The sequence below is a fragment of the Wandonia haliotis genome, assembly GCF_039523435.1.
Taxonomy (GTDB): domain Bacteria; phylum Bacteroidota; class Bacteroidia; order Flavobacteriales_D; family Crocinitomicaceae; genus Wandonia; species Wandonia haliotis.
The window spans coordinates 422,511-480,181 of sequence record NZ_BAAAFH010000022.1; the positions used below are offsets into that span (position 1 = coordinate 422,511).

The window sequence follows — 57,671 nt, forward strand, 5'->3', positions numbered from 1 at the left end:
AGCGTTCCAATTACCTCCCTGAGGTAATGTTATACTTCCTGCTGTGTAATCACATGGATCATTCACATTTGTTCCGTCGGTGGTTTCATCACCATTGGTCACACCATCGCCGTCACAATCGGCAGCATTCCACATTGCACCAACGTTTGCTATTACCTGACTGGAAACATTATAGTCACATGGATCATTCGGATCTGTGCCATCTGTAAGCTCGTCACCGTTCGTTACTCCATCTTCATCACAGTCAGCTGCTAACCAGCTTCCACCCTGAGTCAATGTTATACTAGATGTTGTGTAATCGCAAGGATCATTTGGATTCGTTCCATCCGTTGTTTCATCTTCATTGGTTACACCATCACCATCGCAATCAGCGGCATTCCAGTCTCCTCCCTGAGGTAGAGTTATACTAGCAGCTGTGTAATCACATGGATCATTCACATTCGTTCCGTCAGTGGTTTCGTCACCATTGGTCACCCCGTCTCCATCACAATCAGCAGCATTCCAATCACCTCCCTGAGGTAGAGTTACACTTGATACTGTATAATCACACGGATCATTCGGGTTCGTACCATCCGTGATTTCATCTTCATTGGTTACACCATCTCCGTCACAATCAGCAGTATTCCACATAGCGCCTACATTTGTGATCACCTGACTTGCAGCACTATAATCACATGGATCATTCGGATTTGTTCCGTCTGTAATCTCGGTTCCGTTTGTCACTCCATCTTCATCACAATCCACATTATTCCAGTCACCACCTTGTGTTAAGGTTATACTTGTTATCGAATAGTCACACGGATCATTTAGATCAGTCCCATCCGTTATTTCATCTTCATTGGTCACACCATCTCCATCGCAGTCACCGGAACTCCATGCCACATCAGGTGTCAGTGTCTGGTTAGCCAAAACCAATTCACATGGGTTTAGAGGATCTGTTCCATTTGTAACCTCAGTCCCATTTGTAACCCCATCTCCATCACAATCGGCATTTTCCCATGTTGCAGCCGGTGGAATACTTTGGCTCGCAACAATGAAATCACATGGATCATTCGGATCCGTACCGTCCGTTACTTCATCGCCATTAATCACCCCATCTCCGTCGCAATCTCCATCCAACCAAATACTAGATTGAGCCAGGGTAATACTGGACGCTACTAAATCACACGGATCAAGAGGATTTGTTCCATCTATAATTTCAGTTCCATTGATTACACCATCCCCATCACAATCACTTGTAGCCCAATTTGTATCAGGAGTAAGAGATTGACTGGTAATGATAAAGCTACATGGATCATTTGGATTGGTTCCGTCCGCTATTTCATCACCGTTCGTTACTCCGTCTCCATCGCAATCACCTGACGGATTTGAAGCAATATCTACATCTATGAAATAATCTTCTACTTCTCCATGAATAAGAGGCGAGAAGCTTCTTTCGTCAATATTCGTTGTTCCCGGATCATCTATCAATTCATTTGTAGAAATCCGGATACGCATGTATTTGTAACCACAAGAAGTTGTAATTCCAGTCCAACTCAGATTTATGTTTTGAGGGTTAACATCCGGTGTAAGACCTGTTGCAATAAAACTTTCATCTTCGCTAAAAACCCCATCATCATTCCAATCAATCCAGGCATAAATATTAGCCGGATCAGAAGAATTATTCATGTAGGTTAATGTAGTTGAGAAGTTCGGATTTGTAGCTGTATGAATTAGTGTTGCCTCAACCAATCCGTCTTCATCAGCACCATTTGCATTATCACCATTGGCCCCCATATTATTAGCTCCTGATGCGACATTATTATTCATTCCGTTATCAGGATCAGGAGGCAATGTCCCTAAATAGATTTCATCTCCACAAACATAATAATGCGTTGCAGGATTTCCATTTTCATAAGAAATAGGAGCATCACCGGCATCATACGTACTTGATCCACAAATAAATCCTTCCGGAGTATTTGCACAATCAAAACTTGTTATTTGGCTTCCGGAGTTAACTCCATCCCCCATCGAACCATTGATTTTATGTCCAACATAACAATAGCGGGTAGCACACTGTTTCATTGTTGCTGTTGTATGTCCTCCTACCTCTACATATGTAGCAATATCTCCGGGATTAAACCCCTGAGGAATTCTTGGTAAAGAATAAAAAGAGGTCCCTGTTGGTCCACCAACCATTCCGTTATTATTACTTCCCCAGGCATACACTTCCCCACTGGTTAGAATACATGCTACTGCTCCCGTTTGCGTAGTCCATGCATCATGATCATTTCCTGCTACAAAGGTTACATTATCAAGGTCTCCTGTATTTGTAGGGTTCTGAACAGGCACCCACCCCGTAGACTCAGCTGTATTATTCTGACCTAATTGTCCGCTGGTATTACCACCCAGTGCATATAATTTTCCATCTGCGGGATCAATTGCAAAATAACTTGCTCGTGTTGAGGAAGGAAGACTTGATGGATTTGTAGTAGAACAATCCCGTGTCATAGCTATCATTACAGGACTTCCCATAAAAGGCTTTGTCATTGGAGTAGCCCGATTACGTTCAGTTACAGCCGAACCGTCTCCCAAATAAGTTGCTGGCCCCCATGTATACCATTGTCCTGTAGTAGTCACTGCAAAAGCACCAGCAGAAGTTATTCGAAACTCTGTCACCCCACTTAGCGGAGGGTTTCCTGTAATACTTCTGGTTACTCTTGACCAGTAATTATCCCCTGCTCCAGGTGTAGTTCCTCCAATTCCATTAAATGATGAGTGAGTAGCACTTACCCATACATCTCCTGAATGAGTAAGTATTACCAACGCACCAAATGCAGCAGACATGTTTTTCACATCCAGGGGAGTAACTCCAACAGGCATATCTATCTGAGAAAACCCGGCCACATTATCCAATCCTGTACCTACAGCAACACTGTTTGCACCCCAAGACCACAAACCGTCTGTAGATAATATAAAACCTTGAAAAGCGGTATTAACCCGAGTGGCAAGTGTTGCAAATAAAGGAATTCCCGTATATGCATAATCTTCAGAAGGCGTTCCCGGATTTGGAGCGATTTGAACAGGAGTTAAATGATTAACTGTATTACTCCCGTTTCCATTCGCATGAGCACCACTACCCCAAATCAGAAATGTACCATCCGGGCGTGTAGCAATTGTGGTGTGAAAACCTGACTGAATCTGATCATACGGTTGAAGGGGATTACACCCCGACTGTTGTGTGTATCCGTTGGTTGTAAACAAAGCCAAACAACCAGTTCCAATAAGCTGAAATAAGTATTTTGCTTTACTGAAAAGTAAATTCTTCTTCATGTTTAGTTTGTTATTGAATAATTAAAAAAAACAGCTTCACCTTTATCATCATAAACACGAAACTGAATGTTTCCCCGCTGAGATATGGATCCTGACAATTCAAAGGGTAGTAGGTTCTGCCCCTCTTTTAGCATGGCTCTTCCATCTTTCAAACGCGAAGAAACACGTCCCACTCCTGTTGTTTGTACCTCACGCGTGGTATAGTCAAATGGTTTACTGTCATATGTTTTCACTTCCACAGGAACTGTCATTATTACTCCCGAGGCATCTCCGGTTGTAAGTGGTCTTGAAAAGCTGATCTTCTGTGTATCAAATATCATTTTCACATTACTCACTTCAACAAGAGCTGTTTCCGTTTTTGCTGGATGGTCTCCATGCGCAGGAATCTGGAATGTGATCTGATATTTTCCCGGTTGAGAAAAAATTAAATCACCTGTTGTTTTTCCCGATCCTGAAGCTTTGTTTACGCCCGAAGCAGGAGAAACGCTCCAGGTAGTACTTATTTCGTGCTCCAGAGCTACACCTGCCTCTATAGTATCGCCATAGCTTATTGAATAATGATGCCGGATAAGACTAATTTCGTCCCCGCATGTATTATGAGTCGGACCTGCATCCGCAAAAAAATAGAAGCACGAGACTCCTAACAATGTAAGTAATCGTTTCATTTTATATTATTGATTAATTTAAGTGTGCCTAATTGTTGGAGTGCAAATATTTAGTATTTACGTCTTATATTAAAGAAGAATACTATCCATATTCAGGAATACAGACAGCCTAAATAAGTTTTAAACCAATTGGTTAAGTGTACATGGAAAAGAAATATCTGAATATTGAGTTGGATTCTAAAGTAGAATGGAAACAACTTCACAAGAACATTTTCATTCTTTTACAATGATCCATAATCTACTTACGGAAAACAAAAAGGAATAACTGTTAAAAAGAGAATACATACTCTTTTGAGATTCCCAAACGGGGTTCGAACCAACTATTCAATTGATGATAAATACTCGTCTATTTTTCGTTTTTACTTTTTTCCAGATAGGAAATAAAAGCAGAGGGAGAAAAACCGGTCACTGATTTAAAAACAGCTGAAAATTTACTGTGCGAAGAAAAACCGCATTCATTGGATAATACACTTAACTTATAATGAAGAAACGTCTCGTCTGTTTCCATTTTTTTAATAATGTAGTTAATCCGAAGTTCATTAATGTAGGTACTAAAATCTTTATTTTTATGCGTATTTAGTACATACGATAAATATTTTGTGTTGGTATTCAGAATACCTGCCAAAACAGGAAGGGAAATTTGTTTGTCAGTAAACTTTATTCCTTTTTCAAACTCCTCCAGGTCATTAAGTAGTTTAGATTCGACAGCTTCCGACATAATCTTTTTCCGGACCTTTTTTTGCTCTTTTTTCTCAACAGATTCCGATTCCGTCGCTGTTTTACTCAGCTGTTCTTGTTGTATTTTTTTCATCACCGCTTTGAAACGTGCAAAATCACGTTTTTTACTTCGTCGGTAAAAAAAGATACTGGAAATCATAACAACCAACAATACGGATAACAACGTAAGCAAAACATTCCGGTTGAAAGACAATATCCGCTCACGAGACTGAACAGAACTGATAAAGTTATCAATGGATTGCTTTTTCTTCTTTTCACTCAATTGAAAAGCATCCATATATTTATCATGATATACTGTATACTCACTGTAATTCCCGACCCATCTGAAATAATCCGATAATGTTTTATACACCTCTACTTTCAACTCCAGATGATTGGAGTTCTCAACAAGTTGTTCCGCCTTTCTTAGATTCTCTATCGCTAAGTCCGTTTCTTTTTTTTCAAGATATACCCTTCCCAGTCCGCTATACACAAAACAGCTAAGTACAGCATCCCGCTGCGTTACATTACTGAGACTTTCCATAGAATTACTATAATGCACCAGTGCCTCGTCCCATTTTTTTAACCCGATACAAATTCTCCCAAACAATTCCTCATTGGTTGCAAAAAAATAGTTTTTGTTCGTCTCGTCAGTGATACGATTAAAGTACTCTTCAGCTGTTAAAGCAGCTTTATAAGCTGCCTCATAATTTCCATGTTCAATTTCGTAATACGCCGTTTCCTCGTAAATCATTCCCAGGTAAACAACTTTTTGCTGCTCTTCTTTAATTTTATCACTAACTTTTTTCCCTTTCTCAAGATAAAATTCTCCCTGTTCAAAAAGTTCCAGATTTCTGTATTGCGTAGATAAAAACCCTGCTATTCTTGCCTCCCAGTCATAGAATTTATTCCGAACTGCAATTTGATCCGCCATTTCAGCATATTGAATCGATTTTTTAATTTCTCCTTTTTGCTGAAAAAGAGTAGAAGACAACATTAAAGCTTTTAACTTATGTCTTTCCGATACTGAATGATTATACAGCGAATCTGAAATATCTATTGCCCGGTTCAGGTCTAAAGCAGCAATAGTAACTGCTGTTTCGAAATAAATACTATCGAAAACTTTATCAGTTACATATCCCTTCTCCGTTTTAGAGAGTTTGCCACACCCTATCATTAGTATAACCAGTATGAATAAAAACGAAACCGTTAATCCTTTCCTCCGTAAAGAGAACAAAGTTACTTCGTGTTTTTGTGTTAACATACTTTGTCTATACCGTTGAAATTATCTTCTGTAGCTTAAGATAATTGTGATTTTTATTAGGTGGATTCTATCCTCATTTCCATTGAATTAAACTTTACTCTATTCCAAAGTAAAACCCACTCAACAAATAAAGGCTTCAAATATAGACAAAAATGTTATTGTTGTTTCTACCAATATTTTAATTCAGATCATTCTGACCAAAAAATAACAACTCAGAAAATACGTGCGTAATTCGTAACAAAAATCGCCAAAATCTTCTCAACTGAACCTGACTACTTATTAGTTTTTACAGTTTCTCAAATCGGAGTAAGAAGTTGGAGGCAGATGAGCGTATCCGCATCGTTAATATCCGTGGAGTAGGATACAAACTGGTAGTGAATTCGTAATCCATAAAAAAAGGAGCCAACTTATGACTCCTCTTCCATTCTCGATATCAAGGTGAATTACATTCCCGGCATTCCGCCCGGCATGTTTTTCATTTGCTTCATCATTTTCATCATTTCCTGTTTGTTCCCCATAACCTTCATCATTTTACGAGTATCATCAAACTGTTTGATCAATTTATTTACTTCCTGAATGCTTGTTCCGGAACCTGTTGCTATTCGTTTCTTTCTACTTCCGTTCAACAATGCCGGATTCGATCTTTCCGCAGGGGTCATCGAATGAATAATCGCCTCAATATGTTTGAACGCATCATCTTCAATATCCACATTTTTCAATGCTTTTCCCATTCCGGGAACCATCCCCAAAAGGTCTTTTACATTCCCCATCTTTTTGATCTGCTGCAACTGCCCCAGGAAGTCATTAAAATCAAACTGATTCTTCTGGATTTTCTTTTGCAGTTTACGAGCCTGTTCTTCATCAAATTGTTCCTGAGCCCGTTCTACCAGAGAGACAACGTCTCCCATCCCGAGAATACGGTCTGCCATACGTTGCGGATAGAAAACATCCAATGCGTCCATTTTCTCCCCGGTACCAACAAACTTAATCGGTTTGTCAACTACTGCTTTGATAGAAAGCGCCGCACCACCACGGGTATCACCATCCAATTTGGTAAGAACAACACCATCAAAATCTATCCGGTCATTAAACGCTTTAGCTGTATTGACAGCATCCTGCCCCGTCATGGAATCGACCACGAATAAGGTCTCTGTCGGATTCAAAGCCTTTTTAATGGCTTCGATTTCATCCATCATTTCTGCATCTACAGCAAGACGACCTGCCGTATCGACAATCACAACATTAAATGAGTTGCTTTTTGCATGCTGAATTGCAGCTTCAGCAATTTTTACAGGATTTTTCTCTTCTTTATTTGAAAAAACCTCGATTCCCAACTGATCACCTAAAACGTGCAGCTGGTCTATTGCAGCCGGACGGTATACGTCACAGGCTACCAAAAGAGGTTTCTTACCTTTCTTATTTTTCAGGAAATTAGCCAGTTTTCCAGAGAAAGTAGTCTTACCCGATCCCTGCAATCCTGACATCAGGATAATTCCGGGACTTCCCTGGAACTGTAGTTCGGCTTCTGCCCCACCCATCAACTCTACCAACTCTTCGTGGCAGATCTTAGTCAAAAGCTGACCGGGAGATATTGAGGTCAATACGTTACGTCCAAGCGCTTTTTCTTTTACAGACTGTGTAAACTCTTTCGCTGTTTTAAAGTTCACGTCCGCGTCAAGCAAGGCTCTTCTCACCTCTTTCAGTGTCTCTGCGACATTTATCTCTGTGATCTGTCCGTGTCCTTTAAGAACCTTAAAGGCTCTCTCTATTTTGTCCGTAAGATTTTCAAACATTTCCCTGAATTCAATTTATGGGGTCAAAGTTAGTGATTTTGGGAGAAATAACGAAGTTTGTTTTTGTCATTGCAGGAAATAATAACCGCACTAATTGCTCCTGTCAGATCTTCACTCTTCTCCCTCGTCTTAGGGTTTCCCAAAAAGAGATAAAACAAAAAACAAGTAAAAAGAGTGTATAGGGCATAATCTCAATAAAAAAGTTACCAATCCGTCTGCTTTCCGACTCACTGATTAATTTCACCTCCAAATCCGGGATCTGAACCGGTAGACTTAAAGAAATGGCATACCCGATCACCAATGCAAGCGGAAGTCCTATAATGGCAAATACAATCAGATATACCCAAAGTCCGGCTCGCTCCGGTTGTCGACAGGAAATCCGCTCTCTTTCCTCAATTTTCTTCAAAACCTTTTCTGTAAAATCAGCATTCGTTTCCTGAACAAAGCTTTCCCGAAAACTTGCTTTCAATTCTTCTTTCATGTTTACTGATTCAGAAGTTCAACATATTTTTTCTCAATAACCTCCGCCAGTTTTTTACGGGCGCGGTGCAGTTTTACCTTGACATTTGCTTTGGAAAATCCTGTTGTCTCTACCATTTCTTCGACCGAATATTCTTCCAGGTAAAACAAAGTCAGGATAACAGCATCCATTTTCTCCAGTTCTCCAAGGGCTTTTTTGATACTTTCTCCCCGTTCTTTTACCGACAACCGATCAAAGCCATCCAACCCGGTTTCGACTTCGATAAAGTTATCTGTAAACTGAACTTTTTCATACGGTTTTTTCTCTCTCAGTTTCGTGTAAGCAGCGTTTATAACAATCCGGTACAACCATGTTGTGAATCTGGATTCTTTACGAAACCCGGAAAGCGCAGTGTATACTTTCAAAAAAGCATCCTGCGCTACCTCTTCCGCCAGATTTTCACTCTTTGTTATTCGAAGTGCCAAAGAAAAAGCCATGTCCTTATGATTGTTTACCAGAATGGTAAATGCATGCCTTTCCCCTTTTAAAACCCGATCAATAAGTTCCGAGTCTGTCAATTATTCAATTTTTTATTATCGTATTTACGTTGAATAAGTAAAGCAACTCCCGCAAAAAGAAAAGCACAGGTCATATAGGCAAGCGTATTATTTATAGGAATGAGTAGTGTCAAAGCATGCCCTACCAACAAGCCTACTCCGGCTCCAATCCACAGGTATGGATTACTTCCCGAACCTGAGTTGGCCTCCGATTTACTTTTAGCTTCATACACGGATTTGATCTCTTCGGGAGAGAATCCTTTCTCCAACATCGCCAGTTTCTCTTTTGTCTTTTGTGTTCTGTTCAAATAGACAATTCCAAAAGCCATTGCCATTGCTGCAAACGGGATTAATAATGCTAAAATTCCTTCAATTTCCATTTTTGTTGTTTTTTATTGTTTCTGCCTCTTTGACAACAGGAAATAAAAAGAGGTTACAAATTTTCTTACTTTTTTTGAAAATTTACTGAAAATCAATCAAAGCAGCAAAACACTTCTCTAGCTGATTGTCCGTTATACAGTAGGGTGGATTAAAAAAGACAACATTCCCCAAAGGACGACACAAAATTCCGTGATCCAGAAAATGCTGATAGATTTTGTCTCGTACGGAAGCGAAATATCCCGTTTGTTCCGGCACAACCAGTTCTACGGCTAAAATGGTTCCCCGCACACGTATATTTGTGAATCCGGAATGCCTGGAAAGCCGATTAGCAAAATCATCCATTTTCCCGGCTACTCTTCGGATATTTTCTTTGGATTCATCGGTTTCAAAAATATCCATACTTGCACAGGCAACCGCACATGCCAATGGATTCCCTGTATATGAATGACCATGCAACAGTGCTTTCAATTTATCTTCCGATAAAAATGCAGTATAAATCTCTTCAGTTGCAATGGTAAGTCCCAAAGGCATCACCCCTCCTGTCAATCCCTTGGATACACATGTTATATCCGGCAATTCTGTGCAGTATTCCATCGCAAACATTTTTCCTGTCCGTCCCCAACCGGTCATGATTTCATCAAAAATAATTTTCGCTCCCTTTTTTCTGAAAATTCTGACTAGCTCATCCAACACCTCTTCGGAATACATCCTCATTCCGGCTGACCCCTGCACCAAAGGTTCGACTATCAAGCCTGCTATTTCTCCCGAATCCGCTAACTCATTCGCTCTTCGAATCACCTCATCCGTATTCGTTCCATCCGGAAAAGGAAGAAAGTCTACATCAAAAAAGAAATGTTCAAACGGTTCGTTAAAGTATCCTCTTTGCCCTATTGACATCGCCCCGAATGTATCACCGTGATAGGCTCCTTCCAATGCTACTATTCTGCGTTTGGGTTGTCCCTGGTTGTGCCAAAACTGGAACACCATCTTCAAAGCTACTTCAATTGCTGTCGAACCATCATCTGAGAAAAATACTTTTGAAAAATTGCCCGGGAGCAACTTACAGATTCGTTCCGAGAGTTCAATTCCCTTGGGATGGGTTGCTCCCGCAAAAATAATGTGATCGATTTCATCAAATTGCTCTTGTAACGCTTTTTTTAACTCGGGACGTCCATGACCATGCACATTCACCCACCAGGATGAATTCACGTCGATATATTCCTTACCGGATTCATCTGTCAATATCGCATCTTTAGCTCTCACCACCACAATAGGGTCGGGTGCTGTTTGCATTTGCGTAAACGGATGCCAAACGTATTTTTTATCTCTTGCCAGTATATCAGTACTCATATTTCTGAATCTTTTATTATCCGGATCAGGACAGGTTTAATTTTTTTGCCTCGGTAGCAATGAAGTCCGGTGTCAGCTCATCCACAACCGGAATCCGTCCCAAAACAGGGACTTGTGCATGTTGTTCTATGATTGATTCCGTATCTGTATTTTCCACCCCTACGAAAATAATACCCGCCACAGGCACCTCCAGCTGTTTCAATTGCGCCACAGTCAGTAACGTGTGGTTGATACTTCCCAGGTAATGTCTGGAAACGACGATAACAGGAATTTTAAGCGTTTTAATCCAATCTGCAAATAAAAAACCCCTGGTTATCGGTACCAGTAGTCCTCCTGCTCCCTCAACAACAAGATTTCCTTTAACATCGGGAAGTAATAACCGGGAAACATCAATTTCGCTGTTTTCCATTTCTGCTGCAAGGTGCGGAGATACCGGAGCTTCATAGATATATTCTTCCGGGAGTGTTTTGACCGCATCAGAACACAACGCTTCTACCGTTTTACGATCTGTCCCTTCTACCGAACCTGATTGTATGGGTTTCCAATACGTTGCTTGCAGCGCTTCGGAAACAATCGCCGAGACAACCGTTTTTCCAACATCTGTACCAATTCCGGTAATAAAATATACTTTCGAATCCATCCTTCAAAGGTATGGACAATTCATTAAAAAGCGAATTGAAGCGGAAAACGAACCGAACCAACCAAATTGAATCCCTGTTCAGTCAAATCCAGAATCCTGTATCGACTTAGATGCCTGTAATAGGGTGTATTCAATATATTTCGGAATCCCAGTGACACGATCACCTTTTGCTTTTTAGTCAGTTGAATAGTTGCTCCGACATCAGCGTTTAGCAAAAAAAATCCGGGAGTCGTTTTCTCGTTTACGTCCACCTTATTTTGCGCAGTCACTCCGGTAACCTGAGGTTTAAAAAAGAGTTTTTCTAATCTCCCTTTCATTTCCATAATAAAATCAAATTCCAACGTGGCTTCAAACGGGGGAATAAAAGGGAGATTCCGGTAAGAATTCAGGTTATACCCATATACATATTGTGTTTTTGCTGCTATATGCCACCATTTCCATGGATGATATTCAACCAACAACTCTCCCCCGGTAAGAAAAGCATCTGCCTGCGTGTATTTATACAACTGTCCGGCATCGGGTAAGGGAGAAAAAGCTCCTGAAGCTCTCAGAAAAATAAAATTCTGGTAATAGTTGAAAAAAGGAGACAACGTCAGTAAAAAGGTATTGGTGTGAAACTCGTAGCTCAAGTCAAACTGATATCCGTTTTCTGTTTGAAGGTTTGCGTCTCCCTGTTCATGGCGAAAAGTTCCGTGATGTACCCCATTGACAGCCAATTCAACGGCTCTGGGAAACCGATAGGTTTTTCCAAAATTGAATTTGATATTGGAATTGTGATTGGGATGATAACTAAACCCTGCCTGTGCACCTCCATTGAAGAAAAAACGGTCTATATCCGGAGAAAGCAGATTTTCTCCCACAACATTCAAATCCTGATCATATACCGGTTTACGGTATTCTTCCGAGACAATTTTTGCTACATCTCCCCGAACTCCGAAGTTGGTCGCCCATTTTTTCGTAAAGTTATGTTCTAACAAAACGAATACACCTCCTTCAGCTGATCGATAATTCGGAATCAGGTATTCGAATCCGTCTATTTTGTTTTCCTGATACAGTAAACTCAGACCATACGTGAGTTTTGTTGCAACATTGAAGGTCGTTTTTACAGAAGTACGCAACTGATAGGTTTCCAACAAAAACCGATGTGCCGTATCTGATGTAATTGCCGGGGAGTATCCGTGAAAATGCGCCATTGATTTCTCCAGTCGATTATTTCTTTGGTACCCCGCATCAACCGAAATCAGGTTTCTACGCACCCGGAACTGCCCGTGACCATCCACTTTTGTGTGAACCACATGTTGAGCTGGTAACTCAATATTCCGGTAATCATCTTCATGTCCCAATCCGTATGCCTGTGGAATTCCGATAGCCCCACTGAACAATCCCTGCTTCAGGCGGTATTGGCTTGCTTTAACAAATACCTTTCCCCAATCTCCTTTGTACCCTACTACCCCGGAAAAATTCAATTCATTTCCCGCTGTATTCTTTAATCGCTCTTCATAAACCGGTAAACGAAACGTATTGTAGTTAAACGAATCCGAACGAATCGCCATGTCACCATAATCTTTATAGCTGGAACGCAAACTAAAAAAGACATTCTTTTTTGTTCCTTTGATCCCTATTGAGCCAAACCCTGTTCCGTTATTTGTTTTCCCACCTCCCAACAAATCAATATGCATCTGCCCTTCAGGGGTCCATACTTCCGGTAATACGTGAATAACTCCTCCCATTGCATCCGGTCCGAAAACAACTGAAGCAGGTCCTTTGATCACTTCCAGACGCTCAATGCCGTACTGATCCATTTCTAGTCCATGGTCATTTCCCCACTGCTGACCTTCCTGACGCAAACCGGCATCCGCAACCTGTATTCGCAAACCGGACAATCCCCGTATAACAGGTTTTGCAATCCCAACTCCAACATTAATCGAAGAAATCCCCGGAATTGACTCCAAATTTTCAGCGAAACTTCCTGCATTCGATAACAACAAGGCATCACGATCCACTCCTGTGATTGTAATAGATGCGTTCCTGTCCGAAGAACTCACCATGTCATGCTGTACAATTGCTTCCTTTAGTTCGATAGAGGTCAGGTGCATATATACAGTATATGCTGTTTGCTTTTCCAGGTCAATATCCATTTCGACTGTCTCGTAACCCAAAGAAGTAATATGCAGGTGATGAGTCGGGTGTTGCACCTCTATTTCCAATGTGCCTTCAGCCAGATAATGTTTCTGGTGGTCTTCAACCAATTCCACTTTTGCTCCCGGAATTAAACCATGATCTTCCTCTGACCTGACTTCAAGTTTCAGAGAATACGTCTGCCCTGCGACAGAGAAAGAAAGTAGCAGTAAAAAGAATACCAGTATCTTCATTATATGCAATCCTGTTGCAAATATAAAGATAATTTTAGAGGTCCCGGGATTACGCTTTGGTTAATTTTCGCTAATTTTGAACATGGATTTGGCAAATCGGCTTAAAGAAAAAGGCTTACGCATCACAGACGGAAGAATTTCGATTCTGGATTTCTTTCAGAAGAACCCTGGTCTGGGTCTTTCTATCCACGATTTACTGGGAGAATTTTCGGGAGATCTGGACAAGGTCACTTTATACCGAACTCTGCATTCATTTGAGGAAAAGGGGCTGATCCACAAGGTTATTGATGAAACCGGACTGGAACGTTATGCGTTGTGCGAAGATCACTGTCACGATGACCATGGACACAACCATGAGCACATTCATTTTAAGTGTGTTAAATGTCAAAAAACAGAATGTCTGGATGACAGTAATCAACCCAAAGTTTCCCTTCCTGCCGGTTATTCGCAGAAGGAAGCCAATTTCCTGATTTTGGGAGAATGTGCCCGCTGTAATGAAAAAGCAGGTAAATAACCTCTTTTCGTTCCAATTCCTTACTTTTGACTTATAGATTATCCAGATGAAAGAAAATACAGATTACATTTTCGGTGTACGTGCCGTTATTGAAGCTATCCGAGCAGGAAAGGAATTGAATAAAATCCTTATTCAAAAAGGAATGAACAAGGAACTTTTCAACGAATTGAAAGCGACACTGAAAGGCAAAGATTACAATCTTCAGTTTGTACCGGTTGAAAAGCTTAATAAAGTAACTGCTAATAATCATCAGGGAGTAGTAGCGTTCATATCTCCGGTTTCGTATTACAAAACGGTGGATATTGTTGAGTCACTACTCGAAGAGAAAAAAACACCTAATTTACTGGTACTTGATCGCATTACGGATGTAAGAAATTTCGGAGCAATCGCTCGCTCGGCTGAATGTCTGGGTGTTCATGCTATCATTATTCCGGCTCGCGGATCGGTACAAATTACGCCGGATGCAATTAAAACTTCTGCCGGGGCATTAAATAGAATTCCTGTATGTCGTGAAGATCACTTGCAGGATGTTCTTCTTATGCTTCAACAATACGATTTTAAGATTGTGGCCTGCACGGAGAAAACAGAAGGTCTTCTCCCCGATACTGACCTCACAGGAGCAACGGCAATTGTAATGGGGTCTGAAGAAAACGGGATTTCTCCCGAAGTCATGAAATACTGCAACAAAAGAGCTAAAATTCCGTTATTCGGAGCGATATCTTCTTTTAACGTGAGTGTAGCAGCAGGTATCGTCCTCTACGAAAAAGCAATGCAGCAAAATCATGCAGAACAAGCTTAAAGATACATTCAGGGAACACTACGGTTTCTTTATTATTTTCTCAGTCGGAATTATTCTCCGGCTGATTTTTCTACTTACCCAGGGAATGTCTCATGACGAACTAAGTGCCTGGAACCGGACAAATGTTCATGACTTTAGTGAACTTATTTCCGTTGGTGTAGGTGGAGATATGCACCCCGCTTTCTTTCAGATCCTGTTAACCTACTGGGTTCACTGGTTTGGAGACTCAGCCTTTGTATTTCGTCTGCCTGCCGTGCTATTTGGTCTTGGCGGAATCGCTTTGTTGTACAAAACCGGAATTCGTTTTTTTTCAAAGCAAGCTGCTTTACTGGCTGTTGCAGGTCTTTCAATATTTGTTTTCCCGATTCTCCATACTTCGCTCAGTCGGCCGTATGCACCCGGATTTTTCTTTATCACGCTACTTGTTTATGGCATTCTTGATTACAGAAATCAAACTGAAAAACCAATTTATTTCAAAGGCTTACTGCTTATTTTCATTGGACTTACGGGGTCAATGTACTCGCATTATTATGCCTTTGTTTGCGCAGCTATCATTTCCTTTATCACCCTGTTTTATCTCAATAAAAGACAACTAACCGGATTTATTATCACTGGAATACTGGCGCTCATTGCTTTCATTCCTCATATTGATCTAACACTGCACCATTTTTCAAAAGGGGGGCTGGGTTGGTTAGGAAAACCGGGCTCTTTTTGGCTTTTTGAATTCTTTAAACTGTACTTCAACGATTCGCAGCTTTTGTTCATACTGATTGCCGGGGGAATTTCTTTTGCTTATTATGCTCATAAACAGGCAATAGATAAGCTAACGGCCTTTCCTTTATTGATTTTTTTTGGCATTTACTTTGCTGGACACGCTGTATCTATTCTTTACACTCCTATTTTGAGAGAACCCGGACAACTCTTTACCATCGGTTTTCTGTTTCTTGGGCTTGGACACATGCTAAGTTCTATTGATTTACAAAAATATACCCGCTTATTGGTACTTGTTTGTGTTTTACTTTCCATACACTCACTGACGTTAGGAAAATTGACCCGTCCGGTTCACTTTGAACCTTTCCGGGAAGTTGCCGGACTTATCTCCGAATATGACCAACAAATTGCCCCAGACAAGATGATACGACTGGTCAATGTAACTAATACAAATTACCTGAATTACTACGGTCGGGCAGAAAACATGTCGCAGGATTTCGAAATGACACTGATCGAAGAAACAGAAGAAATATATCATCTATCCGATTTGATTCAGAATGCGGAACAAGAAGAATATGTCATGCTGGCTCGCTTAAACCGACGTCATCATCCTGTTTTATATGAAATCATTCGCAGAAAATATCCGAAAGTCGTCCGGCACGAGGATTTCTTTAATGCTGATTTTTCTGTCTGGGAAAAATCTCCGGGATTTAGTAGAAAATTTGAACACAATTATAACTCATCCAACTCTCCGGAGCTTTTTACACAATGGAAGAAAGACACCTTATCAGAAGAGTTTTTCGGAGATATTCGCATACCGGTAAAGCAGCTCAGACAACCGGGAACTTATATTCTTGTAGAAGCTAAAGGATGGTATGATAGTGCGACGACTTCACTTCCTTTCGTTGCTGTACTGGAAAATCAGGGTGAAATGCGTATCAAGGATGAACAACCTTTATACTATCAGGCCTGGGATCAGATTCGACTGGAAACAAAACAGTCAGATTCTTTCTTTATCGCATTCGAAATTCCGGAAACGGCAAAAGAAAACGACGAAATTCATCTGTACTTTTGGAACCCCGAAAAGAAACCTCTTTTTGTGCATCCCCCGCATATTTACGTCGTTAACCCGAATTATTAATTATTCCTGCTTTTATAATTGTTATTTTTTTCGCGTAAATTGCTGTAATACTAAAATACATCTGTACTTTCGATATTCTGAAAAACCTTTTATATGTTACAAATTCGCATATTTAGCTCTACTTTGCTCTTTTTATTTCTGTATCCGATTGCATTCGGTCAACAACTTCCTAAAAAAGCGAACAAATTAGTGGGAACATGGAGTTATGTCAATAACAAAGGATTTGAGGTTTGGGAAAAAAGTAAGAACCCTAACGAATTAACAGGAACAGGCTACCTGATTTCCGATAACGGAGATACGACGAAACATGAAAATTTACGTCTTACCTATAATGGAACACGCCTTGTTTACTATGCCACTGTTTATAACCAAAATCAAGGTAAGGAAATTGCTTTTCAGTCCAAAGGGAAAAAGTTCTTTTTTGAGAATCCGTCACATGACTTTCCCCGGGCCATTCGTTATAAATTCAATTGCTTGAATAGGAAAAAGCTGGATGTTTACCTGTTTCATCCTCACAAGAACAAGTTACCTCTGAAAATATCTCTGGTAAAAACGGAGTAAAAACAGCCTCCCGGTTTTCTTTACAGTGCAACCCCCAGAACAAGGGAAGGCAGTTCTCCCAGATGCTTTATTCGTTCCATAGAAGGGTGCGGTTGATAGTGTTCATTCGGGTCAAATAAAACACCTCGAATTCCGACCTGATTTGCTCCTAACACATCAATTTCTGGATGATCACCGATCATCATAGATGCGGCTGCAGCTGCTCCTGATTTTTTCATCGCCACCCGAAAGATTTCCGGGTCCGGTTTATTCACTCCTATCTGATCCGAACAGATAATAACATCAAAGAAATTTTCCAGACCACAATTACTCAGTTTTCGATACTGAACTTCAGAAAATCCATTGGTGATAATATGCAATTTCTTTCCCAGTCCTTTTAGTTCTTCCAGCATATCATGTGTTCCCGGGAAAGTAGCTGTTAACTCAGGACAGAAATCAATATAACGATCACAATATTCTGTTGCCAGTTTCTGGTTATCGACCCCGTGTAGTTTCAATGCGTCATCAAATCGCTTTACCCTTAGGGATTCTTTGGATATTTTTCCCTGGCGGTATAAATCCCACATTTCTTCATTAATCCGAATGTAATCCTTTACAAAATTATCTCTTGATTCAATTGCAGTATCCAACCCCAATTCTTCAAAAACAACGCGTAATGCCGTATCTGAATTTGTATCAAAATCCCAGAGTGTTCTGTCCAGGTCAAAGAAAATATCTGTTACCATAACCAATAAACTATCGAAGTTGTAATCAGTGCATTTTTTGCAAGTCCGAGAAGAATCAAAGGTAGTGTCTTTGGGTTTCTCCCATAAAATTTTGTTGTAATAATCGTTCCTATGGGAACGCTCAGAAAAAAAGGCGCATAAAAAGATATTCCGTAGATCCCGATTGTTCTTTTTACTCTCACCACCATCTTGTTCACAAAAGTAAATTTCCGCTGGTCTACAAATACTTCGTTATTATAAATAGCTTCCAGTCTCTTTTTCGTTCTTTTCTCTGCGGCTCTTCGCATAAAAAAACCGGCAAGGAAATAAAAAAAGACTGCTGTGCCTGCTGCCCCAAGATACGTAACAATATAGGTTTCTAAAAAAGTTAACCCGACTCCCCTACCATAGATAGGAGCAAACATGAATTTAAAAGTAGATAACCCGGCAAGGGTTATGTAATGTATCCACATTATGCCTGCAATTTTTCTCCGAATGCAAGATCTCCTGCATCTCCCAATCCCGGAACAATATAAGATTGTGCCGTGAGTTCCGTATCAATTCCTCCTACCCAGATACATGCAGTATCCGGCAAATGTCTTCTTGTATAATCAATTGCTTCCTGTGTAGCGATAGCCGTTACAACATGAACCGATCTTGGTGTTCCGTTCATTAATAGTGATTTATAGACCATCACCATAGAGCTTCCTGTTGCCAGCATAGGATCGCAAATAATCAGATCCCGCTTATCAATCCCCGGACACGCCATATATTCGACCTTAATATCGTAATCCTCCGAATTTTTGTGTTTTCTGTACGCTGAAATAAAAGCTGAATCTGATCTGTCAAAATAATTTAGAACCCCCTGGTGCATAGGCAATCCCGCGCGTAAAATAGACGCGATAAGCGGTTGTTCACGGATTACTTTCATTTCTTTTTGTCCCAAAGGAGTCGTAACCATTTTATCTTCCATTGGTAGTTTTTTAGACAGCTCATACGCTAAAACTTCTCCGATACGCTCCAGATTCCTTCTGAATCGCATGGGGTCCTGCTGAATGCGCTCATCACGTAATTCAGCTACAAACGTATTAAAAACCCCTCCATGTTGTGACAAATCGTAAACCATAGCATAAAGATAGTGAAAGTCAGTTTAGCCTGTGCGGATTGATTTTATATTTTTTCAAAATAATAGTCTACCCCTTTTGAGGTATTTTCCCTAAAAATAACTTACCGCACTGGCTTCGCATTTCAGAATTACTTATTCTTGTATCTGGTTATGATTTCTTAAAAACAACCTTGTTATGAATAAGTATTTATCCTATGTTATTTTCGCACTAAGTGCGGCTCTCGGACTTTTTTTTATTTACAAAGGAGTAAACAAGCACTTTTTGTCGGAGTGTAAAGTTTACGGACCTGACAGTACACTTCCTTTGGAATACCGAAATGTTATTTCCGCTCTTTGTCAATCCGGATTTACAAAAATCATTGGTTTCCTTGAGGTCTTCTCGGGAATATTACTTCTTGTCCCACGCACTCGTCTGGCAGGAGGAATTCTTTTAATGCCGGTTATCCTGACAATATTTCTTCTACACGCGTTTCTTGACAATCGTCCGCACGAATTGGTTGAAACAGGAATTCCGTTAGCTGTTACACTATTGGTGATTCTGTATCATTACCCGAAATGGAAAAGTATTCTGGGTAAAAATTAAGGACATTCTCCCGGCGTGTACTCTGTTATACCATGACACTGGGCTGAACAGGCGTTTCCGTATGTTTTACCATTACATCCGCAAACGGGATTATATTCCATTGTACAAATACAATCCTCTTTCAGTTTTTCTACACATTCGGCAGAAGTTTCTTTTTCTTTCGAATTGCCACAGGACAAAACCAGTGCCACCGGTAAAAGGAAAAAAATGCTTTTTATCATGTTCAGCTTTGTTTTGAATCTGAATTAAAAATACGCTTTTTATTTCATTTTTTTCTTCTTACAAAAGCACAATAGTTACGATACACATAAAAGGGCAGCCTTTACCGGCCGCCCTTTTGTCCCACAATCAACTTATACTACACTATTTACTAATTACTATAAAGTCAGATCTGCGATTTACAAAATGATCTTCTTCTGAGCACTTTACCCCATTACGGCACTTATTTTTAAGTCGTGTTTCTCCATAACCGGTAGCACTTTCAATACGATTCGGATCGACGCCCTGAGAAATCAGGTAATCCATTGTTGATTTCGCCCTGTTATCAGAGAGTTTGAGGTTATAGCTATCCGATCCTCTTGCATCTGTGTGAGATTCAATCTTAATTTTTACGTTCGGGAATTTCTCCATTGCGAACAAAATTTTATTGAGCTCCGTTTCTGCCTGGGGTGTTATGTCCCATTTATTGTATTCAAAATAGATCGGATCTACTTTGATTTTTTCCATATCTCCGTCTTTTTCCACAAGTGAAGAATAGCTGGTCAATCGTACATCATTATCTTTTGATTCTCCGGATTTCTCAGGTGTGGAAATCGCAACCGTCTCCGTACTATACTCCGGCTTACTAAATACAGCCTTAAACTGACTATTACAGGGCAACGAAACCTCAAAGTTTCCTTCATCGTCCGATTCAAATTCAGTAATCAGATCATTAAAAGCGTCATACACTTTTACTTTTGCTCCCGGAACCGGAACATCACTCCCTTTTGTGAGTACCAATCCACTGTAGTCTATGAATTGTTCAACGATTTTCATGTCGTACCAGTAGATGTCATCATTTCCATTCCCTCCTACGCGGTCAGAGCTAAGATATCCCGTACGGTCATTCAACCGGATAAAAGCAAAGTCATCCCGGTTACTATTGATCGGCTCTCCCAAATTTTCAGGAATTGAAAAATTAGTAGTACCTGCCATTTTAGACCAGAAGATATCCAACCCTCCAAAGCCATAATGAGCATCAGAAGAGAAAAACAAAGTGTCTCCCGATAAGCTGGGAAATAATTCAACACCAGGAGTATTGATCATTTCCCCCAAATTAATTGGTGTTCCTGTACTTCCATCATTGAATAGCTCTGCTACATAGATATCACTCTGTCCGAATCCGCCCGGCATATCCGAAGCAAAGAAAAGTAACTTCCCATCCTGACTTACAAACGGATGCGAGCAATTGTAATTTTTACTATTGAATTCCAAAGGAGCAATCTCTGTCAGTTGATCTCCCATGACTTTTCCTTTCATAATCATTACATTCGACACTTCCCCGTTATCCGCATCCAGTTTTTCTTTCTTTGTCAGAAAATTTCGGGAGAAGAATACGTACCCTGACGGTTCGCTGAATGTCAATGTAGCATCATGATAGTCTGAGTTTACATCCAGCATAAACTCTTTCGGATTACTCAACTGCCCATTATTACTGTTTCTTGTCGCTATGTACAAATTCAAATAAGTCGCACCCTCTCCGGTTGTTTTCCCTTCAGGATTTCTGGCAGATGCAAAAACAGCTTCATTTCTGAAAAGTGCTACACCAAAATCCGCTTTATCACTATTCACACTCAGGTTAACGACATTGTTGTACTCTGTCTTCAATGAATCCAATCGGTTTCGCTGGAAGCCCATCATTTTTATTCGCTTTTGATTGCCCGAATAATAAGATTTCAACTGTTCATCTGCACGCTCATTATCTCCGGCAGCTTTCATACAGCTAATCATTCGAATGAATAACTTCTCTTCCATGCTATTTCCATACATTGAATACAACTGACTGTAGTATTTTCTGGCATTGGAGTAATCTTTGACCATATAATAGCTGTTTGCCAAATTGATCAACACCTTCCCATCAGGACTCCCTTTTTTTAATTTGGAGATATATTTTTCGTACCCGGAAATAGCCTTGTCATAATTCAGCATGGCATATTCTTTATCCGCCTGACCATAATCCTGGGCTTTTATCAGAACAGGTACGAATAGAAAAATCAATATGTAAATTAAACCTTTCATAATGTAATCTTTTTGTATTAGTTCTAAAAAAATCTGGGGGATCGTGCTCCTGCTTCTTTACCAAACAAATTATAGCGCAATATGATATCATGCGAACCTGAATTATACCCTCTCAGTTTTGTCAGATTAATATCATACGAGTATCCCAGAAACAACATTTTCTTAAATGTGTATCCCAATAATAATGCTACGGCATCATGATACCGGTATCCTAATCCAACCGTAAACTGCTCTTTAAACATGGCATTCAAAGATGCATCAATGGTAAGAGGAGCTCCTTTCACCATTTTAGCAAGGATAGCCGGTTTCAATTTGACATTTTCCCCAATACGGAATACATATCCGGCAATTGCATACCAATGCACTCTGCTGTCTATAGAAGCCTCATTCCAGTCTCCGTATTTATCTCTTTGAATAAAAGTAGGGGAAGACACACCAAAATACCAGTTATCAGCATACAGGTATACACCCGCTCCAATTACAGGTCTCACCCGATTCCGGATATTATTTTGCATCATCGCATCATCATTCTGATTTTGCGCCTGCCCTTTCGACCAGTCCACACTAATAAAATCCATACCTCCGTTCAGCCCCACTGAAAGTCTCAATTTTTCATTCAATGGAATACGAGCCGATACTGCTGCAGTAAGAAATGCCTGATTGGACGGACCAATCCTGTCATTAATAAAGTTCAGTCCCAAACCAAGTATGTTACCAACAGCTCCGTTTACCCCAACATTTTGAGTACGTGGGGCTCCATCAAGCCCCACCCACTGCGAACGGTGAATAAACAGTGCATCCAACTTACTTCCTGTTCCGGCATAAGCGGGATTTACCATCATGGTATTATACATATATTGTGTAAACTGAACCTGCTGTTGTGCCTTAATTCCCAAACTCCAAAATAGTGAGAGCATGCAGGCACCTAAAAACTGTCTGTATATTGTCTTTTTCATAACGAATGTCTTTTGTCTGTTTGTACTATCTCAGGATATAAATCCATCCTGAAGTTTCGAACTCTTCATCTTCTACCTTCAACAGATAATAATAGGTTCCGGCTGGTAGTGGTTCTCCTTTGCCAACAACACCTCCGACATTCGCTACTCCTCCCCAATCATTCTCGTACCCTTCAACAGAATACACTTTGTTTCCGTAACGGTTAAAAATGATAATCGAGTTATTCGGGAACTGCTCTATACAATCAACATAGAGTACATCATTCACCCCATCCCCATTCGGAGAAATTTCGTTGTAAACTGTCAGACAGCTAGGCTCTACAATAACTTCGGAACTATTATTATCCGGATCTGTATCATCAATGGTTCCATTTGGAACAATAGATGCAACGTTGCTGTAATCTCCTGTTGCATTAACAGTAACTGTTATCAACAGGACAGCTGTACCACCTGCTTCCAGGTTTTCTATTGTCCAGATACCGCTTACCACATCATAACTTCCGTGGGTAGCTTCATCTTCAACATATGTAAATCCACTCTGAATAACTTCATCCACCTCTATTTCAGAAAATTCATCCTGGCCGGTATTGGTCACTGTGATCGTAAACACAATTTCATCTCCGATAAAAGGATTCAGGTTACTCACTGTTTTTTCTACTTCAAGATCCGAGCAAATGACAGAGGATGCTACAGCAACTTCTTCCATCCTCATTGTACAACCGTTTCCGGTTCCATATCCGACTTCAATTGTTGTTACAGGTGCATTTTCCCAAACCACCCACACAGAATGATCGGATGATGTTCCTCCGGCTACTATTGTCCCACCGACAACACTCCAGTCATAATTATCCATTCCGGCAGGAGCTGAATATTCGATTGTATCGGTAATACAGATACCACTTAATTGCCCTGTCATCTCGGCTCCATACATATCCTCAATTATTATGGTTACTGCCAGGGAATCGTTACTTTGACAATGTGCACTTGAAGTCACTCCGTAATACGTTGCTCCATCCTGTAATTCACTTGTCTCTGTCATATGATTTCCTTCAACATCATACCAATTGACATTGGTTTCGTTAACTTCAATATCTACAGCGACCGGATTAGACGCCGTACAAAAACTCTGTGTTGTTTCTGACGTTGTAGGAGCTGGAAGATCTTCAATAGCTATTGTTACTTCAAGCCGGGAGGTACTTTCACATGAGTTACCTACCTGTGCAGCATAATAAATATCTCCATGTGTTAATGGTGTGGAAGGATCAACAACCGAACCACCTGTAAGAGCATCATACCAGACAATATCCGCTTCATTAACACTGATGTCACCAACAGTTGCCGCAGCAGATCCATTACCCGGAGCACAGAACACCTGATTTTCTTCATCTGCCGTTGGCGCTGCTACTTGCTCAAAAGTCACCAGTATTTCCAACTGATCTGTACTTTCACAATTAGGACTTACCAAAGCAGCATAATAACTGGTGTTGTCTGTAAGCGGCGTACCCGGAGCAATAGGATTTCCTCCTCCGTCATACCAAACCAATGTTGTTTCATTTACAAGGATATCCTCTATTGTCGGGTTATCTGCTATACAAAACTCCTGCTGAGCGGCATCTGTTGTCGGAGCCGGAAGATCGGATACTGAAACTGTAATCATTAGTGTATCCGAACTTTCACAAGCGGCTCCTTGTTCTGTGGCAAAATAAGTTTCTCCATCCGAAAGACTTGTTGAAGGAAGTAATGCATTTCCGTTTACGTCGTACCAGTTAATGGAAGTACCGGTTACAATCAAATCTGCAATTGTAGCATTATCCAACGCACAAAAATGCTGCTGCGGATCAGTTGTAACCGGTGCTGGTTCATCCTGAATCACCACTTCAATTTCCAAACGCTGAGAAGATTCACATACTCCTCCTAACCAGCTTGCATAGTAGTTCGTTCCATTTTGCAGTAAGGTTCCGGATGTAAGTAAATTTCCTCCGACCGGAGCGTCATACCAATTAAGCGGGGATTCATTCACCTGTAAATCCATAATAGTAGCCATTTCTTCAGCACAGAATGACTGTGTTGCCTGAGTTGTTGTGGGAGCCGGTTCATCTATGATCGTAATCGTAACCGAAGCATATTCTCCGGGGGAACTCCAACATCCGGTAACTGTGTCCTGCACAGCAACATATAGTGTAAAAGGAGAATCAGCCGTTGTCAACCCGGAGATAGATATTGAGTCACTATGCGGGATGATAAATGTATGATTTCCTGTCTGCTGACCTGAAAATATGGGTGTAGTTCCATCTGGTGTAAGATACCACTGAAAATTCACTCCTGAGGTACTTGAAGCTCCAAGGTCTACAACATCTGCGGCACAGTATTGCGGATCTACAGGAACAGAAATATTCGAAGGGTCAGGTCCCTGCATTACTTTTACTTCAACCGGAATCCGAAGCGATTCACTCGGACAGCCCGGGACTCCTGATGCTACGTAAAAAGTGGTATCCGAATACAACAATCCTGTTGTAAAAGGCACACCTGATCCTGTAATCGCAATAGGTGTTGTCGCGGTACTGTCATCATACCATCTGATTTCATCTGACGGATTGACTGCATCGGATACCAGATTTGCTACTGTTCCTGTACAAATTATCGTATCTGAACTATTTACATTAAATATCGGAGACTGAGAAATCTTATACACTTCAAAAACATCCAGTGTTTGCGCTACTGCCACATTCAGGACTCCGTTCAGCCTTACCACTACTCTATCTATCGGAGCGTTAGGTGAAATATACAACGTCGCAGGCTGACCACTTTGCATGGCTGCTATATCAGCCGGCGTTGCCAAATCAGTCAACTGATCCGTTGTGACCAGATTTACACCATTTCTTGTACTGATCTCAATTCCCTGCCCCAGTGTAATTGCCAAGACAGCAGGATCTATCCCCAATCTCACCGCAAACATATCTGTCGGTTGTGAGACTCCTTCAAAGTACACTCGTTGCGTAATATTTGAGGCTACTCCCACAACTCCCAACGAAAGTGTTGAATGAGACATTAAGTTTCCATCAATTGCTCTTTCAAGATCATTTACACCTCCTCCGAGGTTTAAAACCTCCAGTGAAATACCTGCTGCGTCATAAGAAGTAAACTGAGGCTGAATACAGCTTGCTCCCTGAACAACATAATACGGGTCCCAGACTTTCATATGCTTTTTCACTCCCAATCCTATCAGACTACCTACATGGTTACTGATTCTGATACTCTGATAGGGTTGACCAGGCGTAATAGCCAGATACGTGTGATTATTTGCATCTAAAACCACCTTCAGTTGTTCTCCTGAAAAGCTTATCGGATTCGTCGAATTTCCGGACAACACAACTGTTGCACCATTCTTCGCCTCAACAGAAAATTCCTGATTTCCGATCAGTGCTACTCCTGCCACTGTTGACAACAGGTCACCAAGTGTCCCTCCTAACAGGCTGGACAGGATATCATCATCCGTTTCGATACGTACAAAAGTTGTTTGATTTGCCGGAACAAGTGTAGGAAACTCCATTTCGATATCTGATGAGTATCCTCCGATTCCGATAATAACTCCTGAGCTTGCTTCGAGTTCGGAATAGGTAGCCGGATTCGCGTCTACACTATGCCCTGAACTTGTTACATAAGATTCAGAAATAATAGTTGTTGCATACTGCTGCTGGGATTTCAGCAAATTGGTTATTCCCAGAAATAATAAGGTAATACATATACCGGGTGTCAATCGTTTTTTTAACCAACCCGATATGTCTGGTTTAAAGTTAGCTTCTTTCATAATTCAGTTGCGTTGTGTCTTGTGAAAAAAATCACTTCTGACTGTTTAATAATCGGTCTATTAGATTTTTTCTCTTTCTGAGTTTAAAAGCTTAGTCAGGGCTACTCAAAAAGATCAGGTGAATAACACAAAACTATGGAGGAATACATGAGGAATATATCCTCAAAGGTATTTGTGTAAAGGTTTCCATACGTAAGGTAGTTTAGCTTGGTAGGCATTAGAACCTAAAAAGCAGTTATTGAGCAATTTAAGATTTTTTTCAATTCAATCAAAATATTTCCCCCTCTTTTTACGTTAGGTCGGGGTTATCTCATTTTGATTTCATCTGATTTTTCAGCGAAAATGTAGTAAAATAAAGTGGTTCCGCTTACCTCTATTAGTGTAAGCCTCCGTTCAGGTTTAGTGTTTGTCCTGTGTAATAGTCTGCCCCGTCAGAAAGTAAAAACTCTACAGCTGTTGTAATAACATCTGTAGTCCCCAGACGCTTTAGGGGTATTTGTTTTTTAATCTCTTCCTGTAATTCTTCCGATACGCCTGTAATCATTCCCGTATCCATATATCCCAGGGCAAGACTGTTAACGGTAATACCGAATGCAGCCAATTCTTTTGCCATCGTTTTTGTCAAACCAAATAAGCCTGATTTTGATGCTGCATAAGCTGATGTACCAATAAATCCAGTCTGCCCGACAACTGATGACACATTAATAATTCTTCCCCATCCGTTAGAACGCATCACCGGAATTGCTTTCTGAGAAAGTAGAAAAGGTGCTGTGAGGTTGATTAGAATTGATTCGCTCCAATCTTCCTCATCTAGTTTCCATGACATTCCGTTTCGTGATATTCCGGCATTATTAATCAGGATATCTATTCTGCCATAAACAGCAAGAACAGCATCCATCATTGCCGATATTTGTTCTGAATCTCTCAGATCCGCCTGAAAGTAGTGTACATCCTCTCCTTCCGGAACACTTTCAATCGCATGTTCGTTGTAATGTAATGCTAACCGGTATCCTTTTTCGGCCAGAAATACAGACAATGCAGCTCCTACTCCACCGGAAGCCCCTGTTAGCACAACTACTTTCTTATCTTTTTCCATGTATTACGAACGTTACGAACAGCTCTGAACCAGAAAGGAGAAGTAGACCACTCTTCCAATCTATATTGTATGTCCTGTGCTCCAAAGTTTGTATTAAAACGACGAACACCTTCTATTCTGGATCCTCCAAAGTCAAATATACACTTCTGATTTACGGCATTTTCAATGGCCTTGTCCATCAACCAATACATAGCCCCGGACTTTTTAGCTCTTTCTCTGGCCGTACCTTTCAGGTACATTTTTCTATTATTTCGTGCCAGAACAATGATTCCTCCAACTAACTCACCACCGGAAACAGCTCCATAGTATTCCAAATCACCTGTATCCGAAAAGTTTTTTACCAAATCCGTAAAGTGACTTTGAGCTGTAGGATTCCAGGCACCTGTTTTTTCAGAAAGTTCTTCCAGAATCAAGCGGAAAAAGTCTTCTTTCTCCAGTTGAGATATAAATTCAAGAGTACTGTTTTCTGCTTTCTTAATCATCCGAACAGCAAGCTTATTATATGAGCTTCTGAAACGCTCATCCGGAAGAATGGTTTGGTAGATCATCTCTGAATCAACTCTTTCGATGTCTTCAAGCGCAAAATATCCTTCACTGAAATCAGCTCTCAAAACAGACCAGAAACGATCTTTTTCAGATTGATTCCACTCACCTAGCCATTCACTTGCCCGATAAAAATCAGGTTGATACACCCATCTGAATCCAAGTTTATAGCGGTAAGGAATAACGATTGCTCCTCTGTAATCATCAAGAATATAGACTCCCCAGTTTTCCGCAACTGCATCCAGGTATCTTCTGTCAGAAAAAAAGTGTTCTCCTTTCTCCCGTACCAGATTATCCCATTTTTCCCTGTCAATTCTATCTGATTCCAAAAATATCATGCGGATTCAAAATTAGAATAAATCCTTTGTATTTCCCAATCCCACCTAATAAGAATGCCTTCTCTGATTTTTTGTGTAACCTTTCTTATTTTTTCCTGTTATGTAATCAACTATCAATCTCATTCCATGAAAAATCTGATCCTTGCCATCTCAGTAGTATTTCCCCTCATTGCACTACCTGCACTCTCTCTGACGGAAGCGATCTCTGCTAAAAAGATCAATGTCGTTGTAACGAGTAACGGACAGGGAGTCAATGACGGTTTACTGGACATCACAATTACCAATAAAACCTCATCTACTCTGGATATTGCAATTCCTCCCGGGCAATTATTTATTTGTTCGGAAGATCCGCGACAAAACCTGATTTTAGTACGAGAAGAATTATTGGCAATACATCCCGGGAAATCAGTAACTCATCAGCTCATAAGTATGTGTATCGAATCAGAAGATTTCAGCCCGGGAAATGCCATAGGTTATACTCCGGGAAAAGTTGCCACAGGCGGTTTACTTAAATGTTCTCAGTATATCAACACGAACAAAATCTTCAACCATTCCGGGCAGACAGCTATCTGGGTATTTTCCAACGATCATGATATTGCCTGGATTCAAACGAATAATGAGAATGAGAAGCAACTCCGGAAATATGTAGCTGAATTGAAAAACAGTACTGACCCCTGGTATCAGACAACTCATATCAATACAGCTAACAATCAACTTACTGACCATTATAACCCAGAACTTCCCAGTACTGAGGTTTATAATTGGTCGAGTGCAGAAATCAACGGAAATTTTGACTGGAAGATGTCATCTCCCGCCAGTATTACATTTGCCATCTATGATGAATCAGGACAAGTACTCCGTACTTTTTTTTCCGACAAGTCCTTTTCCCCCGGAGAACTTTCCTTACGATTTCATTACAAAGCTTCCCGAATCCCACGCGGAACTTATTATGCGCGAATGACCTCCGCAAATGGTGTTATTGCAGAAAAAAGTTTTAATTTTTAAAGTTAATCAACTTACTTTTTGTCCCTTCCAGTTTGCTTTTTCGCTCCTGTAAACGCGCTTTCTCTTCTGTATTTACCTTTTCCGCTGCCCCTTGCTGCTTTCTCAGGTCTTCATTTTCCCGTTCCCGTTCTTTGATGTCATCTTCCAGGTCTCTGATTTTTTCCTTATTCTTTTCTATTGCTTTTTCATTCTTTTCAATAGACTTTGTCGTTGACTGGATGGTTTTCTCCAATTCCCCGATCTCTTTATTGGTCTCTTCTATCAATTCATTATAGTACCCGGGAAGATAACCCCGTAGAAATTCGTGCATCACTTCTTCTATAAAGGTAAATGCTTTCGCTTCATCAACAGTTGTCAGGTACTTTCCTTCCGGATATTTCATAACAACGAATACTTCTGTACCGCCTGTAACTTCTTTGAAAATAAAATAAGCGTTCACCAGAGAGTCTGATAGCCCTTTGACCTTTGTTTCTTCAAACCTTCTTTCTTTCCAACTTCCCTTAAGGCGGATATCATACTTATCCTTCAAAAAGGATTTAAATTCACCGGAAACCTCTTTTACCTCCGGCTCCAACTTAACATGTATTGCATTCCGGAGTCCTTTTCCATGTGTATAACTCCCTTTTTCAACAACAAACTCCTGTTGAGCCAGCCCTGCTGTGCATACAATTATGAATAGAACTAACGAAATGGATCTCATCTTGCTTGTTTTTTGTTTTTAACAAAATACTCATTTTTTCCGGGAAATAAAAGTACTACCAGCCCCCTGGTTATTAATTCATTTCAGGCGACTGGAAATTCATTACCTTTACAGCGTATGAAATTTACAGAATTAGGTTTAAATCCCGAACTGCTTGAAGCAATTCATTATATGGGATTCGAAAATGCCACTCCGATACAGGAAAAATCAATTCCTGCTATTCTGCAGGGAAGGGATCTTATTGGTTGTGCGCAAACCGGAACAGGAAAGACTGCAGCTTTTGTTCTTCCCATCTTACATAAACTAGTTGGAAAAGAAGATTTATCTATCAACACACTGGTAATTGTACCCACAAGGGAACTAGCTGTTCAGATCGAGCAGCAGATTCAGGGATTATCCTATTTTATATCCGTTGGATCAAAAGCAATATACGGAGGAGGAGACGGGAAAAACTGGAACGAACAAAAAGCAGCATTGCAGGAAGGTACGGATATCATTGTCGCTACTCCCGGGAAACTTCTTTCTCACTTAAAAATGGGATATGTTGATTTTTCGAAAGTAGAACATCTGGTAATGGATGAAGCAGATCGTATGCTGGACATGGGGTTTAGTGATGACATTAACCAAATTATCTCTTATCTTCCCAAAAAGCGGCAGAATATTTTGTTTAGTGCTACTATGCCCGACTCAATCCGTAAGCTCGCCAATACGTTATTACATGAACCGGAAGAGATTACTATATCTGTTTCAAAACCGGCAAAGGGTGTAACACAACGTCTTTTCCTCACGTTTGATGAGCAAAAACAGGGATTATTGAATCACCTTTTGAAGGAAAGAGAAAATTATAGTAGTATTATTCTTTTCACATCCAGTAAAAGTAAAGTTTCGGAAATTACCCGCGGACTTCGTAAAAATGGATTCAAGGCACGTGGCATTTCTTCCAATCTTGATCAGGAAGAACGAGAAGAGGTGTTGAGAGGTTTTCGCTCAAAACGCATACGCATCATAGTGGCTACGGATGTTCTAAGTCGTGGGATTGACATCAAAGATATTAATCTGGTTATTAATTATGATGTCCCCTATGATGCGGAAGATTACGTCCACCGGGTAGGAAGGACTGCCAGAGCCAATACCAAAGGTGAAGCGATTACACTTGTCAACCCGAAGGACATGATCCGAATGAATAAGATCGAACGGTTGATCGAAATGGAAATCGAGCGATTCCCAATTCCGGAAGAATTAGGACCTCAACCCGAATGGAAACTCCCTTCCCGTAAAAAGAAACGGGGGAATTTCAACCGATCCAAACCCAAAAACAATTCCGGCAACAGACAAAAGAAAAAAACGGAGGTCGTACTTAAAGATCAATCACAAAAAAAGGAAGATTAAACAATTCCATTAGTGTCCGATAAGTATACAAGTTAATCATTTGGTAGCGTGAAAAAATAGAGTTTGGAATGTGTCATACAAGGTCATTAAAAATATGTGATCTTGTTTGATTCAATTTTAAATAAATCGCCATTGATTTTTGTAATTTTTGAAATCCAATTCATGTTATCGTCATAAATATATTCGTAAGAAATTGTGTCGGCTTTATTAGATTCAGAAAAGAAAACCACCTCATTTATTGGGTCTCCATGCGAATTATTGGTATAGGTTCTTTTTAACACGATTTTTCCATTTGCAGTAGTTTCAATTTTTTCAACTAACTGTCCTGCATCATCATATTTATAAAGGTAAATGTAACTCTCTTCGGTGTAGACGTTTTTCGAAAAATCTTCAACAGAACGACTATCTATTTTGTTGTCTGAGTCTATGTAAAAAGTAGTTCTCGAAGCCCAGTTTGAGTCTAAATACTTCTCTTCAGTTAATAGATTTCTTGTATTGAAGGTCCAAAATTTATATTTCCTACTAGTTGAAGAAAGATCGGCATGATAAATTTTATTGCCAAGTTCATCATATTTAAAATTTTCTGTAAACACTTCACCACTTTCAATACCGCTTTTTAATTCAATTAATTGATTTAACTCGTTGTACTTATATGAAGTAGTATTCACTTTCATTTTGTGGTTTTCATGAAAATAATTTGATTGAATTAACTGTCCATTAGCATCGTAAATGAAGTCCGTTATAGAAAACACTTTGTGATCTTGTCGAAATATCTCACTTGAATATCTTACTCCAGAATTATCAAACTTCCTTTCAATAGATGAATTGAATGATTCCCCTTGAAATTCAAGATAAAGTGATCTGTCTATTTTTACAGTACGATTCTGTTTATTGAAAACATAATGAAGAGTTTCTCTTGTCTCAATTTCATCAGGCGAAAAATATGTTTGTTCTTCGTAAATTATACTCTTAATAGCTCCTTTCAAATGACAGGTGTCAGTCATAAAGTCTTGTGCTGACAAATTATTCAAATAGCCTAGAAAAAATATTAGCGAAATGTATTTCATTAAGGGTTCTGTTTATATATGTATAATGGTCTCGGTTATGAGTAGTTGGGATTTTTACACCCTAACTTTTCAGTTTAGCACCGAACTTTATTTTATTCTTATAGTTTGATTTTAACACCTTTGCCCCAATTGTTTATAGCCATTGTTGGCAGCTGATATTACTTATTTTCGAAGTGATAATAGAGAATTTCATACCAATAGTTCACTCCAAGCATATTCCACTTTTCTTGTTCTACGTTTTTAATCTTCTTCTCTAATTCCTGAATTTTTTCCGAGTTGTCAGAGGAAAATATTTTTGACAAAAATCCTTTTGGTTTAGAAAATTCAAAGATTTCATTTTTAAGAGTTTGAATAGATTTATTCATACTCCTAAAATCGTTCAAATATTCATTTATTTGACTCTCTATATTCATTATATCTTCGTCAAAAAGTTCTTTATTTTGGTCTTCTAGTTCCCCATCACCCATTTCATAAATTTCACCACATTCTAAAATTATATTTTGAAGTTGATGATTATTTAAAAATTCTTTGGTTTCATTTATTTGCTTTTCTAATTCCGTCTTATCAAATAAGTTCTCACTTTGCAGTTTCATTAGAAAATCAAACAGCCTTTGTTTTCCTTTTTCAAAATCTCCTTGAATAGCAATTGGGTGTTCATAGTCCCAGTTTATTGACTTTGAAATTTTTGAATCTTGACTTACTAATATTTTATACGAAAGTGGAATAGAATAACTGTATTCCGATAATCCAAATATTTTCTCTCCTTCTTTTCTTTCCCCTTTTGTTCTGTCAAAGTCGATTGAGTATAAGTAACTTCTATTTGCCATTTTGTTCGTTTTATTTGCTGCTAACGGCCCGGCTATAAGTAGGTCGGCTAGGTTAAGATTAAATTATCGGTAACCGAAGTTAATTAAAGGAAGTGAGAGTTGATAGACGGAGACATCGACCGAGCTTACTTATAGCCATTGTTGTGGTGTCGTTTTCTTTATTTTCTCCAAAACTTCCACCATTCTGTTTTATTGTCTGTTGGATTTTGTTCAGGTTCATTTTCATCTTTTATTGGACTGGTGTCTTCTTCAACCCATTCACCGTTTTTGTCTTTTGTCCATTTTTTCTTTATTCCGTCAAGTGTTATTTCAGTTCCTTGACCATTATCTAATTGTTCAATCAAGTCTTCAGTAAACCAAAACGATTGGTTTAAATCATCAAAATGCACATTTATTGCAAAGTCTTCTTTAAGGGTTCCAATGATTTCAAAATTCATCATTGAAGGTGTAGTCTGTCCGTAGATTTCACCTTCCTTATTCGCAAGTCCTTTCTCTTCTGTTTCTGGCGTTCTTTTTATCCGAACCTTATTTCCAAAAGTGTTAAACATATTTCCCTGATTTATTCGTTTGAAGGGTATTCTGAAAAATAGACATCCATTCCGATCTTTCCCATTATACCCATTGATTCAGAGTTCAAGACGCCACCACCACCTTTTGCGTCTTTCCTTATGTCAAACCCAATGTCCGCCACATATTTACTCGGCTCTAAAGACTTTCCTTTATTTTTTAGCCAAGTTTCAAGAGCGTCTATTTGAATTGGCAAATCCCAATGTTCATCACAAAGCCAATCCAACTTTTCTCCTGATTCTTCTATGTAAATGTTAATTGGCATCTATCGTTTCTTTTAATGCACCACAACGGTCTTGCACTAGGCAATGTGACGCTTCTCTCGAATGTAATCGTGCGCCATTTTTTTTACCGCATGTTATATGCATTTCATTTATTTCAAATTATTGTGAGAATCTCCATTTTGTAAAACCTAATTTACCCCCTTCCAAACAGTTTACACATTCGGAATTCAATTCTCCATTTTCGGACCAACCAGTTGGACTGCCGAGCCATTTGTCTATTTCAATTTTTTCATCAATTCTGTTCAAAACGAAGCGATAAATGTCATTTTGATTGTTCAATTTAGTCGCAGTAATATTGAGAATGGATGAATTGTTTTGATCAATTTCTATTATATTGAAAGTATCTCGACTGAATGCGTCGTCATTGGACGATTTTTTGTTGGATCCCAATATTGAACATTTTACCACGTCTTTTCTCAAATTTATTTATACTCTAGTTGGTCTTATCGAAAAGAAAACTCTTTACATTATCTACCAGAAGAACATCATTGTATTCATAAAGAGTGTCAAGAAAGTACTCTTGGTCACTAATCATATTAGATTGAGGGAGAACAACCCAATAATCCGTTCCATACATTGTTCTTTCTTTAATTTTACTATACTTTTTTGCGTCTGATCGCATATAATTACTGAATATTCTTGTTGCTTCATCATCATTAAAGTTATACGAGAAGTCGGAGTAAATACCTTTATATTTTTCCATCAACAAGATGATATCTTGAATTCTTTGATGCAGATTGTCCCTGGACTTTTCCCATGCCCCTGATCCTCCAAAATGCGCTAGATTAACTTTTAAGTTTTCGTACTTTTCCATTACGACAAACCAATTATCCGGATCATTTAATTCCCGTGCATTTAGTTTCCTTTTTCCAGTTGCAACAGTTACTGGTTTACCGAAAATATTTGTTTCGATTCTCTTCTTGAAAGTTGAGATCATCTCTCCGCCACAATGAACTGTAATTGGAATATTACAGGCCTGACATACTTCATAAATAGGTGCAAGAGTGTCATGGGCTGGATAGTAACCTAAAGCTGGATATAATTTCACTCCAAAATACCCATCTTGATTATCTTTAAAGTATTCCAAAAACAGATCATATAGCTCATTATATTTATATGGATTTCCGTCAACATCTTTTTTTAACTCAACTCTTTTTGGATGGATTGGAAAAAATGGAATAATTGGCTCTTCCTTAGATAATTCCAATAATTCATCTAGCTGCTTTTTATAAGGTTTGATATTACTTCCTTCCCATCCAGATTCAAGATCCATTCCTAAAACTATAGTCAACAAATCTTTATCTTCATGAATTCTAGTTTGTGTAACTGCATCAATTAAAAACTGTTGATAAACATATTTCATCTCTCCTTGATTCAGCATATTACGAACCCTTTTAATTCTCCTAACGACTCCTCTGAAATCAAAGTCCATTATTTCCTTTTCACTTGAATCCATTTGCTTTAGTTCCTGATCTAGCTCAGCAAACAATTCATTCAAGTCGGCGTCCGTAATATCAAATTTTCGATTTTGTTTGTAGATAAGTTCTAGAGCTTCATCCTTGGATAGATCATGATTTCGAAGATTAAATCCTTTTTCATAATCGCCACCTGGCAGGACTTTTCTTACTATCCAACGGATAACTCTTCTCAAAAATCTTTTGTTCTGAGTATCAAGTAATCGGACGAGAAAATAAGTGCCATCAACGCAATGTCCATCAAATATATGGCAATGTGCATCACAGACAAAATTATCGCTCTCGATAACATTTTTTGCTGGTTCAAGAAGTCTTGATTTAGGTTCCTTCGAAATGGAAGCTTTAGCTTCTACAATAAACCGATTTTGTTCTTCAGTGTACATAGGATATGGTTTTAGTTAATATTTCAAATGAATAAAGGTTTAATAATAAACCTTTCTAGGTTTTGCTGACGTTTCGGCTATACTCCTTACACCTCATTGCGTTTAAGCTGTATGGAGTATAGCCGATGTTGTCTTTTATGTTAATTAAAAATAGTAATTATTTACTACTTATCTTTTTATTACGGTTTATTTTATTCTTGAAAATTTCAATTTGCCTTCGATGTCTTAAAACATGAACAATTGCATGCTGCATTAACTGTTCAACATCAAAAGTCTGTCCCCATCTAACTTTAATTTTACGATTCAAATCAAATTCAGTCAATTTTAATTCGGGGTAGTCGTTAAATAGAGCCTCAGTAAAATTGAACATAATAATCAATGCTAAATCATATTCTTGAACACTGCTCAAGGTTTCCTTATCTCTATAATTTATTTGTTCACCTAGTCATTTTCTTATCTCAACAACATACGTATAACCACTTTGAACTATGTGACTCAAGATGGTTTGAACTGATTTACAATCATCATCATTTGTCTCATCGTCAATATACAACTTTAAATCGTCTTGATTTAATCCCTTAATTGTCAAAGTCAGTTCGTTGATAGCCTTCTGGTATTCGTCAAGTAGAGCTCCCATTGCCCCATTGTTTCTATATTCCTTTTTGATTGTCATCGATTTTACTTGCAGCTAACATCTGAATAAAAATCATGACTTTTATTCCTTTTATAGTTATTGTGCAACTAAACTAATAAATCAAAATGGATTTTTAACAATTTTAACCACTGAAAATGTGATCGTTACACCTACCCCTATTCTTTTTACGACTACTGTGCCCTAAAAGAGTTTGAATATAACGCAAGTCAGTTCCGCTTTCCAGGAACAGTGTCGTAGTGTGCATGCAGTCAATAAATCAGAGAAATCAGCGCCCTAAAAGTAGCTCTGTTTAGTTACGTGATTTTGTTCTGCAAAACCAAATTAAACGAAAGCGGGGAGATCCTTCACAGATCCCCCCGCTTCTAAAAAATCTTATCGGACACTAGTGAAATAATTTCCTTTTTTTCTTTTACATCGCTGTTCGTTAAGCAGACTTCTTTTTCTTTAACTCGCCTTCAAGATACAGCTTTGTACCTACCCCTGAAGGACGTGGAGCATCTGCATTGACAATATTCCCTTCATCATCCACGAGAATAAATCGCGGGATTGATTCTATTGCATATTCACGGATGAAGAAAGAATGAAATGCGTTATCCGCAAACAGCTGGATACCTCTTAACTCTTCTTTCTCGACCATCTTTCTCCAGGTTGTTTTGTCTTTTAATTGGTCAACTGAGATACTCACAAAAACAATCTTCTCGTTTTGCATTTCTTCCGCCAGTTTTTTCAGAGCCGGAATTTCGTTCTTACAAGGCTGACACCAGGTAGCCCAGACATCAATATAGACAAACTTCCCTTTCAGGTCATCCAACGCGATGAAATCACCCGAAATTGATTCATAACGAAACTTTGGAGAAACCATTCCCGGAAGAAGTTTTTCCAACTGAGCATATTTTACACTCAAATCCTGCTTAAAAGATGCATCCGTTGTCGCATTTGCTAATTTTTCGTAGACTCCTTTCATGTCCTTGTTAGCGGTACTGAGGAAAAAAGAAGCTTGTTCAACCATCTGGTTTTTCAACTTCTCAATTTTTATTTCATCCAAAAAGGCAAAGTCTGAAGCATCCAGATTCGGGTAATTTTTTTCAATTGATTTATAGAATTTTTCCATCTGAATGGCCGCTACCAAATCTGCATACTCTGTGAATTTTTCAAAATCCTCTACATTGTTTACATCTAACTTTCGATACGCCTCCGGATAAAAACTATCACTCAGCTTAAAGTCGGGATTCTGGGTAAAATACGGATGATAAGAAACATAGCTTCTCAGGAGGTTATAGTACTGATAATCCAATACTGTTGATTCTGACTTGCTAAAATCCGATGAAAATTTGTATTTCTCAAATTCTTTGTGAACGCCATCAAACATTCCTTCAAGCGTAGATTTGAATTCGTTTTCTTCTTTGCTGAAGAGTGCTTTGAAATCTACCTCATCGTCCGAAAAAGATTTTGATCTGAAGAGTAAATAATTCAACCGCTCGTTTCCTGTTCCCGAATACGAAATCGTATTTATCCCACTTCCCGAAAGTGTCAGTGTAAGATCATCCCCTTTTTCAAAATAAACGGGAACTTCAACTTCTCCGATTCGTAAATGATAATATTTTTCAAGACTTCGCAGCGTATCAGAAAAAGATCCGTTAACAACAGGTATTTCAATCGTATCGGAAAGAGAAATAAGTGTTACCACTTCCTCGTTGAGTCCCTGAGTTTCTCCTTTAAAAACAGCATATTCTTTTTTATCTGAACATCCGACTATCAGCACTGTACATAACACGCCAAGCAGGCAAAATGTATGTTTTCTTTTACGTAGCATTGTGTATTTTTTAATGAGCGAAGATAGATAAAAACAACCTTCAAAACAAAAATGACATGCTGCTATTCATGCGAAAGTTCTTCTGAAACCTCCCTTCTTCTGCCGACGCAAATGTGAAAGGGCCGCCTCAAAATGAGACGACCCTTTCCGGACTGTAAACACGTTATGAAAACGCATTCTATCGGGTGGTACAGGTGAATACCTTGTTCAACTTAGAAATAGTCTTCTTCATTCAGATCCATCGCTTCCAGTCTTTCGTCTGACATGAATTCAGAAATACTGAATATCACATAACAACTGAGCAGAACTCCCAAAGCAACCAAAGCTAAAATCAGATATACCATTTCTTCTCTTTTTTTGTTTTAACTGTCACCCCGGAGTTCCGGAGTGACAGTTTTAGTTTTCCGGACTAAGGTCATTTTAACCCTTGCTAATTTTTAATCATGATAACGCTTTCAGCCGACCCGTCCGGAAAAACAACCCATACTCGATATGCTCCGGAAGCAAAATCCTCGCAACTAACACTCTTCACGTAAACTGTTTGATCAAACTGTACTTCCCAGTTCATCACTGCTCTACCGGATATATCGACCAGGGATATACGTCCTTCTCCCCGGATTGGATTTTCAATTTTTATCAGTGTATTCTCATTGGCAGGGTTCGGATATAAACTAATGCTCATATCATTGTTTACTACTTTACAATCTGCTGAAACCGGTCCGTATTCTGTCGCCTCGCCATCGAGATCCACTTGTATCAATTTGTAATAAACGATTCCTTCCATTGTTGCAAAATCTGTAGTTCTGTAATTCAGTTCTTCATTTGAAGTTCCTGCCGCATCAATTCTGTCCAGTTCTCTCCACTCTATTCCGTCATTACTACGCAATACAGAGAAGTAATCGGAATTGTTTTCAGAAACTGTCTGCCATAAAATTTCTGCTTCTCCTGAAGAACAGTCTACATCAAAATAAGTCAATGATACAGGCAACGGTGATAGTGTTGAGTTTCCATGTAACCAGAACTCCGAGAAAGAAGGTATATCGTACTCAACATAGTATCCATTTGCATCAAAACCGATGAAGTAATTGTTTGCCTGATCCCATGCCAGTTGTGCATGCGCTGTCGTTTGACCGGAAGTACAATTATCCAAAGGAGAATTATTTTCCAGAGCCGGAACAACTTCATTATGGTATTTAGACAGTTGTAAATCCGCAATAGACAATACATCGTCTTGCTCGGACAGGTTTATATTGGCCTGTGACTCCAGTTCATTGTATTCATCTATATCAAGGTACAGACGTACAGTCACATCGGATGCCGGTTGAAAATCCGGTGAAATCAACCAACTTCTTCCCAATACCATTGTATTAAATTGTGGTGAGAGTGGATTCTGACAAGCCGGAACATCTATCGGGTTACCATGCACGTAGGAAACAGAAGTTACATTTCCCAGATTCTGTCCATGTGAGTTTACAGAAGCGATGAGTCTACCGTCTTTTGAAAAGTGTACAAATCCATTCTGATTTACCACACAGGTTCGTGAATCTCCATCCAGTCCTAATGTCTCCGGCACATCTGCAACTACTGTAAACATAGCATCACCAGAAACATTACAGTACCCTTCTCTTCTTGCGTAGAATGTTTGTGTACCGTTTGCTATTAAAGTCAATGAAGACCCGATTTCTAAAATATTACCTCCTCCATTGGGTTGAGCATACCAGTATATGTCTGCGCCTGTACCCGAAACCCCACCGGAAGCGGTCAAAGTAACTTCTGTCCCCGGACAAACAGGTGAATCGCCTGAAATAACCGGAGCTTCAGAGTCAGTTCCTCCATCTGTGATCGTTAATACATAATCTCCTGATTGTGCATTATTTCCTGTCACATAAATGTAGTACAACACTCCGGATACCGATGTAAAGTTTAATTCTGATTGCACTCCACATGCATTATCATTCCCTGTCACACAGTTTAAATTTCCACATTCTCCACTGTATACAAATAGTTTAGTATCAAATGAAGATCCACATAAACTAACATTCAATGGTGTACCGCGTCCTAATAATCGATACCATACACCGGGAGCAGTTGATGCGGTTGTTGTACATCCGGGACCTGCACCTGAATTGGAAGCAGAATATGTGCTACCCATATCGGTATAAACTTCTCCACATCCCAGATTTATACTTCTGGCGTTTTCACACAAATCATTTACCGGAGGACATCCAAGCTGAACCGTAAACGGCACTTCATCTGAGCTTTCCGCATCCAACATAAAGTAATATTCTACTCCTCCTGTAAGCGCCACTGAAAAACTATTCTGTGTGTAGATTCGTCCCAAATAAGCCCACCCTGCAGCGTTACAACCTAGAGATGCTTCTTTATAGAAAAGGTCAATCCAGTCATCAGCAGAAGTAATATCAAGCACATACGTTGCTGATACGGAAGGCGTATATCGGAAAATCTCCTCTTTTCCGGGGGTAACCACAGGACCACCATAATTACTCCATGCTCCGGAACCGGAATTAATCGTAAAATCTTCCTGTAAACCGCAAGACAAGTCGTTAATTACCAAACAAGGATTATATTGTGGTCCGCATGAGATACACTTAATCGTTGTCGTTCCGCATGTAGTTGCTGTTCCGCAAAACTCATCCGTGTTATAGTGAATGTAATAGGTTCCTGAAACAGTTGCAGTAAAAGATAATGGTGCCGGACCATGTGCAACCACAGTTCCGTTATACGCTGAATGACGCACTGTAATATACCCTCCGTTACTATTGTTTACCTGATAATCGCTCCCCTGTACTAAATTAGAAACCGTACTATACTCATTCTGATAGTTACAAGAGCTAATTGTAACTGTACTTTGATTGGACGGCGCTGAAGCAGAACCGTATGCATAATTATTTGTACACGGAGCACCCGCAGGACCTGAACATTTTACGCTTCGTGTCATACAGGAAGTAGAAGTACCACAAGAAGAATTCACGTGGCTAAAGAATCGCACTGTTCCTGTAAAAGTAGCCGTCCAAACTACCGATTGTGTACCCCATACCAAAGGCGCATTACTGGTAGTTGCGATTGTAACATAATCTGTACTGATACTACTTTGAAACTCGTACTGATATCCGGCTATAACAGACACATTCGAATACTCACCACGGTATCCGCAGGTTGTTATTGTTTCGAAATTACCTGTACACGCAGGAGTAATGCTTCCATATAAACCATAAGGTGCTGAAGTACATTGCGCATTCACGTTAAAAGATACTCCACTCACCAGTACACCCAAACAGATCAGGAACCCCGTCCCATAATCTTTTACTTTTTGTATAAATGCTTTCATAACTTACTTTTTTACGTTTTTATTTACTAAGTCCGAACCTGTATCCGACTAATCAGTTATGAAAATTGTGCCAAAGCACCTAAACAAGAGTTAACTCATTGAAAAACAATGAGTTATACATATTGTCGTTTTCGATAATTTTCCATATTTGGGAATGATTTCTATTTTCAGGAATTGAAACCTGTTACCAATACTCTGGTAATTTCACTTTATTATCAAACAAAAGGCTAGGCCTATTTAAGGCAAAAAAGATTCTATTGTAACAAGAATAGTATGGTATAATTATTCCTTATTCTAAATAAAAACCTAAAATTATTTTCTTAAATAATAGTTGGTATTTGGTCTGTAATAGTTCTGATTGAGCTGTGAATAATTTGTTTTTAGCTTCTTCCAGTTCAGTGGCTGTCAGATTGCCTGTTTCGAAAAGTAACTCACTGTGTTCAAAATTTAAGCGAGCTGATCGACTTACTGTTTCTAAAGACAAAAGTTGTGTTTCTGCACTTGAAATTTCCATTTTCAATTGTGCCAGTTTTTGCGCCTGTTCATTGTACTCCCTTTGCTTATTTAGATGTAGTTCTTTGAGTTCTAATTCCTGTATTCTCACCTGATTCCGTGTCCCGTTTTTATTGAAAATAGGAATACTTAGCGTTGCAAATACAGATTGGTAAAAGTTGTCATTTACCTGTTGGTTAAATGGGCGTGTAACATACTCTCCCGATGGAGATAGAGCTTTATTATTACCAGAATAACCACTTCCTAAAGAACCACTAAGTATCAGAGTAGGATAATACCTTCCTTTAACCGATTTAATCAGGTAAACTTGTCTTTGAATATCCGTTTCAATTTTAAAAATTTCAGGAAAAGTTACTGAATCAGCAGAAGCCGTATTCATAGTAAATTCACCAAATGAAGGTGAAATAGCAAAACTGTCTCTTATAGTAACATTTAGCACTTGTTGTAAGAGTAGCAGGGAATAGGCTAAATCATTACGGGCTTTTGTTAGGGTATATCGGTCTCTTTCCAATTGAGCATTCAATTCCAAAAGATTAGCATTTGTAGCCTGATTCTCTGAAAAGAACTCTTGAACACGTTGATATTGTAAGTTGGTTTTATAAGTTGTCTTTTCACACAATTCAACCACGTCTTTATTTAATAACACTTGTAAAAAAGCTGCTGCAACATCAATCTTTACATTCCTTTCCGTAATCTGCTGTTCCAGTATTTTTGTTTGTGTGTTTAACCTACTGATTTGAATCCCGTAATACTTTTGCAGACCTGAAAATAAGGTAATACTACTATTGAGATAAAAATTATCATACATAACACGGCTTGTTGCAAACTGATTGGTAAATAAATCTATGGTTTGTCCCCAATTATAACCGTGTGTTATTCCTCCATTAAGTGAGGGAAGTAAGTCTTGTCTGGCATTTCTAAGCTCAATTTCTGCTTTTTGGTATTGAAACAGTCCTGATTGTAATGACAAGTTATTTTGTAAAGCGGTATCAATACATTTATCTAATGTCCAGAATTGAGAAAAAGAAAAAGCAGGAACAAAAAACAATACAAAAATTACTCTTTTTGCTTGTCTTTGAATACAAGTGAGGTCTATTTTTCTTTTTTGACAGATCATTGAAATAAATCTCTGAGTTGATTAAAAATACGATCCGTTATTCGAAGGTCTTCTGTTATAATTTCAGCAGTACCACTCATTTCAGGTGTGTAACTAATTGTTTTATGATAACTTGTCTGTAAACCTCCTTTCAATACGACTTTAACCAGATAATTATCTTCATTTGCTATCAGTGAAACCGTTTGTACTTCCCCCTCTAGTTGCCCATATTCATGATGAGGGAAATTATCAAGTTTCAATATTACTTTTTGCCCCGATTTTACCTTTCCGAACCCTGCTTTCGGGATTTTTAAACAGGCAATATAATTTTGATTGTCAGGTATAACCGCAAAAATTTCCTTCCCCTGTTCAACAAATTGATTCTCTGAAAGGCTCTCTAAGTACGTCAACCGTCCTTTAACCGGACTGGTTATCTGGTAGTTTCTTTGCCAAGTAGCTAACAGACTTTCGAGGATAGAAATTTGACTTTTAATCTCAAAGAGTAAATTCCGTTTTTCCTTTCCGAAATTGAAGGTAAGCTCATTTAATTGTTTTTCTAATTCTGTAAGGGTAATTGCAATCTGAATTTTACTCTTTTCAAGCTCCTGAACAGCATTTATCGTACTTTCGTAACTCTTTTCCCGATCAAAAAAGTCTATTTGTGAAATAACACCTTTTTCGTACAACGTTTTATCTGATGTGAATTTCTCCTGCGCATTCGCCAAAAGTCTTTTTTGTCGAACTGCCTGTTTAGTCACTAAATCCAATAGAGCACTTTGATTTTCTATCTGTTTTTTGGTGTTTTCAATAGTAAAAAGAACATTGTTTTCTTTCAAAAGTGAATAGTATTGTTGCAAAGCTGTTCTTAGTGCAGAGTAGTTTGCCTGCAATTCACCAAAAACATATTCTTGTTCTGTTAAATCCAGTTCCTCCAGCTTATTTAGCTCATACGCTTCTTTGATCTCTGTTATTCTCTCTGATAAAAAAAGATGGGCTTTATCTGATAAGGTACTTTGTATGGAAGCAATCGTTTGTTCCCTATCTATTACCTGATTATCCGTAATAAAAATTTTTTCGAGTTCCCCTGAAGACTTGACTACTAGCTTAACAGGAGGTGTAGAAGTCGTTAAAGTTGCCGTTCCTGTGATAACATCAGGGTACTTAATCAGCCAGGCAAGGAATAGAAATAATACTATAACCCCCAAAATAAGTGAGATCCCCCAACGAATCATCCAATTGGGAACGTGTGACATTATCTCCTGAACTTCATCCGAGCGTATTTCTACCTCCTGTTTATGGTGATTTTCTTGCGGCATATTCCTATTTTCCTAGTTCCAATTGATTTTTAACCAAATCAAAATACCTTCCTTTCAACTTCACCAATTCTTCATGCGTTCCTTTTTCATGAATCTTTCCGTGTTCCAATACAACAATTTGATCGGCATTCTTTACCGTACTAAGTCGGTGAGCAATAACAACAGCAGTACGCCCTTTAAAAAAAGTATTCAGGTTTTCCATGATAACCCGTTCATTATTTGCGTCTAAAGCACTGGTAGCTTCATCAAAAAAAATAAACTCCGGATTCTTATAGACAGCACGAGCAATTAAAAGACGTTGTTTTTGTCCCGTACTCATTCCCACCCCTTCCATACCTATTTTTGTATTGAAGCCTAATGGCAATTGATCTATATAATCCTGAATATTAGCGATTTTAACAGCGTGTTGTAACAACCTTTTATCAATAGTATCTTCACCCACGGCAATATTATTGGCTATGGTATCATTAAAAATATAGCCTTCCTGCATTACTACACCACTTTTGGAGCGCCAAGCATACTGACTGATAGAGCTAAGATTTGTGCTCCCGATTTTTATTTCTCCCAGTTGCGGTTCATAGAATTTTAAAAGCATTTTCATTAATGTTGTCTTTCCGCTACCGCTAGAACCAACAATAGCGGTAAGTTTTTGGGCAGGAATAACCAAATCCAATTCCCTTAATACTTCTTCTGTACTTCCGATATATCTGAAATGGACATTATGTAACTCAAAATCCTTACCTATTGGAATATCATGTACTTTATTCTCTTTATCCATTTCTTCATCTTCTCGGTTATGGATTTCTGATAAACGTTCTAAAGCAATTTTTGCGTCCTGAAAAGAATACACAAATACAATTAATTGTTGAATAGGGCTATTTAATTGACCTATGATATAGGAAATTGCCATCATCATTCCAAGCGTTATTTCGCCGTCAATAACCAATTTAGCAGAAAACACACTAATTAGAATGTTTTTCAGCTCATTTATAAAACTTGACCCAATAGATTGGGTTTGTTCCAAGGCAAGACTCTTAATAGAAATTTTAAACAACCGAGCCTGTAAAAATTCCCAACTCCATCGCTTTTGTTTTTCAGCATTATGCAGTTTAATTTCCTGCATTCCGTTAATGAGTTCTATAACTTTACTTTGTTCATTACTCATTTGAGAAAAACGTTTGTAGTCTAAATCCTTACGTCTTTTGAGAAAAAGGAGTACCCACACAAAATACATAGTACTACCAATAAAAAAAATAGCAAATATTTTTAAATCGTACCACGCTAGTACACCTCCAAAGATCACCAGATTAAAGAACGAAAATAAGGTATTTAAGGAGGTTGAGGTAAGTAGATGTTCAATACGTTGATGATCTGCGATTCGCTGCATTATGTCACCTGTCATTTTGGAATCAAAATAGGCAATCGGAAGATTCATCAGTTTGATAAAGAAATCGGAAATCAGCGAAATATTAATTCGGGTACTCAGGTGTAATAATATCCAACCTCTAATGATTTCAATTCCGGTACGTCCTAGAAACAAAAAGATCTGTGCAATTAATATCAGGTAGATAAAATTTATATCCTGATTTTGAATCCCAACATCAACAATACTTTGTGTTAAAAACGGAAAAATTAGTTGAAGTAAAGACCCTGCTAGTAGCCCTAAAATAAGCTGAACAAGGAATCGCTTATAACGGAAAATATATTGATACAAAAAAGAAAATCCTTTTTTGTGCTCTATGTCATCTTCTTCTTTCTGGTTTAAACGAGGGGTCGGTTCAAGTAACAAGGTAATTCCTTGTTCCGTTTCAGCATTAGCATTGTCTCCTATCCAGTTTTTAATAAAATCTTTATGCGTGTATTGAATAAGACCATGAGCGGGGTCGGCTACATAAACTTTCGATTTTGCAATTTTATAGACAATAACGAAATGCTCTTGCTTCCAGTGAACAATGCATGGCAGAGGAGCATCTTCTTGAAGTTTTTGAAAACTCACTTTAACACCTAAAGTTCTAAAACCTATCTTTTCTGCGGCATCAGCAATATTTTTTAAGCTAGCTCCTTCTCTAGTGGTTTCAGAAATACTACGCAATTTTTGTAAAGCAACCGACCTTCCGAAATGTTTAGCAATCATGCGAAGACAAGTGGGACCACAGTCCATTGAATCATATTGTTTGTAAAATGGGAATGACATTTTTAGAAAGGTTTTATCTTACAACAGAATTATTTCTACTCGTCTGTTTTTTATGTGGTTGCTATTGATTTTTTTTCAAAACGTTAGATATTACTAAGTGTTTGATTTATGTAAGCAATACGGCTATGGTCAATAGTTATATTCTCACCGTCTGAAATTATACCACACTCTTCTAAAGAATAATATTCCTTTTCTCCTTTCCACTTTTTGATATGTAAGGATTATATCCGCATTTTAGAGGTCTTGAATATATATTTTCTGGAGAGTCTGTAATTACTCTGCAATCTGTACATATATATCTAAATTCACAGTCTTTACAAATATTAACTTGATCTTTCGTAATGCTCCAAAATGAGGTTTTCAATTGCTTTATATTATAGTCACTTGCATCATCAATATGACAAAAACTATTCTGCATTGTAGGACAATTTTTAAGGAAACCTTTTTCATCAATTCCAATTTTCTTGTGTAGACATGAATTAAAATTCAAACTCTTAAAAAATAACTTAGGGTTGTTAGAGAATAAATTAGGATGGATATTCCCACAATTATCAGAGGAATTTATTATTTCGCTTGTAAATGCAATGTTGGCATAATCATCTACAATATTATCAGAACAACTCGAAAAAATTATATTTGAAAGTTTAGGGTTTCTACTAAACAAATTATTGGACTTAATGTATTCAAGAAGATCTTTTTTATAAGGACAAACTAATTGAATACTTTCTATCGTAGATTCAAATAAATAATTCAATAATAATTCTAATTCCTCAATGTCAATATCAGAATAGTATCTAACCTGTAAGAACTTTACTGATAGTGAATCTAATAAATGAACTACTTTTTCTATTGAGTATTCTGAGGTTTCAGATCTATCAATAATTGCCGATTCTATTAAATACGGAGAATCGTATTCTAAACTTATCGGAGGCAATAAGGACTCCAAGCTTTTTGGTACTTTCAAAAGGATTCCTTCACTTACCATGTACTCAATTGAATCAGTATCTATTTTAGTTAAATCAACTGGCGATAAGCTAAAGGTTATGTGATACCAACATCTCTTTTGAATATCAAAAAGAAGATTGTTTTTATAACCTTTAACGAAAATACAATTACTGGCAACTATGTACTTTTCTTCTTCCATTGTTCACTTTATTATAAGTTCAGGATTATAACAGGTACTAATCGGACCAGAAGGCATTATCTTTTTGTTTCCACTATACCTAATTGCCTTAACTTCAATGTTATTTACCTGTTTTTTACTTCCTATATCTTCTTTATCTATTTGCTGTAACCTTTTTTTCGTAAACAGAATATCAAGAGGGATAATCTCAGGACTAATATTATTTTGATCTAGTTGATGTAAAACCTCATTCATATTGCCATTCTTATGTTATAGTTTATTTCTCTTGCTATTTCTCTGTCTAAATAAAAATTACAGTAATCAGAATTCGCCATAAATTGACCATTTGGATTTACTTCTAAGAAAACGTATTCTTGATTTGGTGTTAGTATCATGTCTATCGAACCGGATTCAAGCCCTAAATTCTTCATCAACTTAGTAAGTTTGTTCATGATCTCTTGCGGTAAGTTAAAAGGAATGACCCTATTCATGTTTTCATGGTTATAGTTTCTGTAATCACTTTCTGTTAAATGAGAATTTTGTGAAAAAATTGCCGCTGTGAAAATCTTCTGATTAATAAAGAAAATTCTTAGCTCAATTATTTTTTTTATTTCTTTCTGAAATAGAGTTAAAGGAAATGTCACAGGAAATGAGTTAATATCCTTTAATGTTACCTTTGATGTAAGTTGATGGTATAAATACCCTTCAGTTGTCTCGGCAAAACTAAAGTTAATATCAAGACTCTTAGTAATGATCGAAATATGAGTATTCAAAAACTCCCTAACCTTTTCCTTCTTTGTTGTCAAAATAGTATCAGGGATTTGTAATCCTGCTTTAATAGCGGCTTCTAAGACATTTATTTTATTAATTCTACCCGGATTATTCTTACCTATTTTCACCTTAGATTCAAATTGATTAAGACAAATCTCTTTCATAGCAAGTTCGTAGGTAGTGAAAAAATATGCCAATCGTCCTTTGAAATTGAATAGGCTACATGAATTAAAGTTAGAGTTTGTTATGTTACTCAAAGACACTATTCCGCTCTTAAAATACACGAAAGGAATATTTTCCATATTAAAAGTGGAGTTGCCTAAATCGAATTCATAATTTTTATTATCCGTAGACAGAGTAATATGAGAAATCATAGTCTTTTCGACATCAGAAATATACCGATGTACATCAACACCATAGTTTACCAACCATTCATGAATAGATTTAGCTGTAAAATCATTTGCCTTTGCGATTAGAATACAATCCATTACTACTTTAAATAATTAAACTGTGTTTTATGTTTTTTGTAAAAATCAAACATTGCTGTTCTTTTTGGGGATTGCCCCTTTGGATATAGGTTCCAAGTGTCAATATAATAGGGTGATAATCCTATTGAAAGTCGATTAACGTAAAGTAGCCATGGATCGGTATAGTCCTTGTCGTGAAAATAGGCATTGTAAATTGTAAATCGTTCACAAGGGTTTTGTTTAAATGCTCTGTCCATTCCTTTTGCAAAAAAATACGGATCTAAATTTCCCTTATTAATTTCCTTAAATAATGTCCTGTAATTAGATACAAACCATTCTTTTGACATATGAACGAATATTATAGATAATTTATGAAACTGCCCGTGCACACCTCCCGGCATTCCATTCGACTTTACATAATTAATCAGTTCTAAGCCGTTGATTGAATCAGTTTCTCTAAGTTTCTCTAAATATTCTCCCATTATAATACTATCCTTTTCATAATATGGACGAATAGAGTCTCTTATTAGAATTCTTAGCCTTTGATCTTTCTTGAAAAGTGACTGAACAAATTCATTATGTTTCTTGTTGTATGGCAATTCGTTTTTTATTAGTTTTTTTACTAACCTACTTTTTTGAGATACAGTCATTCCCTCAAAATAAGTTGTATCATCAATAAATATGTCTTGTAACCCTTCAATATGTTTGGATTGTGAAAGTAATTTTAAGGCATCTTTTTTGCGGTTTACTTCCCAATAAGATCGAGCTAAATTATAGCGATCAATTCCAGATGATACGTTGACGGATTGAATAGCTTTTTCATAAAAAAGAATCGCTGAATCGTATTGTTGTTCATAAAACCAAAAAGAAGCCTCATTGACTAAATTGTAATAATCAATGTAGTTTTCATTTTTTTTGGTTTGAGAAAAGGATTTAATAGTTACTACTGCTACAAAAAGCAGGGTAAGAGATAAGTATTTCGCCATATTATTTTAATAAGATTAGCATACCCAGTCTTCGCAGACTGAGTATGCTGAAACAACACAAACACAACTACCACAAAAGCTCTCCTTTATCGCAATCGTACTCAGAGTCAATAGTGTCGTACTTTTTACCTTCTGTTATTAACTCTTCATCGTTTGATCCGTCAGAGCCTTGTGTTGGACTCCAGTAACCACCTTTAACCTGATCCAAAACAATCTCATTTTGTTCAAACCCATTAATTGAATTCTTTTTCATTTTTGATAAATTTTAATGTTAGAAAAAAAACAAATCACTCAATTGCCTAAGAGTTTGTTTATGCGCATCTCAACAGTAAATTAGGATTCAAATAAGTAATTTGATGAAGTAATTATAAGGCATATAATCTATTAAACCAATCGAATGAACTTATAATTTATTACTTTTAACCGATAAATTATCAAGGTGATGGATCATACAATTGGTTTAAAAATAAGAAAAGTAAGAGAACTTAAAAATTTCAGTCAACAGTATGTGGCTGATAAATTATCGGTAAGCCAGGGATATTATTCAGACATAGAAAACTGTAAAACAAATATTTCCGAAGAAAGATTAAATGAAATTTCTAATATCCTAGATGTTAATCCTGATGCAATAAAATCATTTAACGATCAGGTAGTGTTTAATTCTTGTTCACAATCTGGATATTTGAATACTTACAATATCCCTTTTGATAAAATTGATAAACTGTACGAAGAAATAATTCGAAGCCATGAACAACGAATTGAAGATTTACAAAAAGTGATCGAAGCCAAAAACCAAATAATTGAATTACTAGAAAAAAGAAAGTGATTTACCAACAACTCCTACCCCACTTATTATCAAAACAAAAAGATTATTTTATTAGCAGGTTTGCGCTATTTTTCCTAAATTGGGAAAAAGCCGACCGATGAATTATACCTTATTCTGCGTAGAAGACGACCCCGTATACGGAAAACTAGTGCAACATTCCCTGTCCATGGATCCGGAATATACAGTACAGTTATTCAAGTCAGGACATGAATTGCTCAAGCAATTACACCAACATCCTGATGTCATAACACTTGACATCAATCTTCCCGATTTCTCCGGACATGAACTTCTTTTGGAGATTAAAAAGAAAAGTCCTGATTCCGTAATCATCGTTCTCTCAGGGCAGGAGGATATTTCAACTGCTGTCCAGCTTTTTCGACTGGGGGTATTCGACTACATTATTAAAGATGATAATGCTCTTGACCGTCTGTGGCATGTTGCGCATAACGCCACTAAACAAAGTGAAATGAAAAGGGAGCTGAATGTATTACGCAGTGAAATTCATGATAAGTATAGTATTTCATCTGAAATCCGGGGAGCCAGTCCGGAAATGGAAAAGATATTCAACCTGATAGAAAAAACAGTAAAATCGGATATCAATGTCATGTTGTACGGTGAAACAGGAACGGGAAAAGAACTGGTAGCACGTTCTGTCCATTTCAATTCCAACCGGAAGAGCAAGCCTTTTGTCCCGATCAATGTTACAGCTATTCCGAAAGAATTGATTGAAAGCGAATTATTCGGACATGAGAAGGGAGCATTCACAGGAGCTCATGCTGCAAGAACCGGACTGCTGGAATCCGCTAAGGGCGGCACCGTTTTTCTTGATGAAATCGGAGAAATGGAACTTTCGATGCAGGTAAAACTGCTCCGGGTTTTACAGGAAATGGAGATGACCCGTGTCGGGGGAAATCAAAAGATAAAACTAGACTTTCGACTGATTACAGCCACACACAAAAATCTACTGAACGAAGTCCGGGAAGGAAATTTCAGAGAAGATTTGTATTACCGTCTTATGGGAATCACGATCGAGTTACCGCCTCTACGGGAAAGAGGAAAAGACATTATTATTCTGGCCAATTATTTCCTCAAACAATTCTGTAAGAAGAATAAACTCCCTGAAAAAATGCTGGCCAATTCAGCAATGAAGGCGCTGCTAAAATATAATTTCCCTGGTAATGTACGGGAATTAAAAGCAATCATTGAATCGGCTATTGTTCTTAGTGATTCAGATGTAATCGAAGCGTATGATTTCGCATTTACCAGCGACAGTTCTCCGGATGTCCTTTTCAATGATGAATTCACACTGGAAGAGTATACTACAAAAATCATTCAGCTTTCATTGAATAAAAATGATAATAACGTTGTCCGAACCGCCTCTAAACTGGGAATAGGAAAATCAACTATTTACCGGTTGATCCAGGAAGGTAAACTATCTAATTAATCCGACCCGCTATGAAAAAAGAAGTATTCTTCGAAGCACTTGTCAATAACCATTCGGATGCGATTCAGGTGATGGATCTGGATGGTAATCTTGTCTTTTTAAATCATGCTGCCAAAGAGCGAATGGGGGTTAATATGAGAAAAGATCTACTGCTAAATATTTCTGAGTTTGAACCTTTGTTTAAAAGTGAACAGATCTGGAAAGAACATGTTACCGAAATACTTAAAGTAGAAAAGCGGGTTATTATCCGAAATTGCACCAATAGAACTACCGGCGAAACCATTCCTGTGGAAGTAACGGAAAGCATCGTCCAGATTAACGGAGAAAAGCATATTTTTTCACTCTCCAGGGATATACGGGACAGGGAGGAAATTCAAAAAAGGCTTAATCTCAGAGAGCGGATACTGGTTGCCATTTCCGATTCAACGACCGAACTTCTTTTCAACCCCAACACGCAGGAAGCTATAGCCCGGGTACTTCGCATTATAGGGGAAGCCGTAGATGTTGACCGCACCTACCTGTTTGATTATTACAACACTCCAGAAACGGGAGAGGTAATTTCACAGAGATACGAATGGAATTCCGGGGGAGCTGAACCTCAAATTGATAATCCTGAACTTCAAAATGTGCCTGTAGAGCTTTTTGAAGATTTTATGAGTACACTTAAACAAAACAGACCGTATCAGGCCATCGTAAGTGAACTCCCGGACGAAATGCAACTGAAAGCAATCTTAGAACCTCAGGAGATTATCTCATTTCTCGTTATCCCCATTTTTCTGGGAGGTCGCTTTTTCGGGTTTGTCGGATATGATGACTGTCACCAGAAACGGATATGGAGCGATTCTGAATTATCCATTCTACAAACACTTGCAAATAATATCTCTATTGCACTGGAAAGAGAAAAACAACAACAGGAAATTGAAAACCTTGCTTTGTTTCCCTTACAAAACCCGGCTCCTATTCTACGTTTATCCACAACCGGAGACATACTTTTGAAAAATGCCGCAGCCAAAGAGTTATTCCACGCCCCCGTATGGATCAAAGGAAAAGAATTTACATTTGCTGATTTCAAGGAATTTATCCTCAAAGCTGTTTCTCCTACTGAAACAACACAATCAATTTCTATAAAAACTTCAACAGATACGTACTTCTCCGTAACCATTAAACTCATTCATGAAAAATCGTATATCAATCTCTATTTTAATGATATTACTCTTTTGAAAGAAACTCAGGAAACACTCAGAAATACCCGCAAAACGACAGAAGAGATTATTCAGCAAATGGAAGATGTGATCTGGTCAATTAATTTCCCGGATTATACATCACTTTTTATTTCGCCTTCCATCGAAAAACTAAGCGGAATTCCGATAAGTGAGTTTATGCGAGATTACAAGGTATGGGAAAGTATCATCGTTCCTGAAGACCGATATGTTATTACAAAAATAAACGAGGAGCTTACAAAAAAAGGCGAGTCCGAAGCAGAATATCGTGTTCAGACAGATTCCGGCATCAAATGGGTGAATAATCGTGCAAGGGTTATTTACAATTCGGAAAACAGTCCTGTACGAATAGATGGATATATACGAGACATTACCCAACGGAAACAATTTGATGAATCTCTCCGGTTTCAGGAAGAAAAATACCGCCGCATCATTGCTAATATGAACCTCGGACTTCTGGAAGTCGATCTGAATGATATCATATTATTTGCCAACGATAGTTTTTGTGAAATGTCCGGTTATCGGGTTGAGCAATTAGTCGGACAGAATGCAGCAGACTTGTTTCTGGGGGAGAAAGAGCTTGCAATGATTCAGAAAAAAAAGCAAGAAAGAATTCAGGGGAAGTCCGACAGCTATGAAATTGAAGTAGTCGACAAAGGAGAAAAGAAATGGTGGTTAATCAGCGGTGCTCCCAACTATGATAAAGATGGTAAACTCATCGGTACAATTGGAATTCACCTGGATATTACTGACCAGAAAAAAATTCAGGATGAACTTGAGAAAGCAAAAATACGAGCCGAGTCATCCGATAAGGCAAAGGAAGAGTTTATTATGAATATGAGTCATGAAATACGAACTCCACTCAATGCTATTGTAGGGCTTTCCAACTTTCTGAAAAATGAAGATCTGCCCCGTGAAAAAATAAACATGATTGAAAAAATTGCCGTTTCGGGGAAACACCTGCAAGCACTTATTGACAATATCCTTGATTTCTCAAAAATATCCTCCGGACACTTGTCTATTCATCCGGCACCTTTTGATATTTATCATCTCCTTGAAAATGTAAAAAAAATCATAGAACCTTTATCTGAAGAAAAGAAACTTGATTTTAATATCTATATAGACACTAGTCTATCGCCTGTTTTGGTCGGCGATGAGATTCGATTACGACAAATTCTGGTCAATTTTCTTTCCAATGCAGTTAAGTTCACGGATAAGGGTTATGTCCGTTTATCTGTCTCTCAAGAACATAAAGAACAGGCTCCGAATATGATTCACTTTATCATTGAAGATACAGGGATAGGTATGAGCCCTGACTTTCAGAAAAGAATATTCGATAAATTCACTCAGGAAATTAGTTCTCCAACAGAAAAGACAAGCGGAACCGGACTTGGAATGGCTATTTCAAAAGAATTCATCTCCCTTATGGGAGGAGAAATTCTGGTTCAATCCGAGAAAGATAAAGGGACACAATTTACGCTTACAATACCTCTGGAACCGGGTAGTCTAACAACCAATGAGCTCCACAGAACGGAAAATCACGAGGAAGAACTCAAAAATAAAACGATCCTGATTGTTGAAGATAATGATATTAACCGCCTGGTTGTTTCGTCCATTCTCAATAGAAAAGGAGCCCGTTTACTGGAAGCGGTCAATGGATTAGAGGCTCTTGAGTTACTAAAAACAGAGTCAGTGGACTGTATTCTTATGGATGTACAAATGCCTAAAATGAATGGCTATGAATGTACGATTGCAATTCGTAAAGAACTGAAATTAAGTACTCCCATCATCGGCCTGAGTGCCAATGCTATTAACACGGAGATCAACAAATGTATTGAGGTAGGCATGAATGATTACATTGTAAAACCTTTTGCCGAAAAAAAACTAATCAGTTCCATTCACAAACTTCTGTATTCGTCTCCGTCATCCCATGAACAGGAACCTGAAAACCGCCCAGAACAAGAAGTTCCTGAGCAGTTATTTAATCTGGAATATATTAATCAGTTGAGCCATGGAAATGTCTCTTTCAGAAACGAAGTTCTTGCGTTATTCTGTAAAACCTTACCTGAGGAACTTACACTGATCAAAAACGCAATTGCCAGTAAAAACATGGATACCATAGAAAAGGTGGCTCACAAAATAAAACCCAATCTGAATAATTTCGGAGTCCACTCTATTCGGGAAGACATACTTTTTCTGAATCATCTCCACTCCCAAAAGAAACTGGACTGGCAGGAAATAGAAGATCGATTTGAAAAAGTTGAAACAACTACATTACATGTCTTATCCGAATTCAGGAAACTACTCAGCGAATAAACTTCTTCGTACTGACAGGCAATTTTATCTCAAGAAAGTTCCCTTTTTCCGGCTGACCAGACAATTCTAGCTCTGCTGAAACCAATTCTGACATTTTCTCCATGCGTATTTTTATACTTTCATATTCATCTTCCCTCAGGTTAATATATTTGCCGTTATCTGAAACACTAAGAATAATACTATCTCCAATCCGGTAGATTTCTATCATAACCGAAGTACATCCTGAATGTTCCACCGAGTTTTCAATAAATTCGCGGAGAATTGCCAACAGGTAATATTTATTTTCTTCTTCAAAATAGTCTTCTTTTATATCTGAATAGTTTACGCTTGCAACAGACAAACCGGGCAGCTCCATTCGTTCAGACAAAGAAGTTATTCCTTCGAGAAATCCAACTTCCAACCCGGGAGGCTCCAGATAATAGCACAGAGATCTTGTTTTCTTTAAACTCTCGTCCAAAAAATGCCGGATCTGACTCAGTCCTTCCAGATTATTTCCTTCTACAGCGGTTAACTGGTTCAGATAAAAATTCAATAGCACAAGATTCTGGGCTACCTCATCCTGCAATCTGCCCACAACTTTTCCCCGTTCATTTTTTGTCACCTGCGCTGCCAATTGAGTTTTCATTTGTCGCTCATCAACCTCCCGTACATACCCAATCCATTCTATACTACGTCCACCTCTACTCAACACAGAAGCGGTTAATTCCAGGTAAACGTTTTTCTTATTTCTTCCCATAAAGGAAAAGCATATTCTGAATTTTCCGGTTTCCTCAAACGCTTCCTTCGATTTTTGAACAAACTCTACTACATAATCAGGAGAGATCATATCTGACAACGGAAACCAATCAATACTCACTCTCGCCCGACATACATTGAAAAAATCTTTTATTCCTGTCTCTTGTACATCAATCAGCTCTCTGCAAGAATGAACAGATAATTGCCCTACACAAACACTATTTTGACTATACAAGATTTCAAGTAAACCCAATTTTTCTGCTCCCGAAACTGCCGGACATTTTTCAAATTCCACCACATTTTTTACAGCCATCTCCCTACATTTTTTGTTATTTTCTATTTCACGAAAACCGTGCCACGGCCTTATAAACCCCATAAATCAAGGGATTTACCCCTCCTGCTTTTCCCATATTGGGAATCATGTCTTAACATTTTTTCACACAAATATCTACCATGGTATTTATTTTCTTGGTATATTTGTA

The 57,671-nt window shown here is 38.3% G+C and carries 49 protein-coding genes; 10 read left to right on the forward strand and 39 right to left on the reverse strand.

Features of this window, described 5'->3' with window-relative positions; translation table 11 throughout:
- The 10 genes from ABDZ97_RS14565 to ABDZ97_RS14610 form a co-directional block, all read right to left on the reverse strand.
- A partial coding sequence (locus ABDZ97_RS14565) for a GEVED domain-containing protein (protein WP_343789264.1) occupies positions 1 to 3,312 on the reverse strand: 3,312 nt, incomplete at its 3' end.
- A gap of 2 nt (positions 3,313 to 3,314) precedes the next feature.
- On the reverse strand, positions 3,315 to 3,977 hold the full coding sequence (locus ABDZ97_RS14570; RefSeq protein ID WP_343789267.1) for a hypothetical protein: 663 nt from the start codon (positions 3,975 to 3,977) through the stop codon (positions 3,315 to 3,317).
- Positions 3,978 to 4,323: 346 nt separating this feature from the next.
- Positions 4,324 to 5,958 carry a helix-turn-helix domain-containing protein gene (locus ABDZ97_RS14575; protein WP_343789270.1) on the reverse strand — a complete coding sequence of 545 codons (1,635 nt, stop codon included), beginning with the start codon at positions 5,956 to 5,958 and terminating at the stop codon, positions 4,324 to 4,326.
- A 443-nt stretch (positions 5,959 to 6,401) separates the two neighbouring features.
- Positions 6,402 to 7,751 carry a signal recognition particle protein gene (gene ffh, locus ABDZ97_RS14580; protein ID WP_343789272.1) on the reverse strand — a complete coding sequence of 450 codons (1,350 nt, stop codon included), beginning with the start codon at positions 7,749 to 7,751 and terminating at the stop codon, positions 6,402 to 6,404.
- A gap of 103 nt (positions 7,752 to 7,854) precedes the next feature.
- Positions 7,855 to 8,232, reverse strand: a complete 378-nt coding sequence (locus ABDZ97_RS14585; RefSeq protein WP_343789275.1) for a hypothetical protein — start codon at positions 8,230 to 8,232, stop codon at positions 7,855 to 7,857.
- Positions 8,233 to 8,234: 2 nt separating this feature from the next.
- Positions 8,235 to 8,789 carry an RNA polymerase sigma factor gene (locus ABDZ97_RS14590; protein WP_343789278.1) on the reverse strand — a complete coding sequence of 185 codons (555 nt, stop codon included), beginning with the start codon at positions 8,787 to 8,789 and terminating at the stop codon, positions 8,235 to 8,237.
- Complete coding sequence (locus ABDZ97_RS14595) at positions 8,786 to 9,148, reverse strand: DUF6249 domain-containing protein (RefSeq protein WP_343789281.1); 363 nt, start codon at positions 9,146 to 9,148, stop codon at positions 8,786 to 8,788. Before ABDZ97_RS14595 ends, ABDZ97_RS14590 begins: the two co-directional genes overlap by 4 nt.
- Before the next feature lie 82 nt (positions 9,149 to 9,230).
- Entirely contained in the window at positions 9,231 to 10,499 is a 1,269-nt protein-coding gene (gene bioA / locus ABDZ97_RS14600) for an adenosylmethionine--8-amino-7-oxononanoate transaminase (RefSeq protein ID WP_343789284.1), read from the reverse strand.
- Positions 10,500 to 10,524: 25 nt separating this feature from the next.
- Positions 10,525 to 11,139 carry a dethiobiotin synthase gene (gene bioD / locus ABDZ97_RS14605; protein WP_343789287.1) on the reverse strand — a complete coding sequence of 205 codons (615 nt, stop codon included), beginning with the start codon at positions 11,137 to 11,139 and terminating at the stop codon, positions 10,525 to 10,527.
- Positions 11,140 to 11,162: 23 nt separating this feature from the next.
- Positions 11,163 to 13,511, reverse strand: a complete 2,349-nt coding sequence (locus ABDZ97_RS14610) for a TonB-dependent receptor (RefSeq protein WP_343789290.1) — start codon at positions 13,509 to 13,511, stop codon at positions 11,163 to 11,165.
- 82 nt (positions 13,512 to 13,593) lie between these two features.
- On the opposite strand from ABDZ97_RS14610, the gene ABDZ97_RS14615 reads away from it, so the two are divergent.
- The 4 genes from ABDZ97_RS14615 (at position 13,594) to ABDZ97_RS14630 (ending at position 17,237) form a co-directional block, all read left to right on the forward strand.
- Complete coding sequence (locus ABDZ97_RS14615; protein ID WP_343789293.1) at positions 13,594 to 14,025, forward strand: Fur family transcriptional regulator; 432 nt, start codon at positions 13,594 to 13,596, stop codon at positions 14,023 to 14,025.
- Between the two features lie 46 nt (positions 14,026 to 14,071).
- Positions 14,072 to 14,824, forward strand: coding sequence for a 23S rRNA (guanosine(2251)-2'-O)-methyltransferase RlmB (gene rlmB, locus ABDZ97_RS14620; RefSeq protein ID WP_343789296.1), 753 nt, complete (start codon positions 14,072 to 14,074; stop codon positions 14,822 to 14,824).
- A complete protein-coding gene (locus ABDZ97_RS14625; RefSeq protein WP_343789299.1) occupies positions 14,808 to 16,676 on the forward strand; it encodes a glycosyltransferase family 39 protein in 1,869 nt (622 codons plus the stop codon). Before rlmB ends, ABDZ97_RS14625 begins: the two co-directional genes overlap by 17 nt.
- Before the next feature lie 93 nt (positions 16,677 to 16,769).
- Positions 16,770 to 17,237, forward strand: a complete 468-nt coding sequence (locus ABDZ97_RS14630; RefSeq protein WP_343789302.1) for a hypothetical protein — start codon at positions 16,770 to 16,772, stop codon at positions 17,235 to 17,237.
- A gap of 20 nt (positions 17,238 to 17,257) precedes the next feature.
- Here ABDZ97_RS14630 and ABDZ97_RS14635 read toward each other — a convergent pair whose 3' ends face one another.
- The 3 genes from ABDZ97_RS14635 to upp are packed head-to-tail and all read right to left on the reverse strand — an operon-like array spanning position 17,258 to position 19,067.
- On the reverse strand, positions 17,258 to 17,962 hold the full coding sequence (locus ABDZ97_RS14635) for a YjjG family noncanonical pyrimidine nucleotidase (RefSeq protein WP_343789305.1): 705 nt from the start codon (positions 17,960 to 17,962) through the stop codon (positions 17,258 to 17,260).
- On the reverse strand, positions 17,956 to 18,414 hold the full coding sequence (locus ABDZ97_RS14640) for a hypothetical protein (protein ID WP_343789308.1): 459 nt from the start codon (positions 18,412 to 18,414) through the stop codon (positions 17,956 to 17,958). The genes ABDZ97_RS14635 and ABDZ97_RS14640 overlap by 7 nt, the downstream gene beginning before the upstream one ends.
- Positions 18,414 to 19,067, reverse strand: a complete 654-nt coding sequence (gene upp / locus ABDZ97_RS14645) for a uracil phosphoribosyltransferase (RefSeq protein WP_343789311.1) — start codon at positions 19,065 to 19,067, stop codon at positions 18,414 to 18,416. The genes ABDZ97_RS14640 and upp overlap by 1 nt, the downstream gene beginning before the upstream one ends.
- A gap of 175 nt (positions 19,068 to 19,242) precedes the next feature.
- Between upp and ABDZ97_RS14650 the strand changes: the two genes are divergently transcribed.
- Complete coding sequence (locus tag ABDZ97_RS14650) at positions 19,243 to 19,650, forward strand: hypothetical protein (RefSeq protein WP_343789314.1); 408 nt, start codon at positions 19,243 to 19,245, stop codon at positions 19,648 to 19,650.
- Here ABDZ97_RS14650 and ABDZ97_RS14655 read toward each other — a convergent pair.
- From ABDZ97_RS14655 to ABDZ97_RS14680, 6 genes are all read right to left on the reverse strand, one after another.
- A complete protein-coding gene (locus ABDZ97_RS14655) occupies positions 19,647 to 19,871 on the reverse strand; it encodes a Kazal-type serine protease inhibitor family protein (protein WP_343789317.1) in 225 nt (74 codons plus the stop codon). The two genes, ABDZ97_RS14650 and ABDZ97_RS14655, sit on opposite strands and share 4 nt — an antisense overlap.
- A gap of 142 nt (positions 19,872 to 20,013) precedes the next feature.
- The gene (locus ABDZ97_RS14660) at positions 20,014 to 21,927 is read right to left on the reverse strand and encodes an OmpA family protein (RefSeq protein ID WP_343789320.1); all 1,914 of its coding nucleotides are present in this window, start codon (positions 21,925 to 21,927) and stop codon (positions 20,014 to 20,016) included.
- Between the two features lie 23 nt (positions 21,928 to 21,950).
- On the reverse strand, positions 21,951 to 22,883 hold the full coding sequence (locus tag ABDZ97_RS14665) for a PorP/SprF family type IX secretion system membrane protein (RefSeq protein ID WP_343789323.1): 933 nt from the start codon (positions 22,881 to 22,883) through the stop codon (positions 21,951 to 21,953).
- A 25-nt stretch (positions 22,884 to 22,908) separates the two neighbouring features.
- A complete protein-coding gene (locus ABDZ97_RS14670) occupies positions 22,909 to 26,691 on the reverse strand; it encodes an Ig-like domain-containing protein (RefSeq protein ID WP_343789326.1) in 3,783 nt (1,260 codons plus the stop codon).
- A 376-nt stretch (positions 26,692 to 27,067) separates the two neighbouring features.
- Positions 27,068 to 27,787 carry a 3-oxoacyl-ACP reductase family protein gene (locus tag ABDZ97_RS14675; protein WP_343789329.1) on the reverse strand — a complete coding sequence of 240 codons (720 nt, stop codon included), beginning with the start codon at positions 27,785 to 27,787 and terminating at the stop codon, positions 27,068 to 27,070.
- On the reverse strand, positions 27,766 to 28,668 hold the full coding sequence (locus tag ABDZ97_RS14680; RefSeq protein WP_343789332.1) for a GNAT family N-acetyltransferase: 903 nt from the start codon (positions 28,666 to 28,668) through the stop codon (positions 27,766 to 27,768). The genes ABDZ97_RS14675 and ABDZ97_RS14680 overlap by 22 nt, the downstream gene beginning before the upstream one ends.
- Positions 28,669 to 28,794: 126 nt before the next feature.
- Here ABDZ97_RS14680 and ABDZ97_RS14685 point away from each other — a divergent pair, with 126 nt between their 5' ends.
- Positions 28,795 to 29,673: a hypothetical protein gene (locus ABDZ97_RS14685; protein WP_343789337.1), complete on the forward strand. Its 879-nt coding sequence runs from the start codon at positions 28,795 to 28,797 to the stop codon at positions 29,671 to 29,673.
- On the opposite strand, the gene ABDZ97_RS14690 is transcribed toward ABDZ97_RS14685, so the two are convergent.
- Positions 29,663 to 30,373 (reverse strand): hypothetical protein, encoded by a 711-nt coding sequence (locus ABDZ97_RS14690; protein ID WP_343789340.1) that lies wholly within the window; start codon positions 30,371 to 30,373, stop codon positions 29,663 to 29,665. The two genes, ABDZ97_RS14685 and ABDZ97_RS14690, sit on opposite strands and share 11 nt — an antisense overlap.
- 117 nt (positions 30,374 to 30,490) lie before the next feature.
- On the opposite strand from ABDZ97_RS14690, the gene ABDZ97_RS14695 reads away from it, so the two are divergent.
- Positions 30,491 to 31,762 carry a DEAD/DEAH box helicase gene (locus ABDZ97_RS14695; RefSeq protein ID WP_343789343.1) on the forward strand — a complete coding sequence of 424 codons (1,272 nt, stop codon included), beginning with the start codon at positions 30,491 to 30,493 and terminating at the stop codon, positions 31,760 to 31,762.
- An 86-nt stretch (positions 31,763 to 31,848) separates the two neighbouring features.
- Here ABDZ97_RS14695 and ABDZ97_RS14700 read toward each other — a convergent pair whose 3' ends face one another.
- The 18 genes from ABDZ97_RS14700 to ABDZ97_RS14785 form a co-directional block, all read right to left on the reverse strand.
- A complete protein-coding gene (locus ABDZ97_RS14700) occupies positions 31,849 to 32,829 on the reverse strand; it encodes a hypothetical protein (protein WP_343789346.1) in 981 nt (326 codons plus the stop codon).
- A 158-nt stretch (positions 32,830 to 32,987) separates the two neighbouring features.
- Positions 32,988 to 33,656: a DUF7822 domain-containing protein gene (locus tag ABDZ97_RS14705; RefSeq protein WP_343789349.1), complete on the reverse strand. Its 669-nt coding sequence runs from the start codon at positions 33,654 to 33,656 to the stop codon at positions 32,988 to 32,990.
- A 158-nt stretch (positions 33,657 to 33,814) separates the two neighbouring features.
- Entirely contained in the window at positions 33,815 to 34,204 is a 390-nt protein-coding gene (locus ABDZ97_RS14710; RefSeq protein ID WP_343789352.1) for a hypothetical protein, read from the reverse strand.
- A gap of 11 nt (positions 34,205 to 34,215) precedes the next feature.
- Positions 34,216 to 34,488 carry a hypothetical protein gene (locus ABDZ97_RS14715; protein WP_343789355.1) on the reverse strand — a complete coding sequence of 91 codons (273 nt, stop codon included), beginning with the start codon at positions 34,486 to 34,488 and terminating at the stop codon, positions 34,216 to 34,218.
- A gap of 118 nt (positions 34,489 to 34,606) precedes the next feature.
- On the reverse strand, positions 34,607 to 34,897 hold the full coding sequence (locus ABDZ97_RS14720; protein ID WP_343789358.1) for a hypothetical protein: 291 nt from the start codon (positions 34,895 to 34,897) through the stop codon (positions 34,607 to 34,609).
- A 43-nt stretch (positions 34,898 to 34,940) separates the two neighbouring features.
- Positions 34,941 to 36,365 carry an amidohydrolase family protein gene (locus tag ABDZ97_RS14725; RefSeq protein WP_343789361.1) on the reverse strand — a complete coding sequence of 475 codons (1,425 nt, stop codon included), beginning with the start codon at positions 36,363 to 36,365 and terminating at the stop codon, positions 34,941 to 34,943.
- Between the two features lie 445 nt (positions 36,366 to 36,810).
- Positions 36,811 to 37,002, reverse strand: coding sequence for a hypothetical protein (locus tag ABDZ97_RS14730; RefSeq protein ID WP_343789364.1), 192 nt, complete (start codon positions 37,000 to 37,002; stop codon positions 36,811 to 36,813).
- A gap of 442 nt (positions 37,003 to 37,444) precedes the next feature.
- Positions 37,445 to 38,833, reverse strand: a complete 1,389-nt coding sequence (locus tag ABDZ97_RS14735) for a TlpA family protein disulfide reductase (protein ID WP_343789367.1) — start codon at positions 38,831 to 38,833, stop codon at positions 37,445 to 37,447.
- A gap of 212 nt (positions 38,834 to 39,045) precedes the next feature.
- Positions 39,046 to 39,177: a hypothetical protein gene (locus ABDZ97_RS14740; RefSeq protein WP_343789370.1), complete on the reverse strand. Its 132-nt coding sequence runs from the start codon at positions 39,175 to 39,177 to the stop codon at positions 39,046 to 39,048.
- Between the two features lie 86 nt (positions 39,178 to 39,263).
- A complete protein-coding gene (locus tag ABDZ97_RS14745; RefSeq protein WP_343789373.1) occupies positions 39,264 to 42,182 on the reverse strand; it encodes an immunoglobulin domain-containing protein in 2,919 nt (972 codons plus the stop codon).
- 289 nt (positions 42,183 to 42,471) lie between these two features.
- A complete protein-coding gene (locus ABDZ97_RS14750) occupies positions 42,472 to 43,812 on the reverse strand; it encodes a TolC family protein (RefSeq protein WP_343789377.1) in 1,341 nt (446 codons plus the stop codon).
- Positions 43,809 to 45,107, reverse strand: a complete 1,299-nt coding sequence (locus ABDZ97_RS14755; RefSeq protein ID WP_343789380.1) for an HlyD family efflux transporter periplasmic adaptor subunit — start codon at positions 45,105 to 45,107, stop codon at positions 43,809 to 43,811. Before ABDZ97_RS14755 ends, ABDZ97_RS14750 begins: the two co-directional genes overlap by 4 nt.
- A gap of 4 nt (positions 45,108 to 45,111) precedes the next feature.
- Entirely contained in the window at positions 45,112 to 47,301 is a 2,190-nt protein-coding gene (locus ABDZ97_RS14760) for a peptidase domain-containing ABC transporter (protein ID WP_343789383.1), read from the reverse strand.
- Positions 47,302 to 47,473: 172 nt separating this feature from the next.
- Entirely contained in the window at positions 47,474 to 48,445 is a 972-nt protein-coding gene (gene gwsS, locus ABDZ97_RS14765; protein WP_343789386.1) for a grasp-with-spasm system SPASM domain peptide maturase, read from the reverse strand.
- Between the two features lie 3 nt (positions 48,446 to 48,448).
- Entirely contained in the window at positions 48,449 to 48,679 is a 231-nt protein-coding gene (locus ABDZ97_RS14770) for a hypothetical protein (protein ID WP_343789389.1), read from the reverse strand.
- On the reverse strand, positions 48,676 to 49,683 hold the full coding sequence (locus ABDZ97_RS14775; protein WP_343789392.1) for an ATP-grasp domain-containing protein: 1,008 nt from the start codon (positions 49,681 to 49,683) through the stop codon (positions 48,676 to 48,678). Before ABDZ97_RS14775 ends, ABDZ97_RS14770 begins: the two co-directional genes overlap by 4 nt.
- A 2-nt stretch (positions 49,684 to 49,685) precedes the next feature.
- Positions 49,686 to 50,648, reverse strand: coding sequence for a tetratricopeptide repeat protein (locus ABDZ97_RS14780; RefSeq protein ID WP_343789395.1), 963 nt, complete (start codon positions 50,646 to 50,648; stop codon positions 49,686 to 49,688).
- Between the two features lie 67 nt (positions 50,649 to 50,715).
- Positions 50,716 to 50,901, reverse strand: a complete 186-nt coding sequence (locus ABDZ97_RS14785; RefSeq protein ID WP_343789398.1) for a hypothetical protein — start codon at positions 50,899 to 50,901, stop codon at positions 50,716 to 50,718.
- 189 nt (positions 50,902 to 51,090) lie between these two features.
- Here ABDZ97_RS14785 and ABDZ97_RS14790 point away from each other — a divergent pair, with 189 nt between their 5' ends.
- The 3 genes from ABDZ97_RS14790 (at position 51,091) to ABDZ97_RS14800 (ending at position 56,454) form a co-directional block, all read left to right on the forward strand.
- Entirely contained in the window at positions 51,091 to 51,474 is a 384-nt protein-coding gene (locus ABDZ97_RS14790) for a helix-turn-helix domain-containing protein (protein WP_343789401.1), read from the forward strand.
- 97 nt (positions 51,475 to 51,571) lie between these two features.
- Positions 51,572 to 52,918: a sigma-54-dependent transcriptional regulator gene (locus ABDZ97_RS14795; RefSeq protein ID WP_343789404.1), complete on the forward strand. Its 1,347-nt coding sequence runs from the start codon at positions 51,572 to 51,574 to the stop codon at positions 52,916 to 52,918.
- Between the two features lie 11 nt (positions 52,919 to 52,929).
- The gene (locus ABDZ97_RS14800; protein WP_343789407.1) at positions 52,930 to 56,454 is read left to right on the forward strand and encodes a PAS domain S-box protein; all 3,525 of its coding nucleotides are present in this window, start codon (positions 52,930 to 52,932) and stop codon (positions 56,452 to 56,454) included.
- Here the strand turns inward: ABDZ97_RS14800 and ABDZ97_RS14805 are convergent.
- Positions 56,444 to 57,502: a sensor histidine kinase gene (locus ABDZ97_RS14805; RefSeq protein ID WP_343789411.1), complete on the reverse strand. Its 1,059-nt coding sequence runs from the start codon at positions 57,500 to 57,502 to the stop codon at positions 56,444 to 56,446. The genes ABDZ97_RS14800 and ABDZ97_RS14805 overlap by 11 nt on opposite strands.
- Positions 57,503 to 57,671: the final 169 nt, after the last annotated feature.

Bases quoted from the DNA above. Each gene is read 5' to 3' on its own strand.
- bioA (WP_343789284.1), bottom strand. From the start codon at position 10,499: ATGAGTACTGATATACTGGCAAGAGATAAAAAATACGTTTGGCATCCG.
- ABDZ97_RS14610 (WP_343789290.1), bottom strand. From the start codon at position 13,511: ATGAAGATACTGGTATTCTTTTTACTGCTACTTTCTTTCTCTGTCGCA.
- ABDZ97_RS14785 (WP_343789398.1), bottom strand. From the start codon at position 50,901: ATGAAAAAGAATTCAATTAATGGGTTTGAACAAAATGAGATTGTTTTG.
- rlmB (WP_343789296.1), top strand. From the start codon at position 14,072: ATGAAAGAAAATACAGATTACATTTTCGGTGTACGTGCCGTTATTGAA.
- ABDZ97_RS14760 (WP_343789383.1), bottom strand. From the start codon at position 47,301: ATGTCATTCCCATTTTACAAACAATATGATTCAATGGACTGTGGTCCC.
- ABDZ97_RS14570 (WP_343789267.1), bottom strand. From the start codon at position 3,977: ATGAAACGATTACTTACATTGTTAGGAGTCTCGTGCTTCTATTTTTTT.
- ABDZ97_RS14625 (WP_343789299.1), top strand. From the start codon at position 14,808: ATGCAGAACAAGCTTAAAGATACATTCAGGGAACACTACGGTTTCTTT.
- ABDZ97_RS14690 (WP_343789340.1), bottom strand. From the start codon at position 30,373: ATGAGATCCATTTCGTTAGTTCTATTCATAATTGTATGCACAGCAGGG.
- ABDZ97_RS14780 (WP_343789395.1), bottom strand. From the start codon at position 50,648: ATGGCGAAATACTTATCTCTTACCCTGCTTTTTGTAGCAGTAGTAACT.
- ABDZ97_RS14775 (WP_343789392.1), bottom strand. From the start codon at position 49,683: ATGGATTGTATTCTAATCGCAAAGGCAAATGATTTTACAGCTAAATCT.
- ABDZ97_RS14715 (WP_343789355.1), bottom strand. From the start codon at position 34,488: ATGCCAATTAACATTTACATAGAAGAATCAGGAGAAAAGTTGGATTGG.
- ABDZ97_RS14660 (WP_343789320.1), bottom strand. From the start codon at position 21,927: ATGAAAGGTTTAATTTACATATTGATTTTTCTATTCGTACCTGTTCTG.
- ffh (WP_343789272.1), bottom strand. From the start codon at position 7,751: ATGTTTGAAAATCTTACGGACAAAATAGAGAGAGCCTTTAAGGTTCTT.
- ABDZ97_RS14700 (WP_343789346.1), bottom strand. From the start codon at position 32,829: ATGAAATACATTTCGCTAATATTTTTTCTAGGCTATTTGAATAATTTG.
- ABDZ97_RS14640 (WP_343789308.1), bottom strand. From the start codon at position 18,414: ATGTGGATACATTACATAACCCTTGCCGGGTTATCTACTTTTAAATTC.
- ABDZ97_RS14730 (WP_343789364.1), bottom strand. From the start codon at position 37,002: ATGGGAGCTCTACTTGACGAATACCAGAAGGCTATCAACGAACTGACT.
- ABDZ97_RS14615 (WP_343789293.1), top strand. From the start codon at position 13,594: ATGGATTTGGCAAATCGGCTTAAAGAAAAAGGCTTACGCATCACAGAC.
- ABDZ97_RS14790 (WP_343789401.1), top strand. From the start codon at position 51,091: ATGGATCATACAATTGGTTTAAAAATAAGAAAAGTAAGAGAACTTAAA.
- ABDZ97_RS14665 (WP_343789323.1), bottom strand. From the start codon at position 22,883: ATGAAAAAGACAATATACAGACAGTTTTTAGGTGCCTGCATGCTCTCA.
- ABDZ97_RS14755 (WP_343789380.1), bottom strand. From the start codon at position 45,107: ATGCCGCAAGAAAATCACCATAAACAGGAGGTAGAAATACGCTCGGAT.
- ABDZ97_RS14650 (WP_343789314.1), top strand. From the start codon at position 19,243: ATGAATAAGTATTTATCCTATGTTATTTTCGCACTAAGTGCGGCTCTC.
- ABDZ97_RS14800 (WP_343789407.1), top strand. From the start codon at position 52,930: ATGAAAAAAGAAGTATTCTTCGAAGCACTTGTCAATAACCATTCGGAT.
- ABDZ97_RS14675 (WP_343789329.1), bottom strand. From the start codon at position 27,787: ATGGAAAAAGATAAGAAAGTAGTTGTGCTAACAGGGGCTTCCGGTGGA.
- ABDZ97_RS14585 (WP_343789275.1), bottom strand. From the start codon at position 8,232: ATGAAAGAAGAATTGAAAGCAAGTTTTCGGGAAAGCTTTGTTCAGGAA.
- ABDZ97_RS14655 (WP_343789317.1), bottom strand. From the start codon at position 19,871: ATGATAAAAAGCATTTTTTTCCTTTTACCGGTGGCACTGGTTTTGTCC.
- ABDZ97_RS14695 (WP_343789343.1), top strand. From the start codon at position 30,491: ATGAAATTTACAGAATTAGGTTTAAATCCCGAACTGCTTGAAGCAATT.
- upp (WP_343789311.1), bottom strand. From the start codon at position 19,067: ATGGTTTACGATTTGTCACAACATGGAGGGGTTTTTAATACGTTTGTA.
- ABDZ97_RS14595 (WP_343789281.1), bottom strand. From the start codon at position 9,148: ATGGAAATTGAAGGAATTTTAGCATTATTAATCCCGTTTGCAGCAATG.
- ABDZ97_RS14710 (WP_343789352.1), bottom strand. From the start codon at position 34,204: ATGTTTAACACTTTTGGAAATAAGGTTCGGATAAAAAGAACGCCAGAA.
- ABDZ97_RS14795 (WP_343789404.1), top strand. From the start codon at position 51,572: ATGAATTATACCTTATTCTGCGTAGAAGACGACCCCGTATACGGAAAA.
- ABDZ97_RS14575 (WP_343789270.1), bottom strand. From the start codon at position 5,958: ATGTTAACACAAAAACACGAAGTAACTTTGTTCTCTTTACGGAGGAAA.
- ABDZ97_RS14670 (WP_343789326.1), bottom strand. From the start codon at position 26,691: ATGAAAGAAGCTAACTTTAAACCAGACATATCGGGTTGGTTAAAAAAA.
- ABDZ97_RS14680 (WP_343789332.1), bottom strand. From the start codon at position 28,668: ATGATATTTTTGGAATCAGATAGAATTGACAGGGAAAAATGGGATAAT.
- ABDZ97_RS14630 (WP_343789302.1), top strand. From the start codon at position 16,770: ATGTTACAAATTCGCATATTTAGCTCTACTTTGCTCTTTTTATTTCTG.
- ABDZ97_RS14635 (WP_343789305.1), bottom strand. From the start codon at position 17,962: ATGGTAACAGATATTTTCTTTGACCTGGACAGAACACTCTGGGATTTT.
- ABDZ97_RS14685 (WP_343789337.1), top strand. From the start codon at position 28,795: ATGAAAAATCTGATCCTTGCCATCTCAGTAGTATTTCCCCTCATTGCA.
- ABDZ97_RS14770 (WP_343789389.1), bottom strand. From the start codon at position 48,679: ATGAATGAGGTTTTACATCAACTAGATCAAAATAATATTAGTCCTGAG.
- ABDZ97_RS14725 (WP_343789361.1), bottom strand. From the start codon at position 36,365: ATGTACACTGAAGAACAAAATCGGTTTATTGTAGAAGCTAAAGCTTCC.
- ABDZ97_RS14750 (WP_343789377.1), bottom strand. From the start codon at position 43,812: ATGATCTGTCAAAAAAGAAAAATAGACCTCACTTGTATTCAAAGACAA.
- ABDZ97_RS14705 (WP_343789349.1), bottom strand. From the start codon at position 33,656: ATGGCAAATAGAAGTTACTTATACTCAATCGACTTTGACAGAACAAAA.
- ABDZ97_RS14805 (WP_343789411.1), bottom strand. From the start codon at position 57,502: ATGGCTGTAAAAAATGTGGTGGAATTTGAAAAATGTCCGGCAGTTTCG.
- ABDZ97_RS14735 (WP_343789367.1), bottom strand. From the start codon at position 38,833: ATGCTACGTAAAAGAAAACATACATTTTGCCTGCTTGGCGTGTTATGT.
- bioD (WP_343789287.1), bottom strand. From the start codon at position 11,139: ATGGATTCGAAAGTATATTTTATTACCGGAATTGGTACAGATGTTGGA.
- ABDZ97_RS14745 (WP_343789373.1), bottom strand. From the start codon at position 42,182: ATGAAAGCATTTATACAAAAAGTAAAAGATTATGGGACGGGGTTCCTG.
- gwsS (WP_343789386.1), bottom strand. From the start codon at position 48,445: ATGGAAGAAGAAAAGTACATAGTTGCCAGTAATTGTATTTTCGTTAAA.
- ABDZ97_RS14740 (WP_343789370.1), bottom strand. From the start codon at position 39,177: ATGGTATATCTGATTTTAGCTTTGGTTGCTTTGGGAGTTCTGCTCAGT.